This window comes from Pseudomonas sp. GW456-L12, from assembly GCF_059424045.1.
In genome coordinates, this window is the sequence record NZ_JBWKZA010000038.1 from 1 (window position 1) to 51222 (window position 51222).

Sequence of the window (51222 nt, forward strand, 5' to 3'; positions counted from 1 at the left end):
CCCCACGGAACCCCAGGCCCAGCCCCTGATGATGGGCACCACAGTCAACGTCAGCACCGTGCAGATCGAGGGCGGCACCCTCTATCCACTGAGCGAGCTGGCAGAGATCTACAAGCCGCTGATCGGCCATGCAAGCACCCTGGGGCAACTGATCGAAGCCACCCGGGAAATCACCCGCCGCTACCAGCAGGACGGCTACCTGTTGTCCTATGCGTTCCTGCCGCAACAGAGCTTCGACCAGGGCACCGTGCGCGTGGTCCTGGTGGAGGGCTACATCAAGGATTACCAGCTGCAGGGCGATATCGGCCCGGTCTCGGCCTATCTCGACAAACTGGTGGCAAAACTCAAGGCCGAACGGCCGCTGACCCGCAAGACCTTCGAGCACTACACCACCCTGATGAGCCGTATTCCCGGGGTCACCCTGCAAGCCCAGGTGCCGCCGCCGGGAACCACCGACGGCGCGGCCTACCTGATTGCCCAGGCCAGCCGCAAACCGTTCACCAGCAGCCTCAGCACCACCGACGACAACCGCAATGGCCTGCAAGCCTTGCTGGCGGTCAGCAGCAACTCGCAGACCTCCATGGGCGAGCAGGTAACCCTCAGCGGTCTGTTCCCGCCGGGGGACGATCACGAGCACTACTACCGCCTGGACTACAACCAATTTCTCAATGACGAAGGCACCCAACTGAGCCTGTACGGCACGCGCTACCGCGCCGACCCGGGGACCAATGTGCGGCTCGACAACGGCCTCGAACTCAAGCCCCACCGGGAGAACGACCGCTACTCCATAGGCTTGAGCCACCCAGTCATCGCCGCGCCCAACGAGCTGCTGATCCTGGGTTCGCGCCTGTATGCGGTCAACGACAAGACCCGCTATCAAGTGGTGGGTTATCCGCAGAGCGTCGAACTGAAAACCGACATTCGCGCCCTGGCCTTCGAGGGCGACTGGCGCAAGGCCAATGCACGCCAACTAAGGATTCTCAGTGCCGGGGTGTACCAGGGGCTGGACGCCCTGGGCGCGAAGACCAACGACAACCTGTACGACCTGGACTTCTTCCGCGTGCGCCTGTCCGGCGTGCAGAGCGACAAGTTCTTCGACAACTGGCAAGGAGTGCTGTCGGCGGCCCTGTACTGGAGCCGCGACAACCTGCCCGACAGCGAGCGCGCGGTGTTCGGCGGGCAGAACTTCGGCCGTGGCTACCCCGACGACCAGGCGTCTGGCGACAAGGGCTGGGGCGCGGCCTACGAGGTGAACTACAGCTTCAATCGCGAAGACCGCTGGCTGCGAATCCTCCAGCCGTACGTGGTGCTGGATCGCTCGCGGACCTGGTTCAACGAACTGCCGGTCCAGGGCAACGACCTGTCATCGGCCGCCGTCGGCCTGCGCTTTGGCGACGCCAAGTACTACAACATCTCCCTCGAAGCGGCCAAGCCGATGTCCGATGAAGCCCTGGACACCCACAACCGGCGCCCGCGCTACACCCTGAGTTTCAGCTACCAGCTGTAAAAAGCCCCTCAAGCCAAACGAAAACGACCCGCTCCAAGGCGGGTCGTTGTGTTCAGGCGAGCATCAGAAGTCGTAGCGCACCTTGGCGGTGAAGGTGTCAGCAGAGAAGTCGGTCTTGGTCAGGTAGTTGTACGAACCGCCCAGGCTCCAGGCACCGACGCGATAGGTCGCGCCCAGGATCGTTTCATAACTGTCGCGTACCGGCGATGCGCCGCTGGTGGTGAATGGCGCGCCCCCCAGGACAAAGGTCGAGGTGGTGTTGGCCTTGTCAGCGATACGAATCGATCATCACGCAGGTTCAGGGATTGACCAGATGGATACGTGGCAGCGGGAACAGCGTGTTCAGGGTTTCCAGCAGGCGCACGTGATAGATGGGTTTGCGGAACAGGTCCAGCACTTGCAGGCGCAGCAGGTCGCTGACGTCATCCATGTCGGCATGCCCCGAGGTGACGATCACCGGCAGGTGCTGGCGGGAGGTGTGATCGCGCAGGCGCCTGATCAGCGACAGGCCACTCTCCTCCGGCATGCGCAGGTCGGTGATGACCAGCGCGATGTCCGGGTGTTGAGTGAGATGGGCCAGGGCGAGCTTGACCGAGGTCGCGGTGAAGCAGCAAAAGCCTTCACCTTCGAGCAATTCGGCGAGCTCGAGCAGAGCGTCCTCTTCATCGTCCACGAGAAGAAGCTGCTGGCGTGGAAACGAAGAGGAGCTCATGGGCAATACCTGAAAGTGACTGAATACCGATGGGTATCGACGCCTCGATAAAGCCTTGAGGACCGGTGTTACGGGGTACTAGGAGCAGCAGCGGTAGTGTCGCCCTCCAACGCCCCTTGCAAAGTCGTGAAGGTGGTGGTGATAGCGCTTGAAATGTCAGGTACGAATGCCGCGATGGCCACGGCCACCATGCCGGCGATAAGTGCGTATTCGATCCCTGACGCCCCCTCGTTGTTCTTGAGGAAACGCAGGAGCCGGGAGGCCAGAAGGGTGATCCATTGGGTAGCGAGAATGAAGAACATCTAGTTTCTCCTCAATGCATCGGGTGTTGCAGCGTTGCAACATGATTCCCCTGTGCCACCACAGCATTGTCAACAAAATTCCAGCCAACAACTGTAAGAACGAATTAATCATTAAGTATTAGCTCGTCTCTTTGACGTCAAAAAAAACGCGACATCAGACAGGGCACGGATGAGCCAAGTTATTTTCTCGACAGTAATGGCGTTTTGTTGCAGCTGTTCTACCTTCAAATAGCGAAATAGTTGCTTGTTCATAGCTGCCTGATTGCGAAATTGACTCATTGGATGTGCGAGTCGGTAATGCAGCGGGAAAGGGAGAGCCGTCATGAACAGTCGTATCACTATGGGGTTGGCTGGGGTGTTTCTGGTGGGGGCTCTCATTGCCGGTTACTGGGGCCTGGCATTGAGTCGCCGGCCCGCAGCGCAACCTGTAGCGCAGCCTTCCCCCGACGCCGTGCAAACCGTCACTGCTTCCGCCGATGATGCGACTCGCCAGCCCGTCGCGGTGCTGGTACGCGACATACCTCCGTTCGTTCCCATCAAGGCTGGCGATGTCACGCTGGAGCGGCTGCGCACCGCGCCCGCCGGCAGCCTCAAAAGCCTCGATCAAGTCATCGGACGCACGCCATGGCGGGCGTTGCCGGCGGGGACCTGGCTGAGCGAGGAAAGCTTCGAAGCCGGGGGCAGCGTGGCCCGCATGATCCGTGCCGACGAGCGCGCCCTGGCCGTCGCGGTAGACGAAGTCATCGGCGCCAGCGGGCAACTGAGCCCTGGCGACTACGTCGATGTGCTGCTGTTCCTGCGCCAGGACAGCAACAACCTGCTGCCCTCGGCCCAGGTCGTGGTGCCGGCCCTGCGGGTGCTGGGCATTGGCGAGCAACTGGGCCTGACCAACGATGGCAAGCCGGGCTCGCCGCCCGCCAGTGCCGAGGAAAAACTCAAACAGGATCAGCGTCGCCTGAACGCGCGCAGCGTGTTGCTGGCTGTCCCGGAACCCTTGCTGAGCCGCTTGATGCTCGCGGCTCAAGCCGGCGTTCTGCGCCTGGCGGTACGCAGCGCCGACGAGAAACGCCTGGCGCATTACTGGGCCGGCGAAAAAAGCGCGTCGAAGCATCTGCAAAACGCCGACAGATCCTTGATCCAGTTCAACCAGTTGGCCCTGTCCACCCCCTCTCCCTCCACCACCAGAACGTTCGACGCCACATCGCGTCGCGCCCAGATAGAAGTCATACGCGGCATCGAAGCGAGTCAACAAACACCCTGATCATGCAAGGACACTTCTTCATGTCCAATGATTCCCAGCCCCTGTTCAAAGGCCTGATCCGGCCCCTGATGTCGAGCGGTGTACCTGCCGAGGGCGACGCCCCGCTGTGTAAGCACGACCCGAACGGGTACTCCCTGGAAAACCGCAACTTCAATCAACGCAGTGGGCTATCGCAATGAGTCAGAACCTGAGCCAGACCTTCCTCGCGATCACCCGCAACGGCACCGACCTGGAATGGCTGCAAGGCGCCCTGGCGCCACTCGGGCAGGTGGTCAGCGCTGGCAGCGGCAGCCTCGACGAATTGCTGGCGCTGGTGGATGTGACATTCGCCAGCCTGGTCTTCGTCGGTCTCGATCGCGAGCATGTAGTCACCCAGTCGGCGTTGATCGAGGGCGCGCTGGAGGCCAAGCCGATGCTGGCCATCGTCGCCCTGGGCGACGGCATGGACAACCAACTGGTACTCAACGCCATGCGCGCCGGAGCCCGCGACTTCGTGGCCTACGGCTCGCGCTCCAGCGAAGTGGCCGGCCTGGTACGGCGCCTGAGCAAACGCCTGCCCCAGGTCACGCCGAGCACCCAGCTTGGCGGCCTGACCGTGCTCTACGGCACCCAGAGCGATGCCGATGGCGCCCTGCTCGCCAGCCATCTGGCACTGGTGGTGCAGAAGAGCGGCCAGCAGACGCTGTTGCTAGACCTCGGCCTGCCGCGCGGCGACAGCCTGGCGCTGTTGGGGCTGGAAAGCTCGTTCCACTTCGGCGATGCCTTGCGTCATCTGCGGCGCCTGGATGCGACCCTGATCGACAGTGCCGTCACCAGCACCGAAGCCGGGCTGCGGATCCTGGCCTATGCCGGCCATGACGAGCCGCTGGAGCGCACCAGCGCCGCCGAGTTGTACATGCTGCTCAGCGCCCTGCGCCAGCACTTCCAGCACATCGTGGTGAACCTCACCGGACAACCGGACAGCGAGGCCCTGCGCACCTTCGTCGGTCATTGCGACAAGTTGCTCTGGTACACCGACCAGAGCGTACTCGACTGCCGCCGCAACCTGGCGGTGCTCAATCTCTGGCGCGAAAAAGGCATGAAGCTGGAACACGCCCGCCTATTGGTCGACCGCTACCTGCGCGGGGTCGCTCCGGATGCGCAAACCCTGGGCAAGACCTTTGCCCTGGAAGTGATCGCGGTCCTGGCCTATAGCCCCGAGGTACGCCTCAACGCGAAAAACCAGGGCGTCACACTGTTCGAACTGGCCCCCCGCGAAGGCCTGACCCAAGCCCTGAAGACCCTCGGCGAGCGCCTGGCCAGACGCTCCCAAGGGCTGCCCACGGCGAAGCCCGGCTGGTTCGAACGCCTCAGGGGAAGTCGATGAGCAGAGAAAAACTTTTCGGCGCCCAGTCCCACAGCCCGGTCGGCAACACCGATCACGAGGGCCTGAAACTGGTGCTGCATCGCTACGTCATCGACGCCATCGAAGAGTCGGGGAAAAACCTGCTGGAAGGTTCGCGCCAGGCACTGGCGCGATTCATTACCGACAAGGTGGCCGAGTACATCTCGCGCCTGCACCTGGCGATTTCCCGCTATGAAATGGAGCGCCTGGCCGAAGAACTGGTGGACGAACTCACCGGTTTCGGCCCGCTGGAAGTCTTGCTGCGCGATCCGGCGGTGACCGAGATCCTGGTCAACGGCCCGCACCGTGTATTCGTCGAGCGCGATGGCGTGCTGCACCAGAGCGACCTGCGCTTCATCGACGCGCACCATGTGGAGCGGGTCATGCAACGCATCCTCGCGCCCCTGGGTCGACGCCTCGACGAGTCCTCGCCCATGGTCGATGCACGGCTGCCCGACGGCAGCCGGGTCAACGCGATCATCCCGCCGATCGCCCTCGACGGCCCTTGCCTGTCGATCCGCAAATTCCGCAAGGACATGCTCAAGAGCAGCGACCTGATGGCCATGCAGACCATCGACCAGGCGATCTTCGAATTCGTCCAGGAGGCCGTGGGCAAGCGTTGCAACATCCTGATCAGCGGCGGCACCGGCACCGGCAAGACCACCCTGCTGAATATCCTCAGCCAGTTGATCAACCCTCACGAACGCCTGGTGACCATCGAGGACGTGGCCGAACTGCAACTGGGCCATCCCCATGTGGTGCGCCTGGAAACCCGCCCGCCGAACGCCGAAGGCCATGGCGAGGTCAAGGCCAGCGACCTGATTCGCAACGCCCTGCGCATGCGCCCGGACCGGATCATCCTCGGCGAGATCCGTGGCGTCGAAGTGCTCGATGTGCTGACGGCGATGAACACCGGCCACGACGGTTCCATGAGCACCGTGCACGCCAACAATGCCCAGGATGCCCTGCTGCGCCTGGAAACCCTGGTGGGCCTGACCGGGCGCCAGGTGGCCGAACGCACCCTGCGGCAGATGATCTGCGCGGCCCTGGACGTGGTGATTCAGCTGACGCGCCTGCCCGATGGCCGGCGCTGCGTCAGCGAGGTGGTGGAAGTGGTCGGCGTACGCGAAAACATCTACGTCACCAACACCCTGTTCCGTCTGAACCGACGTAGCGGTTTCGGCTTTCTGCGCGAAGCGGCCAACCCCGCTGGCGACAAGCTGCGACGCGACGCCGACCTGCCCGTCAACTGAGCCAAGGAGCGCCACCGCATGTTAGGTCCCGTGCTGCTTGCCCTCCTGTGCCTGACCCTGCTGGGGCTGTCGGGCTGGATGTTCTACAGCGGCCTGCGCCAGGCCCGCACCGCCCGGGTGCTCGACCGCCTGGCCCAGGGGCAACCGCAACCAAGCGAGGAAAAGACCTCGTGGAACCGGCTCGAAAGGGCCTTTCTGCGCGCGGGCCTCAGTCGTCCCACCGAACGCCTGGGGCTATGGCTGGTGGTCTGGGCCCTGGGCTGCATGCTCGGGTATGGGCTGGGCAAGTGGCCGGGGCTGCTCGCCCTGCTCGTCGCACCGCCTGTGCTGCTGCGCCTGTATATCAGCTGGCTGTACCGGCGGCGCCTCAAGCGCATGATCGAACAGCTGCCGCCATTGCTCGACCATGCCGTGCGCAGCCTCAAGTCGGGACGCACCCTGGCCGACGCGGTGCTGGGCGGCATCGAGGCCGCCGACAATCCCTTGAAGCACGCCATGGGCCGGGTCCAGCGCAACGTGCAGCTGGGGGTCAACCTGCCGGATGCGGTGGCGGACTTCGCCGAATTGTACGAGCGCGATGAACTGCGCCTGTTCGCCCTGGGGCTCAAGGTCAACCACCGCTATGGCGGCAATGCCAGCGAGCTGCTGGAAAACCTGATCAAGCTGATCCGCGAACGCGACCAGGCCGCCCGGCAACTGCGCGCGATGACCGGCGAAACCCGTATCACGGCGATGGTCCTCGCGGCCCTGCCGGTGTCATTGGCCGGCTATTTCCTGATAGCCAACCCGACCTACCTGATGAGCATGTGGAACCAGAGCGGCGGCCGGATGATGCTGCTGGCCGCCTTCGGTTTGCAGGTCATGGGCTGCGCGCTGCTGTGGCGCATGCTGCGGAGTGTTTGACATGACGGCCTTGCTGATCAGCGCACTGTTGTTTCTCGCGGCCATGCTGCTGGTGCTGAGCAGCTTGCTGGAACAACGCCGGCGAACGCGCCAGGTGACCGAGCGCCTGCAGGGGCACCTGGCGCGCGACAACACACTCGGCAACTGGCTGCACGTGCTGGGCGACAGCAAGGTCGGCCAGCACGCGGTCAGGCTCGACAACGAAACCCAGTTGCTGCTCAACCGCCTGGGCTGGCGCAGCGCGCGGCAACGCTCGCTGTTCGCCGCCTGCCAGATCGGCGCACCGATTCTCGCCCTCGGCCTGACCCTGGTGATCCAGGGGGTGTTTTTCCCGGCGGCGAAAAACCACTGGGTCGCCCCGGTGTTCGCCATGAGCCTCGGTTACCTGTTGCCCAAGCGCCTGTTGGCCATGGCCGCCGGCAGGCGGCAGAAACAACTGGCGGTCGATATCTCCACCTTCATTCCTCTGGTGCGCATCCTGTTCGAATCGGGCATGGCGGTGGAACAGGCCCTGCGGGTGTTGAGCAAGGACGCGCAGAAACTGCTGCCGGCCCTGACCCAGGAATTGCGCATGGTGCTGGCCCGGGTGGATTCCGGCCTGGAACTGGGGGACGAACTGAATAAGTCCGCGCGGCTGCTGGCCGTCGATGAGTTCACCGACACCTGCGTGATCCTGCAACAGCTGATTTACCAGGGCGGTGGGGCGATGAAGTCGTTGCAGTCGCTCAAGCTGCTGCTCGATGACCGGCGCCTGACGCGCCTGCAGGAATACATCTCGAAGATGTCCGCGAAAATGTCCGTCGTGATGATGCTGTTTCTCTTCCCGGCGTTACTGATCGTCCTGGCCGGCCCTGGCGTCAGCGCCATTGCCCGGGCTTTCGCCCACCAATAGAAGGATGCAGCGGCCTGCATGCGCAGCACACCCTCGCGACCGTCGGGGGGTGCTGCACATGGGGAATAATCAGTGGGCGGTCACGCGCTGGCGCAACCCCGAGTTGCTCGGTGCCAGCGCCAATGCCAGTTGGGTGCGGTTGTGCATATGGGTCAGGCGCAGCACCTGGGACACGTAGAGCTTCACGGTGTTTTCCGTGATCCCCAGTTCACAGGCGATCTGGTAGTTGGTCTGCCCCTTGCCTACCAGGCGGGCCACATCCAGTTGCCGGGGCGACAGCTGATTGAAGATCGCCGGGATTTCGATCTGCTCCGCCTCGCCGCCGCCCTGGTCCGACGCCGGCGTCGTCGGTGGCGCGAGTGGCGCGCGACGTACTTTGTCCAGATCCTGGTAAAGGTCGTCGATGGATTCGGAAAGGAACTGCAGCTTCTGGTTCAGGTGCCCCAGCTGCAGGTTTTTCTGCCGCTCCTGCAACGTTTCCTCCTGGCGTTGCAGACCGGCCAGCAGCTCATCGAGGTCGATCGGTTTCTGGTAGTAATCGGCGATGCCGGCGCGCAAGGCCTTGATCACATCCTGCTTGTCGGCCTGGCCGGTGAGCATGATGGCCTCGAAGACCCGATGCTTGCCGGCGATACGCTGCAGTTCCTGCACCAACTGGATGCCATCGAGATCGGGCATGTGCAGGTCGCACAGTACCAGGCCGATTTCGGCATCTTCATTGAACTGCTGGATCGCCTGGCGGCTGGACTCACAAGGGACGCAGCGATAGCCGCTGCTTTCAAGAAACTCGCAAAGCTCTTCGACTATCAACGGCTGGTCGTCGACCACGAGTACTTTGATGCGGGATATAAGCTTGTTCACGCGCAACTCCATGCCTGGCAAGCCCAAGACGAATGTTCCTGCCCTGCCGCGTCCACTTCGGGCAGGTACAGAATAAACGTAGACTACTTTCCGACTATGTACATAGAGATAGGCGGCACGACTAGCGGGCCCACAGCAGAGTCAGGGCCATGCCGACCAGGACGAAAGGGGCAAAGGCGTACTTTTGCCCCTGCCGCGGATCGAGGTATCGCAAGGACCTTGCCAGCGGTTGGTCGGCCGCGGGCAACAGCCTGGGCGCGAGCAACCACCACAGGCCGCTGGCCAACGCGGCACCGATGAAGGTACCCAGCAGGTGCAGGGGGTCGGACGCCAGCCCCAGGGCCGCCAGGAGCTTCACGTCGCCGCCGCCCATCCGGCCCAGCACATAGCCCGGCACGGTCAGCAGCAACGCCAGCAACAGCGCCCTGCCCCCCTGCACCGCGTCGGCGCCCAGCCAGGTGTTGCCGGCCCACAGCAAATACCCCAACGCCAGCAGCGCGACGCCCAGGGTCAAGCCGTTGGCGAGATGACGCTGGCGGATATCCTGCACCGCGCACAGCCCCAGCCAAGCCAATAGAATCCAATGCTGCATCGGTTAAAAAACATCCCTTCTGGCTGAATGATTCTATGCTGACTTGACCTACTAGCAGTCAGGGTAGACGCCGCCGTGAAAGTCGACCTGCCAGAAAAACAAAAAGGTGCCGTGGCCATCGAGTTCGCCATGGTCTTCATCATTTTTTTCGCCGTGTTTTATGCCCTGGTCAGCTACAGCGTGCCGCTTCTGATGGTGCAGTCCTTCAATAAGGCCACTGCCGAAGCGGTGCGGCGCAGCGTCGCCCTGGACCCCGCCACGCCCGGCTATGACGCCGCCCTGATAGCACGCGCGAAGAACACCTTGCGCGAGCAACTGACCTGGATTCCACAGGCCTTCAACTTCAATGCCAACAACGCCAGCGATGCCACCGTGACTTACGCGGGTGGCCTGCTCACGGTCCGTGTCCACTACTCCACCGACAAGCTCAGACAGGTCATCCCCTTCCTGGTGCTGCCGGGCCTGGGCAGCGTGCCCGCCCTGCCCGCGAACCTCAGCGCCCAGTCGAGTCTGCAATTTTGAGCTCGGGCGACAAACTCCTCGGGCGTTTTCTCGGCCGGACGACGCCCCAGGCGCTTCCTCCCGCGCCGCCCCTGGCCACGCCCGGGGTCGGCCTGCTGGTGCACCTGGACCACAACGCCCAGGTACTGCAAATGACCGGCCCGCTACGCCACGCCCTGGCCCAGCCGCCGGCCGCCGAAGGGCCGGCGCCGTTGCTGGACTACCTGCTGGCGCACAGCGCGCTGAGTGTCGAAGGCAGCCCTGGCGACTGGCAGGGGCACATGCTCGACCTGGACTTCCATGGTGCCGGCGGGCAAACCCTGCACCTGCGCGGCTGGGTGCAACCGTCTACCCAAGGCTGGCTCCTGCACCTGCTGGACATCGGCGACCTGTTGCTGGAACGCCAGCAGGCGCAGCAACGCCAGGACTGCCAGCAGTTCGCCGTGCAGATCAGCGAACAGCTGCGCCTGTGCAGCCTCTTTCGCCTGCCCGAGGTGCTGCATGAGCAACTCCATGCCCTGGCCCAGCACTGGCATATCCCCTGCCTCGCCCTGGCGCTGCTCGACGACCTGGAACAGGGCTGGTACATCCATGGCCTGTATCAGGCCGCCGATGCACCGCAGCTGTGGCACAAGGGCCAGGTCCTGGGCACCGGGCTGGACAGCCTGAACGGCAATGCCCCGCAGTCGCTGATCTTCACTCAAGGCCTTGGCGAGCATCCGCGCCTGCAACGTGCGTTCGGCAGCAGCGAGGGCTTTGTCGTGCCCTTTCGCGACGATCACGGTGTCGCGGCCTGGCTGCTCTGCGGCTTCTACCCGGTACGCCAGCAAGCACCGCAGTTGAGCGAACGGGACTGGCTGCAATTGAGTGCCGCCCTGGCCGGGCCCTTGCTCGGACGCTTGCGCGAACAGCAGCACCATCACCAGCTGGAGCGCCTGGAGGCCTTGCAAGGTTTGCTCGGCACCGGTTGGTGGGAGTTGTTCGCGCAGGACAACGAGATCCAGCTGGCGCCGCAGCTGGCCCTCAACCTGCTGCTGGAACCCCAGACCCGGCGCTTGTCGCTGCAGGCCTGGCTGGCCCTGATCCACCCCGCCGATCGCCAGGAACTGAGCAGCCGCCTGCAAGAGTTGCGACAGGGCAAACCGCTGCTGCTCTGCGTACGGTTGCAGCGGGCCGACCCGCAGTTGCCGGCCATCTGGTACCGCCTGCAGGGGCAAGCCCTGGGCATTGGCCAGAACCAGCGCTTCGTCGGTTTCATGCTGGACATCAGCGACATCAAGAACCAGGAGCAGCAGGCGGCCGCGGCCCACGCCCGGCTGGACAACCTGATCGCCCATTCGCCGGCGGTGATCTATGTCCAGCGCTATGTCGAGGGTGCGTTGCAGCCGACGTTTTTCAGCGACAGCCTGCAGCCGTTGCTCGGCTGGACCCTGAACGACTGCAACGACGACGCACTGGCGGAACGGGTGCATGCCGACGACCGCGACCGCTACTTCGAGCGCAACCGGCAACTGCTGCGCGAAGGCGCGGTGCGCAGCCGCTATCGCCTGCTCGACAGCCGTGGCGAATACCACTGGGTGCTCGACGAGGCCAGGCTGCTGCGCGACGACCTGGGCATGCCGGTCGAAGCCGTCGGCCTGTGGCTGGACGTCACCGACGCCACCCTGGCCGCCGAGCAGATACGACTCAGCGAGGAGCGTTACCGGATCCTGGTGGAAGACTCCCCGGCGATGATCTGCCGCTACCTGCCCGACCTGACCCTGACCTTCGGCAACCGGCCCCTGGCGACCTACCTGGAATGCCCGCCCGAACAACTGGCCGGAGCCAACCTCGGTGACTGGCTGTCCGCCGAACAACACGCCGCCTTCGTGCAACGCATCCGCCAGCTGACCCCGGAATTTCCGGTCAGCACCGCGGAAATCAACCTGCAACTGCCGGGGCGCGAACATGCCTGGTGGGTCTGGTCCGACCGCGGGGTGTTCGACGAGCAAGGACGCCTGCGGGAGATCCAGGCCGTCGGCCGCGACAACACCGAAGTCCGCCGCTCCCAGCTGCAACTCATGCAAAGCGCGAAGATGGCCACCCTGGGCGAAATGGCCACCGGGCTGGCCCATGAAATCAACCAGCCGCTGAATGTGATGCGCATGGCCATCGTCAACGTGCTCAAGCGCCTGAACAACGGCGACGTGCAACTCGACTACCTGCAGGACAAGCTCAAGCGCATCGATGCCCAGGTCCAGCGGGCCGGCCGGGTGGTGGACCATATGCGGGTGTTTGGCCGCAGCTCGGAGATCGAGCAACAACCTTTCGATCCGGCCCAGGCGGTGGAAGGCTGCCTGTCGCTGCTGGCCGACGGCATGCGCGGCAAAGGCGTTGAATTGCGTGTCGCGCCAATCGACTTCAAGGTGCAGGTGCGGGGCCATGTCGATCAGCTTGAGCAAGTCTTGATCAACCTGCTGGTCAATGCCCGGGATGCGCTGCTCGGCCGGCGCGAACAGGATCCGGACTTGCGGCCCTGGATCGCCATACGCGCCGAGCATGACGCGCAGCGGGTGCGGCTGCTGGTCGAAGACAATGCCGGCGGCATCGACCCGCGCCTGCTGGGGCGCATCTTCGAACCGTTCTTTACCACCAAGCCGGTCGGTGTGGGCACCGGCCTGGGGCTCTCGGTGAGCTACGGCATAGTCGAGAACATGGGCGGGCGGCTGAGCGTAAGCAACACCGGCGAAGGCGCCTGTTTCTGCATCGAGCTGCCGTTGGTACAGACCGATCAGATCACCAGATAGGCCCGGCCGGTCTGGCCGCAGGTGAGGTTGGCGCCCACCTCGACCTTGCCCAGATCGATGCCCAACACCGCCAGGACATTGTTCAGCAATGGGTCCAGCAACGGGCCGAGCAAGGCGCCGATAGCCGTGGCCAGCAGGCCGACCACGCTGTTCAATGCCGACAGCAAGGTATTGAGTACCACACCGAGCAGGTTGCCGATGCTGGGCGGATGCTCAATCAGAGTGATGCCAGTCAACGACGCGCGCAGGCTGCTGACCACATTGGACGCGGTCACGCTGTGCCAATCGTCGTCCGCCAGTTCCTGCTTCATTTTCGGCGGATTGACGAAGGTGAAATTCGGCTCGTGGGTACCGGCGACCGACGTGTCGATCATCAACTCGCTGCCACCACCGGCAAACGAGACGCGCGCCCCACAAGGGCCAAGCAGCCCCTGGCAGGTCCTCGCGCCGATATCCACCAGAGGCAACGGGCTCACGCTGACTTGAGCGGTCGAAGACGCCCAGTTGCTGGCGTCCACTCGACCGACCTTGAGCTTGACCGCGGAGGTGGTGGTGTCGACGGAAAGGCTGTTGTCGCTGTCGCTGACGCAGGTATAGCCGGTGACATGACTGTCGCCGGCCGCCACTTCAAGGCTGACATCCAGGTTCGCGCCGTTCGGCAGGATCAGCAGGTCAGTCTTTACACAGGGGCCACCGAGCACACAGCTGAGATTGGCACTGAGCACCGTATTGAGCGTGACCACCACCGGCGACAGCAGGGTATTCACCGCCTGCAGCACGCTGTTGATCAGCGAGAGATCCACCGTCAGCAACGCCCGTACCTGAGCGGTACGTACATAGATGCGATTGGGTCCCAGCGGGTCGACGGCGGCCAGTTCCGGGTTGCCGATGGCGAACTCGGGAGGTGAAACGATCTTGACCCGGGTGGTGACGCCCGCCAGCCCCAACACACTCACCGGCAGCTCGACCGCCGCGGCGCTCTGGCTGCTGGCCAGTTGCAGGAACGCCTCGACCAGGCTCAGCAATTGGACGTTGGCATCCAGCCCGGAGTCCGCAGTGCCGGTCTGCAACTTCAACAGGTCACCCAGTTTCACCGGAGCCGTATTGATCGCAGCGGCCTTAATGCTGCCTAGGGCCGTCAGGACCTCGGCGGTGGCGCCGTTCTTCTGGGCCACGCTGATGCTGGTCTGGAGCAGTTGGGTGACATCGGTATCGACGTCGAGCAGTTCGCTGTAGTTTCCGGCGCTCACATTCAGGTCGACGGCCAGCTGCTTCAGGTAACCGAGCAGGCTGATGTCGGTATCGACCAGACCCTGCCAACCGAGCAGGCTGACATTGATCGCGCTACCTGCGAGACCGCTGAGGGCGCCGTTTAACAGATTGAGGTCGACCAGCGTGCTGCGAATCGTCAATTGCGCCAGCGGTGGCTTGGGTTGAGCTGCTACCGCCGTGGCACTCAACGAGGTCGTGGTGCTGACGGGATTGTCGGAAAACAGATTGGTTACGCCGAGGGCGATGCTGGTGGGCACCGCTTCACTGACCACCACTCGGATGGCGCTGGCCTGGCTGGCGTTGGGGCTGAAAGTGCGCAGGTTGTCGGCACCGGTCTGCAGCGAGCCACAGGTGGCTGTCAGCGGTCTGTCGTCTCCCACCACAAAGCCGTTGCGCGCCGCGCTTTCTCTGGCGAATGCCGCCGCGCTGCCCCCTGCCAGGCAATTGCCGCCCCGCGCCACCGCCTCCAATGCAGCGTTATCGGCCACCCGCTGCAACTCACGCTGATCCAGGTACAGGCGCCCGCTGTCGACCACCACCAGGGTGCACAACACCGCCGTGCTCAGCGCCAGCGCCCCTATCAGACCAATAGCGCCACGCTGCCGAGCCGGTCCGGAAAACTGCGTGCGGGAAAACATGGAGCACTCCTTTGCCGGCGCACCGCCGGGCGCAACCTCCGCTGGGTGAAAGGAGTGTAGTCAAGGCTGGAATACAACGCCGGCGACTTGCCAGCGCTGTGTTTGGGCATGGGGCACGGGCCCGTGCAGCCCTCGCCCCGTGGTGGAATGCAGCAACTTACCTGGGCGGATAGTTCGCCAGGATCCGGCCGACGGTCTCCCTGATCGCCGTGCTGCGATCGGCGGGGTTCGGCGTGCTGCTGAGTATCTGCTCGTCGCTGCCGCGCCACACCAGCTTGCCGTCCTTGCCATCGAGCAGATCGATCTGGATGGTGGCGACCTTGTAGGTGATGTTGCGGGTTTCGTTGTACATCGGCGCGCCCCAGTAGCCGTTCCACGGGCCACCCCAGCCGCCGCCGTAATTGGTGGTGACCTGTTGCTGGCGGTTCTCGACGATCAGGTAGGTCTGGACGTTGAGATCGGCCTTTTTGCCCGCCGCGGCTGGACGCAGGCCGCGCTGGTCGAGCTGATCGCTGACGGCCTGGCGGATGCGCTGCTCGGTGAGGTCGCTCTTGATCCGCGGATCGTCGGGGCGGTATTGCAGGGCGGGTTCCTTGAAGCTCCAGCTGCGATAGGCCGCGAAGTCGCGGCTGGCGTCGAAGTCATGGTTGACCTGGTTGGCGGCGCAGGCGCTGAGCAGCGCGGCCAGGGCCAGTAAAGCAAGAGGGCGGAACATGATGTTTCTCCAGAAGAGCAAATGCACCTGAAGGGATGTCGCTAGGGTCTGTACGAAAGTCGGCGAGCGAAGGTCAGGCAAGCCTGCTTTAACCCAGCCCAGCGTGCAGCTTCGTACGGAGCCTAACTAGGAGGATACGCCGCCATGGCCTTTTCCACAGCCTCGCGCAGCGCATCGGCGCGCTCGCTCAGGCTGCCCTGGCTCGAAGTTTCCGCGCTGGCGCTCCACACCGGCTGGCCACTGCTAGCGTCGAACAGGTTGACCCGTACCACCACGACTTCCACCTCGTAGGTACGCACCACCGGCACTGTGTTGTACATGCCATAACCAGGGCCGTAGCGGTTGTAGCCATATCCTCCGTAACCGTAACCGTAGTCGTCCTGGACCTGGCGCAGGCGTTTTTCCAGGTGCAGGTCGGCGCTGACCCACAGGTCCGCCGGACGGTTGTCATGCAGCGGGCGCAGGCCGCGCTGGTCGAGAGCATTGCTGACCGCCTCGGCGACCTGCGCCGAATCGGCCCAGGCCGAGCCATTGGGCAGGCGCCCGTTGCGCCAGGCCCAGCTGCGATAGCGCCCATAGTCGCGCTGGGGCGCGGGGTAGGCGCTGCGGTCGAAGGTCCCGGCCGCCTGTGGCGGCGCCGGCGGCAGTGGATTGGAACTGGCGACATAGGGGTTGGGGCTCTGGCAGGCCGCCAGCCCCAGGCACAGCACAAGCAAACCAGCGTGGCGTTTCATTTCGAGCTCCGCTCAGACCGGACGACAAATCCAGTGCAGGTAACGCCCAAGCCCGGCAAAGCTTGGGTGACGACGATGGGCCAATTCCATTTCCAACAGGTCCAGCAACTCGGCGCGGGCCTGGAATTCCACCGGCATGTAGTCATGGAAAACCCGTACCCCGCTCTGGGTTTCGACCCGCCACAAGCCGTCGAGTTGCGCCGCCAGTTCCCGCGGATCGAGGGGCTGTTGCGGGGTCAGGCTCTGCTTCTCGCCGGCCATGTCGTTCTTGCGCATCTTGCGAAAGTGGCCCTTGAGCAGGTTGCGATAGATCAGCGCATCGCGGTTGTAGAAGGCCAGCGACAGCCAGCCGTCCTGGGTGGTCAGTTGATGCAGCACTGGCAGGATCGCGTGGGGCTCGGCCAGCCATTCCAGCACCGCATGGCACAGCACCAGATCATAGGGTTCGGTGAGCTGGCCCAGCAGGTCCTGCCAGGGCGCCTGGATAAAGGTCGCCTGTTGGCCGGCCTCGGCGAAGCGCTGGCGGGCGCCTTCGAGCATCGGTTCGGCCGGCTCGGCCAGGGTCACCTGATGGCCACGCTGGGCCAGCCACAGCGACATATGCCCCAGCCCGGCGCCGATATCCAGCACCCGCAGCGGGCGGTCCGGCAAGGCTTCGGCCAGGTCGGCCTGGAGCACCGCCAGGCGGATCGCGCCCTTGGCGCCGCCGTAGATCTTTTCGGCGAAACGGGTCGCCAGCTGGTCGAAATGACGGTCGCTCATCAGCCGAACCGCCGTTCGCTGTCGGCCAGCTTGCTGCGCACCACCTGCTCCAGGTCCAGGCCCAGTTCGCTGCACAGCAGCAACAGGTAGAGCACGATGTCGCCGACTTCCTGGCCGGCATGGGCCAGCTTGTCGGCCGGCAATTGCCGCGACTGGTCTTCGCTCAACCACTGGAAGATCTCCACCAGCTCGGCCATCTCCACGCTGGCGGCCATGGCGAGGTTCTTCGGGCTGTGAAATTGCCGCCAGTCATTGCGGTCGCGAATGGCGTGCAGGCGTTGGGTCAGTTCGTCTAGGTTCATCGGGGTCTCCTGAAGGCGTATAGCTTCGGGGGGATGGCGGATGAAGGCAAGGCCCGCACCGCCCCCTCAATCGATAACGCTGAACTCGACCCGCGCCGTCTGCCCGCCTTCGTCCAGCACGCTGAGTTGATATGGCCCCAACCGTTCGAAGCTGGCGTTGATGCTGTCCTGGTTGGCACTCTCGCCCAGCGGCTCGCCGTTGACGAACCACCAGCGCCGGCCACTGCCGCCCAGGGCCGACAGCTTGAGCCGCAGCAGTTCCTGGCTGGCCGCAGGGCGGCGCAAGCGATCGCCCTCGCGCACGCCGACGATGGACAACGGCGCCGCTGCCGCCAGGACCGGCCCCGGGCACTCCGGGTCGTTGGCCGGCAGGCGCGCTTCACGCCGTTCGATGCGCGGCAGCCAGGGCTCCAGCGGCGCCGGCCACAGCGCGATATCCCGCGCCTGCGCCCCCGGGCACTTGGCGTCGACCCGCAGGCCCTTGGCATTGACCCAGACTTTTTCCAGCAGGCCGACGCCCAAGGGTTGATCCGCCGCCTGCAAGGTCGGCGGCGTGGTGCCGTCCAGGGTCCAGGCGAAACGCTGGCGGCGGCAGTTCGGATCGCTGCGGCTCATGGGCTGGCCCAGCGGCCAACAGATCGCCGCCACCCCGACATTCATCGGTACCGGCTGCACCGGCGCGCTGATACCGCGCTGGCTGTCGCGGTTGATCAGCACATCGTGCACTTGCAGCATCAACGGCGCTGCCGAAGCCAGGCCGAACTGGCCCGGCACCGGGGTGCCGTCCGGGCGGCCGATCCAGATGCCGATCAGGTAGCGCGGCCCGACGCCAATCGCCCAGGCGTCGCGAAAGCCATAACTGGTACCGGTCTTCCAGGCCAGCACCGGGCGCTGTACCAGCTCGGCTCGCGGGTCGCGGTCCGGGCGCGCCTGGCCGCTGAGAATGCGCCGCACGATCCACGCCGAACCGGGGGACAGCAAGGGCCGCTCGCGCAACTCATCGTCCGGTTGCAGGCGGAGGCTGGCGCTCTTGCCGCCACGAGCGAAGGCGCTGTAGCCGCTGACCAGATCCTCCAGGCGGCTGCCGGCGCCGCCGAGAATCAGCGCCAGGTTCGGTTCCGCCAGCGCCGGCAGGGTCAGCGGCATGCCGCCGATGCGCATCTCGGCGGCAAAGCGTTTCGGCCCGTAGGCTTCCAGCAGTTGCACCGCCGGCAGGTTCAGCGAGGTGGCCAGGGCGGTGCTGGCCGACACCGCGCCGCTGAAGCCCATGGAGAAGTTGCCCGGCCGGTAGTCGCCATACCGCCGTGGCACGTCCTGCAGCAGCGATTCGGAATGGATCAGCCCGGCATCCAGCGCCATGCCATAAAGGAAGGGCTTGAGGGTCGAACCCGGCGAACGCATGGCGCTGATCATGTCCACATGGCCGAAGCGCCGCGCATCGTTGATATCCACCGAGCCCAGGTAGGCGCGCACCGCCATGGTCTGCTCCTCGACCACCAGGATCGCCGCCGAGGTGTGTTCCGGCAGGCGCGCGCGCCAGCCCAAAAGCAGGTCTTCCAGGCGCCGTTGCAGGTTGGCGTCCAGGGTGGTGCGGATCAGCGGCGGGCTGTCCGGGCGATTCAGCCGGCGCGCCAGCAGGGGCGCCAGGCTCGGCTCCAGCCGCGGCGCCAGCAACAGGGGTTCCTGCAAGGCTTCGGCCACCGCCGATTGCGGCCAGACCTGGAACTGCGCCAGGCGCTGCAACACCTTGTCCCGGGCCGCCTGAGCCCGTGCGGCATGCCGGTCCGGGCGCAGTCGGCTCGGCGCCTGGGGCAGTACCGCCAGCAGCGCGGCTTCGGCGTGGGTCAGGTGCTGCGGCGACTTGCCCAGGTAAGCCCAGCTGGCCGCGGCCACCCCTTGCAAGGTGCCGCCGAACGGCGCGCGGTTGAGGTAAAGGGTGAGAATCTGCTGCTTGCTCAGATGCCATTCCAGCTGTGCGGTACGCCACAGCTGGCGCAGCTTGCCGTGCCAGGTTCGCGAGTGGGGATCGAGCAGGCGCGCCACCTGCATCGACAGGGTGCTGCCGCCGGACAACACCCGCCCGCCCGTGAGGTTCTGCCAGGCGGCACGCGCCAGCGCCATCGGGTTGACCCCGGGATGGCTGTAGAACCAGCGGTCTTCGTAGGTCAGCAGCGCGTCCAGGTAATAGGGCGAGACTTCGTCGGTGCGCACCGGATAGCGCCAGACGCCATTGGCATCGGCAAAGCGCCACAGCGGCGTGCCATCCTCGGCCAGCACCACCCGCGCCAGGTCATCCTTGGGCAGCGGCAGCGGCCAGATGCGGTCGGCCAGCCAAAGCCCGGCCCACAGCAGCAACAGGCCACCCAGCACGGTCCGCAGGATGCGCCAGCCTCGGCGACCGCTTGGTTGCGGCGATGGCAAGCCGGGCGACTGTGCCTGGCCAAATATTCGCCACCAAAAACTGCGCAGGCGCGATGCAACTAATCGAAAAATCAAACCCGCGAACCTCTATGCTTGGAACGGAACTCGCCAGCGCGATTGATGGCCAAAGGCTCAGGTCTGGCAAGCACGCCAACTTTTTCATCAGGATGCACGCATGCAGGTAGAAAGCTTTTTTGAATGGCTCGGCCAGGCGCTGGGCTCGGTCATACGGTTTATCGTCGATGGCCTCAGCGGTCTGTTCAACGCCCTGACCAACGCCGGCGGCAACTTTATCGACGGCTTGTCGCGGGCGCTGGGCATGGACACCTCGATCATCAGCATCATCACCCTGATCGTCGGGCTGATGCTGCTGTACTCGGCGGTCCGCGCCTTCATGCGCGCCTCGATCGTCATGGGCATCATCTGGCTGCTGCTGGGGTTGTGGCTGCTGAGCTGGGTGGTGCACTGACCGATAGACGACCGCGGCGCGGTCGTATCGCGAGCAAGCTCGCTCCTACATGAGGAGCGCGCTTGCCGCGATCACCCTTCTCAACGCCCCTTGATCACCATCTCCGGCAGGGTTTCACCCACGGCCTGCCAGTTCGGCCGGTACATCGACTCCACTTGCGGCGGCGGCACACGGTAAGTGCCGGGCGTGACTGCGCGTGCCAGGTACAGCAGGTGCGTGACGCTGTCGTAGCCGTCCAGGTTCAGCGCCGCCACGTAGCGGTCATCGCGGAACTCCTGGTGCTTGAGGCTGGCGTTCTGCATCGACTCGCGCCATTCCTTGACCTGGCTGCTGGCGTTTTCCAGGCTGGCGGCGCTCTGCGCCAGGTTCTGGTTTTCCAGTTCCAGGCCGGCCGGCAGCAGGTCCACCACCAGCGCATCCGGCACCCGTTGCTTGGCGCTGACCGCCAGGTGCACCAGCACCAGGTCGCCGCTGCCCAGGGCCCGCAGGTTCAGTGGCTGGCCGTTCATCCCCAGGTATTCGCGCCGAATGCTCAGGTTCTCGCCACCGGCCAGCGGCGCCTGCTGTGGATAACCGGAAATGGTCAGTTGCTGGTACACCGGCTCGCTGCCCTGATTGCTGATCGACAACGGCGACGCCAGCAACGCGCCTTCCAGCTTCAGGCCGGGCTGGCTGTTGTTCAGCTCGCGGCTTTCGGCGCCACTGCTCAGTTGCGCGGTCCAGTTGGCTTCCGGCTTGCCCAGCAGGCCGCGACCGGCGAGGAACAGCGAGTTGCGCTCCTGGGTCGACAGGTACGGGCTGGCCGCCAGTTGGTCGGACAGCTCGAACAGCCGCTCCTCGCGTTTGCCCTTGGCCAGGTCGTGCTCTTCCAGCAGCGCCAGGATCAGCGCCTGATCCCGTAGCGGGCTGCCGTAGTCGGCCAGCCAGTCCTTGCTGTTGCGCGAAGCCGCAAGACCCGCGGTCAAGGCCTGCTCGGCCCGTGGCTGGTCGCCCATTTTCTGCAAGGCGATGGCCAGCTGCACCAATGGCAGGCCGGAGCGCGCATCGGTACGCCGTTCGAACAGGCCGCGCAGCGCGCCCAGCGGCGCCTGTTGGCTGCGTGCCAATACCAGCCCGGCGTAGGCCTGTACGGCAAAGCGCGTGTGCTCGGCGTTTTCGCTGTAGTTGACCTCGATCAGGTTGCGCTCCTGCAGGTAACGCAGCAGGCGTTCGTTGGCCTTCTTCAGCGCCTCGGCCGGCACCGCGAAGCCCTGGTCGCGGGCCCGCAGCAGGAAGTCGGTGACGTAGGCGGTCAGCCAGTATTCCTCCTCGCCGTCCGCGCCCCACAGGCCGAAGCTGCCGTTGTAGCGCTGCATGCCCAGCAGGCGTTCGATGCCCAGCTCGATCTTGCGCTTGCGCTCGGCATCCGGTTCGCCTTCCAGGCCCAGGCGTTTCAGGCTGACGGCATCGGCGTACAGCGCCGGGTACAGGCCGCTGGTGGTCTGTTCCAGGCAGCCGTAGGGGTAGGCCTTGAGTGCGCGGATCTGCTCGCCGAGGTTCAGCGGCGGCCGGCTCGACAGGCTCAACAGTGCCTCACGCCCGGCCGGCTCGAATGCCGCCAGCTCGCCTTCCGGCAGGCTCCACGGCTGATCCTTGAGTACCGCGCGGTAATGCCTGAGCAACGCCGGGTAAGCCGGTCGCACCCCCAGGGTCCATTCGCGGCTGAACGGTGGCAGGCTCTCGCCCGGAAGGTCCAGGCCATTGACCAGCACCTTGACCTTGCCCTGGCCGAAGCCGCCCAGCGCCCGCACCGGAATCCGCAACGTGGTGCGCTGGCCCTGGGTCAGTTGCACGCTCTGACGGGTTTCGTTGACCAGCGCCAGCTGGCCTTCGGCGCTCAGTTGCACATCGAGTTTCTGCGCCTTGCCCGACAGGTTGGACAGGTCCAGCGCCAGGGTGGTCTGGTCGCCGCCGGCGAGGAAACGCGGCGCCGACAGCTCGGCGATCAGCGGCGCGGCGATCACCGTCTTGCCTTCGGCCATGCCGTAGCGTTCGTCGGTCCAGGCCTGGGCCATCAGGCGCAGTTCACCGTTGAAGTCGGGGATGTCGACGCTGACTTCGCCTTCACCCTGCTCGTTCAGTGTCACCGGCGCGCTTTGCAGGGCGACTATGGTGACGCTGGTGTCCGGACGCTTGCCGCCCTTGGCCAGCGCCGCGTCGCCACCGAAGGCCAGGCTGGCCAGGCGGCCCTGGCCGGCTTCGATCAACTGGCCGTAGATATCCAGCTGGTCGGCGCCATAGGCCTTGCGCCCGAACAGGCTGGAGTACGGGTCCGGGGTCGGGTACTCGGTGATGTTGAGGATGCCCACGTCCACCGCCGCCAGCAGCACATGGGCCTGTTTCGGCACGCTGCCATCGGCGTTCCTGGCCTGGATCTTCACCTTGAGCGGCTGTTTGGGGCGCATTTTTTCCGGCGCGCTCAGGGTCAGGCCGAGCTTGCGCTGAGTGCGATCCAGGGGCAGGTGCAACACGCCCACCGCGCGTTTCGGGGTGATGTTGGCCTTGCGCTCGCCGGGACGGATCACCAGCGCACTGACGTACAGGTCGTGGCGCGCCCATTTCGGATCGAGCTTGATCGCATAGCTCTTGCCTTCGGCCGGTACGTCGATTTCCTGCCACCACAACGGACCGTCGCTGGACTCCACCAGCAGGTAGCCCTTGCCGGCGGCCGGCGGGGTCACCGTGACATTGGCGGTGTCGTCGTCGCCATACAGCGGTTTGTCCAGCACCAACTTGACCTGGTCGGGCCGCACCGCGCCGCCTTCGGCGTTGTCCTGGGAACGGTAGCCGGCCCAGAAACGCAGGCTGCTGACCAGCCCGGTCTGCGGGTCTTCGACCTCGACGCGATAAGGGCCCCACTCCACCGGGAAGCTGACCTTCGCGGTATCGCCGGCCTTGATACTCAGGACCTGTTCGTCCTGGGTGAGGAATTTCTCGTTGAAGTGATAACTCCAGCCGTCGCTTTCCGAGTAGTTCCAGTAGTAGTCGCGGCGCTCGCGCACCAGGCGCACCTTGAGGTTGTCCGCCGCCAGCTTCTGGCCTTCATTGTTGGCCACCAGCAGTTCGAACTCGGCTGGGCCATCGCCGTCGGTTTCCGCGCCGTCGAACAGCGCGCGCAGCCCCGGCAACCTGTCCGCCGGCCACACCGGCAGCACCACCCGACGGGTGATCGGGCGACCGCCCGACTCCTGCAGGCTGCCCTGGACGATCAGTTGCAGCGGCGAACGGGCCTCGGCCCATTTGCTTTCCAGGGCGATCAGTTCTTCGCCGTTTTCATCCAGCGTCGACTCTTCTATCTCCAGGTCCTGGCTCAGCTCTTCTTCGGTGACCGAGCCGAACTGGTAGCCCGGCAAGGCCTTGACCGCCTCGCGCAGCGGCCGCACGTAGATCTGGCCGCTCAGGCGATTACCGGCGGCCGGGGCGCCATACAGGTAACGGCCGTTGACGCTGATCTCGACGGTCTCGTCCGGTTTGAGCGGTGTGTCGCTGCCCTTGAGTTCCAGCGCCAGGCGCTCGGGCAGGAAATCTTCCACGAGGAATTCGTACAGTTGCGGCTTGCCGTCGCCGAGGTCGAACACCAGTTGCCAGCGCCCGGTCGGCGCTTCGCCGGCCAGTTGCAACTGGTACTGATAGAGCCCCGAGGCATCGGCGTCCCAGACGAACTTGCGGCTGACCTGCTCATCCGGCCGGCGCACTTCGACGCTCACCGGCTGCGGCTTGACCGCATTGCCGTCCTTGTCCCGCAGCAGCGCGTTGAGCAGCACGGTTTCGCCTGGGCGATACAGGTCGCGGGGGCCGAACACGAAGAACTGCAACGGATGAGGCTGGGGGCCGCCGATATTGAATTCGGCCAGGTCCAGGGCGGCGCCGTTCAAGCGCAGCAGGCTGGTCTGCTCGCCCTGGTGGGCCAGCAGCACTTCGGCTTTCTTCGGCAGCGGCAACTCGGCATGGCCGCCCTTCTCGGTCTTGCCCTGGCCGAGCACGCGGCCTTCGCCGTCCAGCAGCTCCAGGCTGACGCCGTCCAGCGCCTTGCCGCCTTCCAGGGCCTGGGTGAAGACATCCAGGCGGTTCTGGTAACGGTGCATCGACAGGCCGATGTCGCTGAGGGTGAACAGGGTTGCCGGTTGCGAATAGTTGTAGGTGCCCGAGGCACGCATCACCGCCAGGTACACGCCCGGCTGTTGCAGCGGCTTGAGCCCGGCGATCGGCAGCAGCAGGGTTTCCCGGGTATTACGCGCCGGATTGAGGTCAAAGCGGCCGCCATACACCAGGTCGGCCATCGGCAGCAGTTCACGGGACTCGTAACTGTGCAGGCTGTTATTGCGCCCCCATTGGGCGAGGAACATCGGCAGCGATTCGGGCTTGATGCGGAAGAACTCGACATCGACCTTGTCGACGTTCAGCGCAATCACCGGCAGGCCTTCGGCGAGGCGGGTCGGCAACAGGGTGCCGCGGCTGGCGAACCCGACCGTGGCCTGCAAGTCACGGGTTTCCAGGCGACTGACGTATTCGGCGGCCAGGGTCGCGTCGTTCACTGCGCGCAGCCCGGCGTCGACGGTCAGCACCAGTTTGCGCTGCGGCTCGAGATGACGCAGGCGCAGTTCCATGAAGTTGTCCGACAGCTCCCAGGCACCGTCGACCTTGCCGCTCTTGCTGTCCACCAGGTGCAGCTTGTCGGCGAACTTCTGCTGCGGGTCCAGGGGCACCGAGAAACTCACCGACAGGGTGCTGGCCCCGTCGAGTTGCACCTCGGACACGTCCACCACGTTCAACTCGCGACCGGCGTAGCGTTGCTTGAGCACTGCGACATCCTGCACGGGCCGGGCCTTGGCCGCGGGCACTGCCGCTGTCGGAGCCGAAGGGCTCGCCGCCTTGTCGGAGGTCGAGGAATCGCAAGCGCTCAGCAAGGCCAGCGCACAGGCCAGGAACAATCCTTTGTTAAACATGGGGCACTCATTGGCAGGAGTATCGAAGGGTTGAACTATATCTCACCGCCGTCCGGCTGGCTGTGGCGCAGCGCACATTGATCGACAGAGGGCCTGTCACCCGCGGCGTCTTTGTAGGATTCGGGCCGTGATCGGGATGGCATGGCCGGGCGGGCAAGCGGCTACAATGCCCGCTCTCAAGGAGCCTGCATGTCCAGCCTGATTTCTGCCTGGCGCCACCGTCCGACCCATGCTCGGGTGTGGGCGCTGGCCGCGCCGATGATTCTTTCCAATATTTCCGTGCCGCTGGTGGCGCTGGTCGACAGCACCGTCATCGGCCATTTGCCCCATGCCCACCAGCTCGGCGCGGTGGCGGTCGGCGCCAGCCTCTATACCTTCCTGGCCTGGGCCATGGGCTTTCTGCGCATGGGCGCCACCGGCTTTGCCGCCCAGGCCGCCGGGCGCGCCGACGGTGCGGCGCTGCGGCAGATCCTGGTGCAAGGCCTGCTGCTGGCCATGGGTCTGGCCCTGCTGCTGGGCGCCATAGGCGTGCCGCTGAGCAGCGCGGCCTTGCAGCTGATGCAGCCTTCGGCCGAGCTGGACGAAATGACCCGCACCTTCTTCCATACCCGCTTGCTCGGGCTGCCGGCGGCGCTGGCCAGCATGGCCCTGGTCGGCTGGTTCCTCGGCACCCAGAACGCCCGGGCGCCGCTGGCGATCCTGCTGAGCACCAACCTGATCAACATCGCCCTCAACCTGTGGTTCGTGCTAGGCCTGGACTGGGGCGTGGCCGGCTCGGCCAGGGCCTCGGTGATCGCCGAATGGACCGGCGCGCTGATCGGCCTGGCCATGACCCGCCCGGCCCTGCGCGCCTACCCGGGGCGGATTGCCTGGGCGGCGTTGCAGCGCTGGGCCAGTTGGCGGCCGTTGCTGGCGGTCAACCGCGACATCTTCATCCGCAGCCTGGCCCTGCAATCGGTGTTCTTTCTGATCACCGTGCAAGGCGCGCGGCTGGGGGACGCGACCGTGGCCGCCAACGCGCTGCTGCTCAACGGCCTGCTGCTGACCGCCCACGCCCTGGACGGCCTGGCCCACGCGGTGGAAGCCCTGTGCGGCCACGCCATCGGCGCCCGCGATCGCCTGGCCCTGCGCCGTTCGCTGGTGGTGGCCGGCGGCTGGTCGCTGCTGGCCAGCATCGGTTTTGCCGTGCTGTTCCTGTGCGCCGGGCACCTGTTCATCGAGATGCAGACCGATATCGCCGAAGTGCGGCAGACCGCCTTCACCTACCTGCCCTACCTCGCCGCCCTGCCGCTGATCGCAGTCTGGAGCTACCTGCTGGACGGCCTGTTCATCGGCGCCACCCGAGCCCGGGAAATGCGCAACGGCATGCTGCTCAGCGTGCTCATCACCCTGCCCTGCGCCTGGGCCTTGCAGGGCCTGGGCAACCACGGCCTGTGGCTGACCTTCCTGCTGTTCATGCTGGTGCGCAGCCTGACCCTGCTGGCCTTCGCCCTCGGGCTGCGCCGGCACGACGGCTGGTTCAGCCCGGCCCGCTGAGCTTTGCGGCGTGCATAAAAAAACCACCGCAAGCGGTGGTTTTTCTTGAGCCGTCGAAACCTCAGGAAGACAGGTACGACGAGCGGGTCAGGCCCAGACGCAGGGCGTCGAGGAACTGGGTACGCTCGCTGGCGCTGATCTTCGCGCTGGCCACCTTGTCGCGGTAATGAGTCATCAACTCCTCCGGCGACAAGTGCACGTAACGCAGCATGTCTTCGATGGTGTCGTGGGTCTCGATCCCGGCGTGGTACACGGTGCCGTTCGGGTTCTGGTAGATGTTCACCGAGTCGGTATCGCCGAACAGGTTGTGCATGTCGCCGAGGATCTCCTGGTAGGCACCGACCAGGAACACGCCCAGCAGATAGTCCTCACCCTCGTTCAGGCCATGCACCGGCAGGCTGGTCTCGATGCTCTGCTCGTCGACGTACTGGTTGATCTTGCCGTCGGAGTCGCAGGTCAGGTCTTGCAGCACGGCGCGGCGCAGCGGCTCTTCGTCCAGGCGATGCAACGGGATGATCGGCAGGACCTGGTCGATGGCCCAGGTGTCCGGCAGGCTCTGGAACACCGAGAAGTTGCAGATGTACTTGTCGGCCAGCTTGTCGTTGAGTTCGTCCAGTACCTGGCGGTGCGAGCGCTGGCGCGCCTTCAGCGAGTTGTGCAGGCGCCGGCACACGGCGAAATAGCACTGCTCGGCCAGGGCTTTCTCGGCCAGGGTCAGCTTGCCGTCGGCGTACTGGGCGGCCACGTCGCTCATGTAGTGGGTGGCGCGCCAGTAGGTTTCGGTGACCATCTCGATATCGGTCGGGCCCAGCAGGTCCACCAGCCATTGCACGGTTTCCGGCAGGCTTTCCTTATTCTCGATCAGCGGCACGTCGTCGTTGTGTTTCTCGACGTCGGTCACCTGCACCACCAGCATGGCGTGGTGCGCGGTCAGCGAACGGCCGCTTTCGGAGAAGATGTGTGGATGCGGCAGGCTCTGCGCGTCGCAGAACTCCTTGAGCATGCCGACCACGACACCGGCGTAGTCGTCCATGTCGTAGTTGATCGAACTGGCGTTGCGCGAGTGGGTACCGTCGTAGTCCACGCCCAGGCCACCGCCGACGTCGATGTGATCCACCGGCAGGCCGAGGTTGCGCAGCTCGCCGTAGTAACGGATGGCTTCCTTGAAGCCATGCTGGTAGTCCGCCAGGTTGGCGATCTGCGAGCCCATGTGGAAGTGCAGCAGGCGGATGCCCTGGTCCAGGCCGGCGCCACGGAAACGCTCGACCACCGACAGCAACTGCGCCGCCGACAGGCCGAACTTGGATTTCTCGCCACCGGTGTCGGCCCACTTGCTCGACGCCAGGGACGACAGGCGCACGCGCAGGCCAACCTGCGGCTTGACCTTGAGCGAGGCGGCTTCTTCGATCACCAGGGCGACTTCGGATTCCTTCTCGATCACGATGAATACGTTGTGACCCAGCTTCTGGCCCATCAGCGCCAGGCGGATGAACTCACGGTCCTTGTAACCGTTGCAGACGATGGTGCCGCCTTTCGGCGCCAGCGCCAGCACTGCCAGCAGCTCGGGCTTGGAGCCGGCTTCCAGGCCGATGGAGACGTTCTGGGTGGCGATGATGTTTTCGATCACCGCTTCCTGCTGGTTGACCTTGATCGGGTACAGCGCGGTGTACTGGCTCTGGTATTCCAGGCGCTCGATGTTGGCGTCGAAGGCACCGGTCAGCTGGCGCACCCGGTCCTGCAGGATATCCGGGAAGCGCACCAGCAGCGGCAGGGACAAGCCGCTCTTGCGCAGCTCCTCGACTTGTTCGAACAGGTCGATGGGCGAGCTGTTCGGGCCGTTCGGACGAACTTCGACGCGACCGGCGTCATTGATCGCGAAATACCCGGCCCCCCAATGGCGAATCCCATAAACACTGCGGCTGTCCGCAACTGTCCATTGGCTGCCATCGTCTTTGCGTGTGCGTCGTACGGACATCGAAGTCCCCTATAAAGAAGTCATAGAGCGCCACCCCGGTCCGGGGCTGGCGCAGTCTAAAGAATGAAAATGACGATTAGCCTGCAACGAGGACATAGACCTCGGTTACAGCGCTGAGTTTAGAAACCGGTCATGAACAGGCTCTGTGAAAACCATGAAGACGACGGCAAGCCTGAATCGGATCTGGGCTGCATCAAGTCGGGGGTGGTTTTCACAGAGGCTGCTAGCCGCCGGACTTCTTCGCCTTGAAACCGTGCTTGATCAGCTCTGCCAAGAGTAGCTCGACATGATCGCCCTGGATCTCGATGACGCCGTCTTTCAGCGCGCCACCGGTGCCACAACGTTTCTTCAACGTGGTCGCCAGTTCCTTGAGCGCGTCTTCGGCCAACGGCACGCCGGTGATGGTGGTCACCGTCTTGCCGCCACGGCCCTTGCTTTCGCGACGCACGCGAGCGATGCCGTCGCCGGCAGGGATAACGGTTTGTTTGCAGATGCAGGCTGCCACCGGCTGGCTACAGTCCGGGCAATGTCGACCTGCGTCGGTGGAAAATACCAGGCCACCAAGGGCGGCGAAGGATGCGGCTTTTTTGGCCACCGGCAATCCTCTTGGGAGGACAAAGACTGGTCGAAGCACATGGCCTGTGCCATCGACCGCGAAGCCCCACTCAGGCAGGGGCAGCGCTACTGGGCCGGTACACCTTGTAGGAGCGAGCTTGCTCGCGATGGACGTCAGCGATAACGCGTGCTTTCAGATAGCACCCATCATCCTTGCGTTCTTCGCGAGCAAGCTCGCTCCTACAAAAGCAAGCCGGCTCAGCTTGAAAAAGGTCGCGCAGTGTAACGGCAAAAAGCCGACTTGCTAAGAGCCTAACCGCGCCAATTTATACAACTTTAACGACGCCGCGCCAGATAGCGCTGCAAGGCCGCCAGGGAGTCCGGGCAATAGGGCTTTTCGGTGATTTCCCGCATCACTTCGTCGATCGCAATGAAGCGCGCTTCCAGCACCTCTTCCGGCTGCAGGCGCAGAGGCCCGTCCCAGACCGCCGAAAAGGCCGAACACCAGAGGCGATTGTCGGTGTCTTCGAAAAAGAAATGGTCATGGGCGGTCAATTCCACCCCGCTCACGCCCAACTCTTCCTCCAGCTCCCGGGCCGCCGACTCGGCGTAGCTTTCGACGGCCAGCACCATGCCGCCCGCGGCCACGTCCCAATAACCGGGATAAATGGCCTTGCTCAGGGTGCGCCGATGCACGCACAGCTCACCGGCGGAATTGAACAGCAGGATATAGGTGCCGCGCCCGATCAGGCCGCGCTCGCGCAACTCCGAGCGGGCCAGCGTGCCCAGCAACTGGTCTTCGCCATCGACCCAGGCGACTTGTTCGGCATCGGAGGCCGCGCGATGCGCGGCCTCATTGGAGGTAACCACCATGAATCAACCCTGATTGAGCAATTGACGCAAGTCGATGACAGCCGCGTTGGCGCGGGAAATATAGTTGGCCATGACCAGCGAGTGGTTGGCCAGCACGCCGAAGCCGCTGCCGTTGAGAATCATCGGGCTCCAGACCGGCTCCTGGGACGCTTCCAGTTCACGGATGATCTGGCGCACGCTGACGGTGGCGTTCTTCTTGGCCAGCACGTCGGCGAAGTCGACCTCGATGGCACGCAGCAGGTGCGACAGGGCCCAGGCCTGGCCGCGCGCTTCATAGAACACGTTGTCGATCTGCATCCAAGGGGTTTCCACCACCTCTTCGTCGACCTGCGGCGACTGGCCCGGCGCCGGGGTTTCGGTTTTCAGCGCGGTGTTGAGCTTGACCCGGCCGACGCTGGCCGACAGGCGCTGGGACAACGAACCCAGGCGGGTCCCGACATCACCCAGCCAGTTGTTCAGGTTGTCGGCACGGGCGTAGAACAGCGCGCTCTTCTGGTTCGGATCGGACAGGCGTGCCTGGTAGCGGCTCAGGGAGTTGATGCCTTCCTGGTACTCGGACTCGCTGGACGGCAGCACCCAGCTCTTGTTGTCGAAGTTGAAGCGCGGCTCGGCCTTGGCCAGGTCGGCATCCTCGGCGGACTGCGACTGGGAACGGGCGAAGTCCTTGCGCAGGGCGCGGGTCAGGTCGCGGACCTGCACCAGCACGCCATATTCCCAGCTCGGCATGTTGTCCATCCACAGGCCCGGCGGGAAACGGTCGTTGGAGATATAGCCACCCGGCTTGTTCAGCAGGGTGCCGGCCACGGTCTTGAGGGTTTCCACCGTGGTGTAGCCCACGACCATCTGCTTGCCTTCCTTCTCGGCGGCAATTTGCGCGCCTTGCTGGACGGGGAACAGCGACGGTTCCTGGCTCCAGTACCAGCCCAGGGCACCGGCCACCAGCAGGTACAAGGCCACCAGGGTGCCCAGGGCGCGGCTGAACAGCAGGCCACCAAAGTAGCTGCGTGTCGCCGACTTGGGTTCAGCAGCACGATCCGGCGCGCTGCCCGCGCGGTTCTTCCAGTCCAGCATGGCTATATCCTTTCAATCACTTGGGTTCATCGGTTCGACCACAACCCTACTCCATCGTGCCTCGAACCGAACGGATTAAAAATCATCCGCTGCGCAAGGCGCCACATGCCGGGTGTACATCGAGCGGCCACTATAAATGAAGCACAGTTCAGAACCTATGCGACCAGTCGGTCGGGAACTGAATAAGGTCGCTTTGCAGATTGTTGACGTACGACACTCGTACAATCCATAAGAGGTGCTAGCATAGAGCCACCAGTCGATCTCAGCATGCACCCTAACTAGTAGTCAGGATATGACCGAGCCAGAAGACCCCAGCCGTGAGCGCCTCAAGCACCACTTTGCCCAGCGGGTAATTCACCAGGCTCGTCAGATCCTCGAGATATGGCAGCGCCTGCAGCGCAGCGAATGGTCGACCGCCGACATGTCCGAACTCAGCGAGGCCAACCTGCGCCTGCTGCGTTTCGCCGAACGTTTCGAACAACCCGAACATACCCAGCTGGCGCGCAGCATCAGCGACTCTCTGGAAGCGGTGGACGCCAACCGTGGGCGCCTGAGCAGTGGCCTGATCACCGACCTCAACCGCCTGATGCAACGCCTGTCGCGCACCGGCCTGCGCCATGGCGACCAGTTGGAGCAGACCTTCCTGCCGCCCCTGCGCAAGCCGATCTACGTGATGCTGCAAGACCACGATCGCGGCGAGCGCCTGGCCAAGCAGCTGGAGTTCTTCGGTCTCAGCGCCCAGTCTCTGGACAGCATCGCCGCGTTCCGCTCCTCGATGGTCGAGCGCTTGCCGGCGGCGATCGTCATCGACGTCGACTTCTGCGGCAACGGCATGGGCCTGCAACTGGCCGCCGAAGCCCAGGAAGGCCTGGAGCAGAAGCTGCCCCTGCTGTTCTTCAGCCTCCACGAAACCGACACCCCGACCCGCCTGGCCGCCGTGCGCGCCGGCGGCCAGGAGTTCCTCACCGGCACCCTGGAAGCCTCGAGCCTGCTGGAGAAGATCGAGATCCTCACCTGCGTCGCCCAGTACGAACCTTATAAAGTGCTGATCATCGACGACTCCCGCGCCCAGGCCCTGCACACCGAACGTCTGCTCAACAGTGCCGGGATCATCACCCGGACCCTGATCGAACCGATCCAGGCCATGGCCGAACTGGCCGACTTCCAGCCGGACCTGATCATCCTCGACATGTACATGCCGGCCTGTACCGGCACCGAGCTGGCCAAGGTGATCCGCCATAACGACCGTTATGTCAGCGTGCCGATCATCTACCTGTCGGCCGAAGACGACCTGGACAAGCAGCTGGACGCCATGAGCGAAGGCGGCGACGACTTCCTGACCAAGCCGATCAAGCCGCGCCACCTGATCACCACCGTGCGCAACCGCGCCGCCCGCGCGCGCAACCTCAAGGCGCGCATGGTCCGCGACAGCCTGACCGGGCTGTACAACCACACCCATATCCTGCAACTGCTCGAAGACTGCAGCTTCCGCGCGCGCCGCGAAAACAAGCCGCTGAGCTTCGCCATGCTCGACATCGACCACTTCAAGCGGGTCAACGACAGCCACGGTCACCCCATGGGCGACCGGGTGATCAAGAGCCTGGCGCTGTTTCTCAAGCAACGCCTGCGCAAGACCGACTTCATCGGCCGCTACGGTGGCGAAGAATTCGCCATCGTCATGCCCGACACCGACCTGGAAGCGGCCTGCAAGGTGCTGGATGAAATCCGCCAGCGCTTTGCCGAAATCCATTACCCGGCCCAGCCCCAGGACCTGTGGTGCACCTTCAGCGCCGGAGTGGTCGAACTGCGGGAAGACTCCGACAGCCTGATGATGGCCAGCCAGGCCGACGAAGCGCTCTACCGCGCCAAGGACAGCGGGCGCAACCGGGTCCAGGCAGCGCGCCATCAAAGCGCCACTTTTTCACCAGAATCCACCGATTCGGTCATAACCTTGTAATACAAACGCAATAAGTTCAGGCGCTTACCATTCAAGTCGTTGGTAGGACGCGATGCGCCTGAAGCTGCTGACCAATCTCAATACCCTGCTATTAGTTGCCGTTTGCCTGGCCCTGGGCGCAACGCTCTGGTGGTCGCAACGCGCCCTCGAGCGCCCCTACCTATTGATGGAGCGCTACCTGGGGCTGTCCCAGCAGTTCCAGAACCAGGTGGCACGCAACATCGAGGACTACCTGGCCAGCGGCGACGCCCTGCGCCTGAGCAGCGCCAGCCAGGCCATCGAAACCCAGCAGGCCCAGCTCGACGAACTGCCCGCAGAACTGGCGCAGAGCCTGCGCCCGAGCCTGTCGGGCCTGGCCGAGTTCAGCAAGACCGACCTGCTGGCCGCCGGCAAACTGGCCGGCGATCCGCAAGCGCTGCTGCTGCAGGCCGAGCGCGAGCTGGGGGCCAGCCTCGAACAACTGAGCCAGTACGCGACCGGGGCGGCCAGCAATCCCAGCGCCGCGACCTACCTGCCGTTGCTGCTGACCGCCTCCCAGCACCTGGGCAAGCTGTCCCTGGCCCGCGACAAACTGGTGAGCAGCGGCCGCAGCGAACTGGCCGCCGATGTCGAGCGCGAAGTGAGCAACATGCGCGCCCAGGCCGAGCAGCTGGAAACCCTGCCGTTGCTGGGTGTCGCGGCCAGCAATGCGTCGAACACCGATGACTTCGCGGCCATGATGGGCCTGGAGAACACCGAGAAGGCCGCCGTCGAAGACGCCGGCATCGGCCTCAAGCGCGAACTCAACAGCCTGCTCGGCCGCTACCCCGCCGAGCTGAACCGCACCCGCGAGCAGATCCAGAAACGCGCCGACCTCAGCGCCGCCACGCACCTGAAAATCACCGCCGTGCAGCAGGCCATCGCCGAACTGGAACCGGTCGTGCGCGCCCAGCACGGGCAGATCCAGGGCGAAGTGCGGCTGATGCAGGGCCTGATGATCGGCTTGATCCTGCTGATCGCCCTGCTGATCGACACCTTGCAGCGTCGGCTGGCACGGGTCCTGACCAACCTGGCACCGGCCCTGTCGACCTGGGCCGAAGGCGACTTCAGCCGCGACATCCAGCTGGGCCGGACCAACCGCGAACTGCACGACATCGAAGAATCCCTGAACCGCCTGCGCGCCTACCTGGTGGACCTGGTGGGCACCATCCGGCAGAACGCCGAACAGGTCGCCGGCAGCAGCCGCGCCCTGGCGGAACTGAGCAGTGGCCTGCACGGCGGGGCCGAGCGCCAGGCCGGCGACACCGCGCAGATCCGCGACGCCCTCGGCGAGCTGGAAGCGACCATCCAGCAAGTCGCCGGCGATGCCAGCCAGGCCGCCGATGCCAGCCGCAGTGCCGGAATGGCGGTGGAACAGGGGCAGAAAGTGATCGGCCTGAGCCTGACCGGGTTACATGCCCTGGTCGGCGAAGTGCAAGGCAACGCGCAGATGATCGAACAGCTGGCCGAGGAGTCGGCAACCATCGGCGGCGTGCTCACGGTGATCCGTTCCATTGCCGACCAGACCAACCTGTTGGCCCTGAATGCCGCCATCGAAGCCGCGCGAGCCGGGGAAATGGGCCGCGGTTTTGCCGTGGTCGCCGAAGAGGTGCGCTCCCTGGCCCAACGCACGGCGGGTGCCACCGCCGAGATCCAGACCCTGATCGCCGGCCTGCAGGCCGCCGCCCGGCAATCGGTGGAAGGCATGCGCGCCCAGGTCGAACATGCCGAAGCCACGGCCAGCCAGGCCCAGGCCGCGGACGGCGCGCTGGATGAAATCGTCGGGGCGATCCAGACCATTTCCGACACCGCCATCCGCATCGCCGATGTCACGGCCCAGCAAAGCGGCGCCGTCAGCGAAATCCGCGACCACAGCGAGCGCATCCATCAATTGGGCGGGGATAACCTGCAACGCATCGGCGAAGGCCGCGAACAAGGCGAGAACCTGCTGGCCCTCGGCGGCCAGTTGCACACGGCGGTGCAGGCGTTCCGCGTCTGACTTGAGCCCTATCGCGGGCAAGCCTCGCTCCTACAGACGAAGCGAACCTGTAGGAGCGAGGCTTGCCCGCGATCAAAAGCAACCCAGCCCACCCGCCAGCCTGCGAACCCCACCGCTCTCCGCTATCATGCGCACACCTTCGATTCGCGAGATTGCCATGCGTCGCCTGCTTTGCCTGATGCTGTTTGTGCTTGCCCTGCCGGCGACCGCCGCCGGGTTGCTGGACAGCCGCCCCAGTTCAACCCTGGGCTCGATCAATAACAGCGCCGACTTCCTGCCGGTGCGCGAAGCGTTCCAACTGAGCCTGCTGCAAAGCACGCCGCAGTCGATCAAGCTGCGTTTCGTCGCCACCGAGGGTTACTACCTCTATCGCCACCGCTTCCAGTTCCGCGCCGAGCCCGCCGATATCACCCTGGGTGCCGCCCAACTGCCCAAGGGCGAACAGAAACACGATGAGTTTTTCGGTGACGTCGAGGTCTACCACGGCATTGTCGATGTCGAACTGCCGCGCAGCGCCACGGACCAACGAGGCTTCACCCTGGCCGTGACCTACCAGGGCTGCGCCGACAAGGGCCTGTGTTATCCACCGGAAACCGAGCGTTTGCAGATCGATGGCGCGGCCTCTTCGGCCAATGCCTCAAGTGCCGGCGGCCCCGCTACCGATAATGGGAAAACCGCCTGGAGCTGGCGCGAACTGGCGCTGTTCTTCCTGGCCGGCATCGGCCTGACCTTCACCCCCTGCGTCCTGCCGATGCTGCCGATCCTGTCCGGCGTGGTCCTCAAGGGCCAGGTCGGCGGCTGGCGCGGCTTCAATCTGTCGCTCGCCTATGTGTTGCCGATGGCCGCCTGTTTCGCCCTGCTCGGCGCCTTGATGGGGCTGTTCGGCGCCCAGCTCAATTTGCAGGCACGCCTGCAATCGGCCTGGGTGCTGGTGCCCTTTGCGTTGTTCTTCGTCGTGTTCGCCCTGGCGATGTTCGATGTCTTCGAACTCAAGCTTCCGCGTTTTGTCAGCCAGCGCCTGGAACGCATTGCCGGGCGTACCGAAGGTGGCTCGCTATGGGGCGCGGCGATTCTCGGGGTGGTGTCCAGCCTGCTGGTATCGCCCTGCGTTTCGGCGCCGCTGGCGGGCGCCCTGCTGTATATCAGCGCCAGCGGCGACGCCCTGGGCGGCGCCCTGAAACTGTTCGCCCTGGGCCTGGGCATGGGCGCGCCGCTGTTGCTGGTGGCCACCGGCGGCGCGGCCTGGCTGCCGAAAAGCGGGCCATGGCTGGTCTACGTGAAAAACGCCATTGGCGTGCTGTTGCTCGGCCTGGCGATCGGCCTGCTGAGCCGGGTCTTGCCGGGCCAGGTCAGCCTGTTGCTGATTGGCGCGCTGGCGGCCGGTGTCGGCCTGTTTCTCGGAGCCCTGGAGTTTGTCTACAAGGCGCCGCGCGCGCGCCTGGCGCAGCTGTGCGGGCTGTTCCTGCTGTTTTATGCCCTGGCCTGCTGGTACGGCGCATTCAGCGGCCAGACCGATCCGTTCAGCCCGCTCGCCCGCCCACCGGTCGCGGCCACCAGCAACAGCGCCGGGCAAACCAGCGCCGGCCAGTGGCAGACCGTCACCACCCCCGGTGAGCTGGAGCAGGCCCTGGCCGATGCCCGGAATGCCGGTACCCCGCTGCTCCTCGACTGGTACGCCGACTGGTGCATCAGTTGCAAAGTCATCGAACGCGAAGTGCTCAACGACCGCCAGGTCGTCGAACGCCTGCGGGGCTACCGCCTGGTGCGCTTCGATATCACCGCCAGCAACCGCGAACAGCGCGCCCTGCTGGACCGCTACCAACTGTTCGGCCCGCCGGCGCTGATGTTCTTCGGCAAAGATGGCGTCGAACGTGCCGATGTGCGTGTGGTCGGCGAAATCAGCGCCGCGGACTTCGCTGAACGCATTGCTGCAGCAAATGACCGGATTTAGCCAGTTGGTCACATATTTTAGGTAAACATCGGTCATCGTGCTGCCTATTGCAGAGAACTGGACAGTCACAAAGGCTTTGCGGCATAGTCGCCGGGTTCTGATAACCGCACATTCCAATCACTGCGCAATAACAAGGAACGGCAGATGGCGACCCTACTGGTTCTTCACGGACCCAACTTGAACCTGCTCGGCACCCGTGAACCGGGGGTCTACGGTGCAGTCACCCTGGCTGAGATCAACCAGGACCTGGAACGCCGGGCCCGCGAGGCCGGCCATCATTTGCTCTACCTGCAAAGCAACGCCGAGTACGAATTGATCGACCGTATCCACGCCGCCCGCGATGAAGGCGTGGACTTCATTCTGATCAATCCAGCAGCTTTTACGCATACAAGCGTCGCATTACGTGACGCGCTGCTGGCGGTGAGCATCCCATTCATCGAAGTGCATTTGTCTAACGTGCACAAACGCGAACCTTTCCGCCATCACTCCTACTTCTCCGACGTTGCGGTGGGAGTGATCTGCGGCCTTGGCGCCAGCGGTTACCGACTGGCCCTGGAGGCCGCACTAGAGCAGCTTGAACAACAAGCTAAACGCCCCTGACCGACCCTTGGGAGTTGATGATTCATGGATATCCGTAAAGTTAAGAAACTGATCGAACTGCTGGAAGAGTCCGGCATCGACGAGCTCGAGATCAAGGAAGGCGAAGAGTCCGTACGCATCAGCCGTCACAGCAAGACTCCAGCCCAGCAGTACTACGCACCGGCACCGATGGCTGCTCCAGTTGCCGCGCCTGCCGCTGCCGCTCCGGCCGCCGCTGCCGCACCAGCAGCTCCAGCTGCCCCAGCGCTGAACGGCACCGTTGCCCGTTCGCCGATGGTCGGCACCTTCTACCGCAAATCCTCGCCAACCTCGCCAGCCTTCGTTGAAGTCGGCCAGAGCGTGAAGAAAGGCGACACCCTGTGCATCGTCGAAGCCATGAAGATGATGAACCACATCGAAGCTGAAACCAGCGGTGTGATCGAATCCATCCTCGTCGAAGACGGCCAGCCGGTTGAGTACGACCAACCGCTGTTCACCATCGTTTGAACCGCGGAGAGCCAACGATGTCTGCGAAGTTGGAAAAAGTTCTGATCGCCAACCGCGGTGAAATCGCCCTGCGGATTCTGCGTGCCTGCAAAGAGATGGGTATCAAGACCGTCGCCGTTTACTCCAAGGCCGACAAGGAACTGATGCACCTGGGTCTGGCGGACGAATCCGTCTGCATCGGCCCGGCCTCCGCCGCGCACTCCTACCTGCACATTCCGGCGATCATCGCGGCCGCCGAAGTGACCGGCGCCACCGCCATTCACCCAGGCTACGGCTTCCTCGCGGAAAACGCCGACTTCGCCGAGCAGGTCGAGAACTCCGGCTTCGCCTTCATCGGCCCGAAAGCCGAGACCATTCGCCTGATGGGCGACAAGGTATCGGCCAAGCACGCGATGATCGCTGCCGGCGTACCTACGGTTCCCGGTTCCGACGGCCCGCTGCCGGAAGACGAAGAAACCGCGTTGCGCATCGGCCGTGAAGTCGGCTACCCGGTGATCATCAAGGCCGCTGGCGGCGGCGGTGGTCGCGGCATGCGCGTGGTGCATAAAGAAGAAGACCTGATCTCCTCGGCCAAGCTGACCCGCTCCGAAGCGGGCGCGGCGTTCGGCAACCCGATGGTCTACCTGGAGAAGTTCCTGACCAACCCACGCCACGTGGAAGTCCAGGTGCTGTCCGACGGCCAGGGCAACGCGATCCACCTGGGCGACCGCGACTGCTCCCTGCAGCGTCGTCACCAGAAGGTGCTTGAAGAAGCACCGGCTCCGGGCATCGACGAAACCGCGCGCCAGGAAGTCTTCGCCCGCTGCGTCAAGGCGTGCATCGACATCGGCTACCGCGGCGCCGGCACCTTCGAGTTCCTGTACGAGAACGGCCGTTTCTACTTCATCGAGATGAACACTCGCGTGCAGGTAGAGCACCCGGTATCGGAAATGGTCACTGGCGTCGACATCGTCAAGGAGATGCTGAGCATCGCCGCTGGCAACAAGCTGTCGATCTCCCAGAAGGACGTGGTCATTCGTGGCCATGCACTGGAATGCCGGATCAACGCCGAAGACCCGAAAACCTTCATGCCAAGCCCAGGCACGGTCAAGCATTTCCATGCTCCGGGCGGCAATGGCGTGCGCGTCGACTCGCACCTGTACAGCGGTTACGCGGTTCCACCGAACTACGACTCGTTGATCGGCAAGCTGATCACTTACGGGGCAACCCGTGAAGAAGCCATGGCGCGCATGCGCAATGCGCTGGACGAAATCGTGGTCGACGGGATCAAGACCAACATCCCGCTGCACCGCGACCTGACCCGTGACGAAGGCTTCTGCAAAGGTGGCGTGAACATTCACTACCTGGAGCACAAGCTGGCCGGCCAACACTGATCGACACCGCACCAGAACGACAAGGCCGCTTTCGAGCGGCCTTGTCGTTTCTGCCCCTCTTGTAGGAGCAAGCCAGCTCGCGATAGGGCCATCAGCGACAGCGCGCATTTTCCTGGTGTTATGCGGCGCCCTTGCAGGCATCGCGAGCAAGCTCGCTTCTACAGAGAGGCGGTGCGGGCAAGTGGAAATGGCGCCTGGCGTGTCGTTTTCTGCGCCTCGCTCGCGTAAACTTGCGCGCTTCTCGCAGCCCGCTAGGCTGCACATTACATATTTCAAAGGTGCCCGCCATGCCTTGGCTGCAAGTCCGTCTCGCCATCAGCCCAGAACAAGCCGAAACCTACGAAGACGCTTTTCTCGAAGTCGGCGCCGTTTCGGTGACCTTCATGGACGCCGAGGATCAACCGATCTTCGAACCGGAACTCAACACCACCCCGCTGTGGAATCACACTCACCTGCTGGCCCTGTTCGAAGACGGCACCGAGGCCGCCAGCGTGCTGGCCCACCTTGAGCTGCTGACCGGCAGCCCGCTGCCCGAACATCACAGCGAAGTGATCGAAGACCAGGACTGGGAACGCAGCTGGATGGACAACTTCCAGCCGATGCGTTTCGGCCAGCGCCTGTGGATCGTCCCGAGCTGGCACGCCGCTCCCGAGCCGGACGCGGTCAACCTGTTGCTCGATCCGGGCCTGGCCTTCGGCACCGGCACGCACCCGACCACCGCCCTGTGCCTGGAATGGCTCGACGGTCAGGACCTGGAAGGCTGCAACGTGCTGGACTTCGGTTGCGGCTCCGGGATCCTGGCGATCGCCGCCCTGCTGCTGGGCGCCAAACAGGCGGTGGGCACCGACATCGACGTGCAGGCCCTGGAAGCCTCCCGCGACAACGCCGGGCGCAACAACATCGCCGAAGCGCTGTTCCCGCTCTATCTGCCGCAAGACCTGCCGCAGGTCCAGGCGGACGTACTGGTCGCCAACATTCTTGCCGGCCCGCTGGTCGCCCTGGCGCCACAACTGTCCAGCCTGGTCAAGAGCGGCGGACGCCTGGCGTTGTCGGGCATCCTCGCCGAACAGGGTGAGGAAGTCGCTGCCGCCTACGCCCGGGACTTCGACCTGGACCCGATCGCCAACCTCGATGGCTGGGTACGCATCACCGGCCGTCGGCGCTAGAATGGCCGCCTGTATAAACCGGATCGCCGCATGACCGACAGTTTCGTCACCCAGTGTCCGCATTGCCAAACCAGCTTCCGCGTCAGCCACGCCCAGTTGAGCGTGGCCCGGGGCGTGGTGCGCTGCGGCTCGTGCCTGCAGGTGTTCAACGCCGCACGGCAGTTGCTTGAGCAACGCGCTGGCAAGGACGCTGTCGTCACACCTCCCGCACCGGCTGCCCCTGCTGAACCGCTGACCCCGCCGCCACCGCGCGCCATCAGCCAGAAGCAGTGGAGCGCCACCGAGCTCGACCTGGACAGCCTCGACCTGGACGAGGAACTGGCCAAGCTCGAACAGCGGGAAATCCAGCCGACCAAGGCCTTCGGCCAGGAACGCGCCTCCAGGGAAGACGCCCTCAGCGCCCGCCGCGACCAGCCGGATGCCGAAGAGGAACACTGGCCCGACAGCCTGTTCAGCCAGCCACCAGCCACCAGCGGCGACCTGGACGAAAAACCTGAGCAGCCGCCCGTCGACGCCGGCCGCTCCGGGCGTACCGAACCGTCGCTGTCCTTCAACCTGGACGATCTGGAAGACGAACCCAAGGCGCCCTCCCTGCTCCTGGACGACGACCTGGAGCCCACGCCAGCGCACGGCTCCCTGAAGGCCGACGAGCCCGATGAGATCGAGCCGCCAGCCAGCCCGGCGCCACGCAACAAGCGTGGGCGCGCCGAGCCCGAGGCGCCGGACGCCGTGCTGCTGGACCTGGAAGACGACCCGATCCAGCTGGACTGGCAAAAACGCCGCTCGCCCTGGGGCCGCCGCCTGCTCTGGAGCCTGTTGATCCTGCTGGCCGCCGCCGGCCTGGCGGGCCAGTACATCGCCTATCACTTCGACGAACTGGCGCGCCAGGACCAGTACCGCCCCTGGTTCCAGCAGTTTTGCCCGGAACTGGGCTGTACGGTGCCCTCGAAGGTCGATATCGGCCGCATCAAAAGCAGCAACCTGGTGGTGCGCAGCCACCCGGACTTCAGCGGCGCCCTGGTGGTGGATGCGATCATCTACAACCGCGCGCCGTTCTCCCAGCCCTTCCCGCTGCTGGAACTGCGTTTCGCCGACCTCAACGGCCATCTGATCGCCAGTCGTCGCTTCAAACCCGGCGAATACGTCAAGGGTGAGCTCGAAGGGGTGTCGGAGATGCCGCCGCAGACACCGATCCATATCGCGCTGGACATCCTCGATCCGGGCCCCAAGGCCGTCAACTACAGCCTAAGCTTTCACTCGCCCGAGTAAGGCGCGCCATCCGAGCAAAGGCCGCCCGGGATTGACGGCGGTTTTCTGACTGCTGCCCAGCGGACCAAACCGTTGGCAATAACAGAATAACTGTTCAGATTTTATCCAATTCAGCCTTTATCCAGTCATCGAGAGCGGGTATCATGCCAACCCTTTTTCGAACTCTCATGATCCGGCCCCACAACAGGGAAGTCCTATGTCGGCGGTACGCATCGGCCCATATACATTGCACAACGGCTTGATTCTCGCCCCCATGGCGGGCGTCACCGACCAGCCCTTTCGTCAGCTTTGCAAGCGGCTGGGTGCAGGCCTTGTAGTCTCGGAAATGGTCACCAGCGACATGAGTTTGTGGAACAGTCGCAAATCGCGCCTGCGCATGATCCACGAGGGCGATCCCGAGCCGCGCTCGGTACAGATCGCCGGTGGCGATGCACAGATGCTGGCGGATGCCGCCCGCGCCAACGTCGAGTTGGGCGCACAGATTATTGATATCAACATGGGTTGCCCGGCGAAGAAGGTCTGCAACAAGGCCGCCGGCTCCGCGTTACTGAAAGATGAAGATCTGGTGAACGAGATCCTGCAGGCCGTGGTGGCCGCAGTCGATGTGCCGGTCACCCTGAAGATCCGTACCGGCTGGGACCGGGCGAACAAGAACGGCCTGACGGTGGCGAAGATCGCCGAACAGGCAGGCATCACGGCATTGGCGGTCCATGGCCGGACCCGGGCCGACCTGTACACGGGCGTTGCCGAGTACGACACCATCGCTGCGATCAAGCAGGCGGTGTCGATCCCGGTCTTCGCCAACGGCGATATCGACTCGCCCGAGAAGGCCCGCTACGTCCTCGACGCTACCGGTGCCGACGGGCTGTTGATTGGCCGGGCCGCTCAGGGGCGGCCATGGATTTTTCGTGAAATCGAACATTTTCTGCGTACCGGTCAAACCCTGCCGGCACCTGAACTGTTCGAAGTGGAACGTATTCTGCTTGAGCATCTGGCCGCGCTGCATGCCTTCTATGGCGATGTCATGGGCGTACGCATTGCTCGCAAGCATGTGGGCTGGTATCTCGCAACTCTGCCGGGCGCCAGGGAGTTTCGCGCCCACTTCAATCGTTTGGAAGATACGGAAGCACAGTGCGCCAACGTTCGTGAGTTCTTTGCCGAGCGTTACAAGAGCCTGGTGACAGGGGACGGAGAAGGGGTGGCCGCATGACGATGATGACCGAGACTTTAGTGAGTGGAACAGCACCCGTGAGCGACAACGTGAATTTGAAACAGCACCTCAATACGCCGAGCGAAGAAGGCCAGACCCTTCGCGGGAGTGTCGAGAAGGCGCTGCACAATTATTTCGCCCACCTTGAGGGCGCGGCCGTCACGGACGTGTACAACCTGGTGCTCTCCGAAGTCGAGGCTCCTTTGCTCGAAAGCGTGATGAACTACGTCAAGGGCAACCAGACCAAGGCCAGCGAGCTGCTCGGTCTGAACCGCGGCACCCTGCGCAAGAAACTCAAGCAGTACGATTTGCTGTAAGCATTCAATCAAACCAGAAAGGCGCCCGCGTAAAACCGGTCGCCTTTTTTGCTGACTCCTTTGCTTTTGATGGAAATTGAGATGACCGACCAGACTACCCGCCTGCCGATCCGCCGCGCCTTGATCAGTGTTTCCGACAAGACCGGGATCCTCGAATTCGCCAAGGAGCTGGAAGCCCTGGGCGTGGAGATCCTCTCCACCGGCGGGACCTTCAAACTGCTGCAGGACAACGGCGTGGCCGCAGTGGAAGTCGCGGATTACACCGGTTTCGCGGAAATGATGGACGGCCGGGTGAAGACCCTGCACCCGAAAATCCACGGCGGTATCCTCGGTCGTCGCGGTATCGACGACGCCATCATGAATGAGCACGGCATCAAGCCGATCGATCTGGTAGCGGTCAACCTCTACCCGTTCGAAGCCACCATCTCCAAGCCGGGCTGCGACCTGCCGACCGCCATCGAGAACATCGACATCGGTGGCCCGACCATGGTCCGCTCGGCGGCCAAGAACCACAAAGACGTGGCCATCGTGGTCAACGCCAGCGACTACGGCCAGGTGCTGGAAAGCCTCAAGGCCGGCGGCCTGACCTACGCCCAGCGTTTCGACCTGATGCTCAAGGCCTTCGAACACACCGCGGCCTATGACGGCATGATCGCCAACTACATGGGCACCGTGAACCAGGCGGCCGAAACCCTCTCGACCTCCGGCCGCAGCGAATTCCCGCGCACCTTCAACAGCCAGTTCATCAAGGCCCAGGAAATGCGCTACGGCGAGAACCCGCACCAGAGCGCGGCGTTCTACGTGGAAGCCAAGCCTGCCGAAGTCGGCATCGCCACCGCCACCCAGCTGCAAGGCAAGGAACTGTCGTACAACAACGTGGCCGACACCGACGCCGCGCTGGAATGCGTGAAGAGCTTCGTCAAGCCGGCCTGTGTGATCGTCAAGCACGCCAACCCGTGCGGCGTGGCCGTGAGCCCGGACGCCGAAGGCGGTATCCGCCAGGCCTACGAACTGGCCTACGCCACCGACACCGAATCGGCCTTCGGCGGCATCATCGCCTTCAACCGCGAACTGGACGCCGAGACCGCCAAGGCCATCGTCGAGCGTCAGTTCGTTGAAGTGATCATTGCCCCTTCGGTCAGCGACGAAGCCCGTGCCATTGTTGCCGCGAAAGCCAACGTGCGCCTGCTGGCCTGCGGCGAGTGGTCGGCAGACCGCGTTCCGGCCTGGGACTACAAGCGCGTCAATGGTGGCCTGCTGGTGCAGAGCCGCGACATCGGCATGATCGGCGCCGACGACCTGAAAGTGGTGACCAAGCGCGCCCCGACCGAACAGGAAATCCACGACCTGATCTTCGCCTGGAAAGTGGCCAAGTTCGTCAAGTCCAACGCTATTGTCTACGCCAAGAACCGTCAGACCATCGGCGTCGGCGCCGGCCAGATGAGCCGCGTGAACTCCGCCCGTATCGCCGCGATCAAGGCTGAACACGCCGGCCTGCAAGTGCAGGGCGCGGTCATGGCGTCCGATGCGTTCTTCCCGTTCCGCGACGGCATCGACAACGCGGCCAAGGTCGGCATCACCGCGGTGATCCAGCCAGGCGGCTCGATGCGCGACAACGAAGTGATCGCCGCCGCCGACGAAGCCGGAATCGCGATGGTATTCACCGGAATGCGCCACTTCCGCCACTAAGTATCAATGGGGCGCCACCCTCCCCTGTAGCCGCTGCCGAAGGCTGCGATAAGACCCGAAGGGTCTTCAGCGATCTGAAATCCTGCAACCGCTTCGCGGTTGATCGCAGCCTGGCGGCAGCGGCTACAACGTCAGGCTTGCGCGCTTCCCCAAATTAGCGTCATCCGAGGTTTTTGAAATGAATGTACTGATCATTGGTAGCGGCGGTCGTGAACACGCCCTGGCCTGGAAAGTCGCTCAAGACCCACGGGTCGAGAAAGTCTTCGTTGCCCCAGGCAACGCCGGCACCGCCATCGAAGCCAAGTGCGAGAACGTGGCCATCGACGTATTGGCCCTCGAGCAGCTGGCCGACTTTGCCGAGAAGAACGTGTCCCTGACCATCGTCGGTCCGGAAGTACCGCTGGTGGCTGGTGTGGTCGACCTGTTCCGCTCCCGTGGCCTGGATTGCTTCGGTCCGACCGCTGGCGCGGCCCAGCTGGAAGGCTCGAAAGCCTTCACCAAGGATTTCCTGGCGCGCCACAAGATCCCGACCGCCGACTACCAGAACTTCACCGAGATCGAGCCGGCCCTGGCCTATCTGCGGGAAAAAGGCGCGCCGATCGTGATCAAGGCCGACGGCCTGGCCGCCGGTAAAGGCGTGATCGTCGCCATGACCCTGAGCGAGGCCGAAGACGCCGTGCGCGACATGCTGGCCGGCAATGCCTTCGGCGACGCCGGTTCGCGCGTGGTGATCGAAGAGTTCCTCGACGGCGAGGAAGCCAGCTTCATCGTCATGGTCGACGGCAAGAACGTGCTGCCCATGGCCACCAGCCAGGACCACAAACGCGTCGGCGACGGCGACAGCGGCCCGAACACCGGCGGCATGGGGGCCTACTCCCCTGCCCCGGTGGTCACCGCCGACGTGCACCAGCGCGTGATGGACCAGGTGATCTGGCCGACCGTGCGCGGCATGGCCGACGAAGGCAACGTCTACACCGGTTTCCTGTACGCCGGCCTGATGATCGACAAGGCCGGCAACCCGAAAGTCATCGAGTTCAACTGCCGCTTCGGCGATCCGGAAACCCAACCGGTGATGCTGCGCCTGCAATCGAGCCTGGTGCTGCTGGTCGAGGCCGCCCTGGCCCAGGCGCTGGACAAGGTCGAAGCGCAATGGGATCCACGTCCGAGCCTGGGCATCGTCCTGGCCGCTGGCGGCTATCCTGGTGACTACGCCAAAGGCGCGGTGATCGAAGGCCTGGACGCGGCCGCCAAACTGGAAGGCAAAGTCTTCCACGCCGGCACCGCGCTCAAGGACGGTCAGGTGGTAACCTCCGGCGGCCGCGTGCTCTGCGCCACCGCCCTGGGCGAAAGCGTGGGTGCCGCGCAGCAGCAGGCCTACCAACTGGCAGCTAAGATCGATTGGCAAGGCTGCTTCTACCGCAAAGACATCGGTTACCGGGCCATTGCCCGCGAGCGTGGCGAAAGTCAGGAGTAATCCTGTCTTCCTGTCCGGCAAGGGCCCCCAGGCCCTTGCCGGACGGCTCCAGCGCCGCGCATAGTTATAATCTGGCATCAACCTACGAAGGGATTTCGCCGTGCGCTGGCTCAGGACTGCCATAGGTTTCACCGTCACTCTGCTGACCCTGCTCTGCTTGATCCCGGCCCAGGCCGCACAAGGCAGTAACTGGGCCGTTTTGCTCGATGAACAGGCCGACCTGCAACTGAGCGATATCCGCTCCCCGCGCTACACCAATCAATTCAGCCCGATCGAACTGGAACGCATCACCGCCGCCGAACCCGGAGGCGCGTTATGGCTGCGTTTCAAACTGCAACCGGGCAAGCACGAACAACTGCTGCGGATCTTCGCGCCCGACCTGTCACGCCTGGACATGTATGTGCTGGACGGCGACAACCTGGTTGAGCAACTGACCTCCGGCACCCAGCAGCCCCAGGCCGAACGGCCTTTGCCCAGCAGCGACTTCATGCTGCCGCTGCCGCAGAACCAGAAGACCCTCGATGTCTACCTGCGCCTGGTCTCCGACCATCAGTTGCGCCCTTACATCACCCTGCAACCGGCGGTCATGACCGCGGCCAATCAAGGCCAGAGCGTGCTGTACGGCCTGCTGTTCGGCTGCATGGGCATGCTGATGCTGCACAACCTGGTGCGCTACGCCTACACCCGTTCGCGCAGCAGCCTGTGGCTGGCGTCCTGCGAAGCCCTGGTGATGCTCAGCCTGGCACTGATGCTCAACCTGTTCGGCCCCTGGCTGCCGGACTGGCACGCGATACAGACCCCAGGCGCCTACCTGGCGCTGTTGCTGACCACCCCTTGCGGGCTGATGTTCGTCTATCGCTTTTTTGCCCCGCTGGGCCCGCACCCGCTGAACAAGCTGCTGCTGGTCGACATCCTGATGGTCGGCCTGTGCAGCCTGTTGCTGCTGTTCGTCGATTCACTCCCGCTGAACCTCATCACCTACGGCCTGGTGGCCCTGGTCGGCCTGAGCATGCTGTTCATCGCCGGTTATCACTGGCACAAAGGCTACCGCCCGGCGCGCTACTTCGTGGCCGGCATGGGCATCTTCAACATCGGCGCGCTGATCGTGCTGCCGGCGCTGCTGGGGCTGACCATGGTCGCGCCCCAGGGCCTGATCGTCACCTTGCTGGTGACCATGTGCCTGAGCGGGTGGGCGATGAGCATCGCCCTGGGTGAGCGCCAGCGCAGCATCACCGAGAACGAGTTCAGCGTCAGCCGCGACCTCGCCGCCAGCAACGCCGAGGTCAATGCCAAGGCCGAGTTCCTGGCCAAGATCAGCCACGAGATCCGCACACCGATGAACGGCGTGCTGGGCATGACCGAGCTGCTGCTGGGCACACCACTGTCGGTCAAGCAACGCGACTACGTGCAGACCATCCACAGCGCCGGCAACGAGCTGCTGACCCTGATCAACGAGATCCTCGACATCTCCAAGCTCGAGTCCGGGCAGATCGAGCTGGACGACGTGCAGTTCGACCTCAATGCACTGATCGAGGACTGCCTGAGTATTTTCCGCGCCAAGGCCGAGCAGCAGAACGTCGAGCTGATCAGCTTCATCCAGCCGCAGGTGCCACGCGTGATCAGCGGTGATCCGACGCGCTTGCGCCAGGCCATGCTCAGCCTGTTGGAAAACGCCCTGAAGAAGACCGACGAAGGCGAGGTCCTGGTGGTGGTCGCGCTGGACGAGCGCACCAGCAAACCGCGCCTGCGCATCGCCGTGCAGGACAGCGGCCAGCCGATGGAAGCCGAAGAGCGCGATGCCCTGCTGCATTCGGAACTGCACAGCAAGAACTTCCTCGCCAGCACCCGCCTGGGCGGCAATCTCGGCCTGGTCATCGCCCGCCAGCTGATCCTGCTGATGCATGGCGAGTTCGGGGTCAAGACCAGCGCCAACCAGGGCAGCACCCTGTGGCTGACCCTGCCGCTGGACCCTGAGCGCCTGGAACATCCGACGTCCGACCTGGATGGCCCGCTGCAAGGCGCGCGGGTGCTGGTGGTGGACGACAACGACACCTGCCGCAAGGTCCTGGTGCAGCAATGCAGCGCCTGGGGCCTGAACGTCAGCGCCGTGCCTTCGGGCAAGGAAGCCCTGGCCCTGCTGCGCACCAAGGCGCACCTGCGCGACTACTTCGATGTGGTGCTGCTCGACCAGAACATGCCCGGCATGACCGGCATGCAACTGGCGGCCAAGATCAAGGAAGACCCGAGCCTGAACCACGACATCCTGCTGATCATGCTCACCGGCATCAGCAACGCGCCGAGCAAGGTCATCGCGCGCAACGCCGGGGTCAAGCGCATCCTCGCCAAACCGGTGGCCGGCTACACCCTCAAGACCACCCTGGCCGACGAGCTGACCCAGCGCAACAAGGGCCAACTGGTCCCCCATCAGCCTCATTCGCTGAGCGGGGTTCCAGTGCCGGTCAAGGTGCCGAGCGACTTCCGCATCCTGGTCGCCGAGGACAACAGCATCTCCACCAAGGTGATTCGCGGCATGCTCGGCAAGCTCAACCTGCAGCCCGATACCGCGAGCAACGGCGAAGAAGCCCTGCAAGCGATGAAGGCCCAGCGCTACGACCTGGTGCTGATGGACTGCGAAATGCCGATCCTCGACGGTTTCTCCGCCACCCAGCAGCTGCGGGCCTGGGAAGTCGGCAACCAGCGCGTGCGCACGCCAGTGGTGGCACTGACCGCGCACATCCTTACCGAGCACAAGGAACGCGCGCGGCAGGCCGGCATGGACGGGCACATGGCCAAGCCGGTGGAACTGTCGCAACTGCGCGAACTGATCGAACACTGGGTGGCGCAGCGCGATCAGCAGAACCGCACCACGGCGCAACCGTCCTGAGCCGACAGTCCGGCAAACGCCTGTTAAACTCCGCTCGCCCTCCCTCGCTGTGAGTTTGCGCCATGCTCCATGTGCTGTTCAGCGTGTACCTGAAGATGCTGGTGCTCTACAGCCCCTTCTTCGTCCTGTCCTGCTTCATCAGCCTGACTCGCGGCTACTCCAGCAAGGAGCGTCGGCGCCTGGCGTGGAACGTCGCCCTGGCGACCCTGGCCTCCAGCGTGCTGCTGTATCTGTTCGGACGGGTGATCTTCAATGTGTTCGGCATCACCGTGGACGCCTTCCGCATCAGCGCCGGTAGCGTGCTTTTCATCTCGGCGCTGGGCATGGCCCAGGGCAAGTCAGCGATCCAGACCGACAACGTGCAGCAGGACGTGACCATAGTGCCCTTGACCATCCCCCTGACCGTCGGCCCTGGCACCATCGGCGCCCTGCTGGTGATGGGCGTCAGCCAGCCGCACTGGGACGACAAACTCACCGCGATCCTCAGCATCGCCCTGGCCAGCTTCACGGTCGGCGTGGTGCTCTACCTGTCCAACCGCATCGAACGCATCCTCGGCGAGCAAGGCTTGCAGATCGTCAGCCGACTGATGGGCCTGTTCGTCTGCGCCCTGGCGGCGCAGATCATCTTTACCGGGGTCAAGGGGTATCTGGGGTAGAGGCAGCGGCAAGCTACAAGCGGCAAGAACAAGCAGGCTCACTGGGGACAGTGAGCCTGGGCTTTTTCCGGGGTGGGATTTTTTACGCCTGCAGTTGCCACTGCAAGGCATCCAGCGCGTCGCAGCCGTCTTGCAGCAACAGGTGGGCGGCGTTGACGAAGTGAATCAGATCCTGATCGCCCACGCCTTTGACACTCAGGCAATTGAGGCTATGCATCAAATCCCGCGAAGCCTTGATGCGCTGTACCGCGCCGCCATGCAGATCGGCTGCGGGCGCGTTGCGGTCGAGGTGGAAAATTGGGGTGGGGGTGAGATTGCTTTGTAGGGGGATGAAGTCCGTCATGGTCATAGCTCCTTAGTTGCATAAAGAGCTGCCACTCTTTGCGGCTAAACAAATGGGAGGCAGCTGTGCGAGGGTTAGCCGACCAGGGATGGAGCTATGAACATTCCCCGGCACACCCAAAGGTGTCCCGCGCACAGCCACCATAAAGGATGCCGCGCAACCAAAAGCGCCAGCATGGTAATGGATGGCGCTTAAGCGTTCATAGCCCCACATTTCGACCGGCTAAGATCGGCCGCCGATGCGTCGGCGACCGGGCAACTATGGCTTCGCAAAAAACCAGCGACAACCCTCAATGTGTTGCCATTCTTTCCCTCTGACGGCCCCCACACTTCCTGTAGCCGCTGCCGAGCCCGCGAGGCTGCGATAGGACCGAAGGTCCTCCAGCGGTTTCAAAATCCCTGCGCCCCCTGCGGGGTCGATCGCAGCCTCGCAGGCTCGGCAGCGGCTACAAAATTTAGCGCCGACCGGTAAGTCGCGCCCGGCTTTTGATCTTGATCTACCCGCCCCATCGGGAGGCCGAGTGGAGGTGTTCATCAGGGGGATGGCGCGCAGCGCCCCTCGACGCAGT

At 64.4% G+C, this 51222-nt stretch carries 40 protein-coding genes and 2 pseudogenes; 25 read left to right on the forward strand and 17 right to left on the reverse strand.

Going from position 1 to position 51222, the window contains the following annotated elements; all coding sequences use genetic code 11:
* The coding region (locus AC07Y9_RS28680) for a ShlB/FhaC/HecB family hemolysin secretion/activation protein (protein ID WP_102690490.1) at positions 1-1507 on the forward strand (1507 nt) is incomplete at its 5' end.
* Positions 1508-1570: 63 nt separating this feature from the next.
* Here the strand turns inward: AC07Y9_RS28680 and AC07Y9_RS28685 are convergent.
* The 3 genes and pseudogenes from AC07Y9_RS28685 to AC07Y9_RS28695 all read right to left on the reverse strand — a co-directional run.
* Positions 1571-1783 (reverse strand): annotated as a pseudogene (locus AC07Y9_RS28685) (hypothetical protein); the annotation flags it as partial.
* A gap of 22 nt (positions 1784-1805) precedes the next feature.
* Positions 1806-2219 (reverse strand): response regulator, encoded by a 414-nt coding sequence (locus AC07Y9_RS28690; protein WP_007928714.1) that lies wholly within the window; start codon positions 2217-2219, stop codon positions 1806-1808.
* Between the two features lie 68 nt (positions 2220-2287).
* Positions 2288-2521, reverse strand: coding sequence for a Flp family type IVb pilin (locus AC07Y9_RS28695; RefSeq protein WP_087092535.1), 234 nt, complete (start codon positions 2519-2521; stop codon positions 2288-2290).
* 322 nt (positions 2522-2843) lie between these two features.
* Between AC07Y9_RS28695 and cpaB the strand changes: the two genes are divergently transcribed.
* From cpaB to AC07Y9_RS28725, 6 genes are read left to right on the forward strand one after another with little or no spacing between them, the layout of a single operon-like run.
* Positions 2844-3782, forward strand: a complete 939-nt coding sequence (gene cpaB, locus AC07Y9_RS28700) for a Flp pilus assembly protein CpaB (protein ID WP_087092536.1) — start codon at positions 2844-2846, stop codon at positions 3780-3782.
* 20 nt (positions 3783-3802) lie between these two features.
* Positions 3803-3961: a hypothetical protein gene (locus AC07Y9_RS28705; RefSeq protein WP_172963078.1), complete on the forward strand. Its 159-nt coding sequence runs from the start codon at positions 3803-3805 to the stop codon at positions 3959-3961.
* Positions 3958-5148, forward strand: a complete 1191-nt coding sequence (locus tag AC07Y9_RS28710) for a CpaE/TadZ family protein (RefSeq protein ID WP_102680525.1) — start codon at positions 3958-3960, stop codon at positions 5146-5148. Before AC07Y9_RS28705 ends, AC07Y9_RS28710 begins: the two co-directional genes overlap by 4 nt.
* Positions 5145-6419, forward strand: a complete 1275-nt coding sequence (locus AC07Y9_RS28715; protein WP_009041999.1) for a TadA family conjugal transfer-associated ATPase — start codon at positions 5145-5147, stop codon at positions 6417-6419. The genes AC07Y9_RS28710 and AC07Y9_RS28715 overlap by 4 nt, the downstream gene beginning before the upstream one ends.
* 18 nt (positions 6420-6437) lie before the next feature.
* A complete protein-coding gene (locus AC07Y9_RS28720; protein ID WP_102680526.1) occupies positions 6438-7322 on the forward strand; it encodes a type II secretion system F family protein in 885 nt (294 codons plus the stop codon).
* A gap of 1 nt (position 7323) precedes the next feature.
* A complete protein-coding gene (locus AC07Y9_RS28725) occupies positions 7324-8214 on the forward strand; it encodes a type II secretion system F family protein (protein WP_102680527.1) in 891 nt (296 codons plus the stop codon).
* 69 nt (positions 8215-8283) lie between these two features.
* Here the strand turns inward: AC07Y9_RS28725 and AC07Y9_RS28730 are convergent, their stop codons facing one another.
* Complete coding sequence (locus tag AC07Y9_RS28730; RefSeq protein WP_102680539.1) at positions 8284-9075, reverse strand: response regulator transcription factor; 792 nt, start codon at positions 9073-9075, stop codon at positions 8284-8286.
* A gap of 121 nt (positions 9076-9196) precedes the next feature.
* Complete coding sequence (locus AC07Y9_RS28735) at positions 9197-9667, reverse strand: prepilin peptidase (RefSeq protein WP_102680528.1); 471 nt, start codon at positions 9665-9667, stop codon at positions 9197-9199.
* Positions 9668-9742: 75 nt separating this feature from the next.
* On the opposite strand from AC07Y9_RS28735, the gene AC07Y9_RS28740 reads away from it, so the two are divergent.
* A complete protein-coding gene (locus AC07Y9_RS28740; RefSeq protein WP_007928690.1) occupies positions 9743-10189 on the forward strand; it encodes a TadE/TadG family type IV pilus assembly protein in 447 nt (148 codons plus the stop codon).
* Complete coding sequence (locus AC07Y9_RS28745; protein ID WP_102680529.1) at positions 10186-12954, forward strand: PAS domain-containing sensor histidine kinase; 2769 nt, start codon at positions 10186-10188, stop codon at positions 12952-12954. The genes AC07Y9_RS28740 and AC07Y9_RS28745 overlap by 4 nt, the downstream gene beginning before the upstream one ends.
* On the opposite strand, the gene AC07Y9_RS28750 is transcribed toward AC07Y9_RS28745, so the two are convergent.
* From AC07Y9_RS28750 to pbpC, 6 genes are all read right to left on the reverse strand, one after another.
* A complete protein-coding gene (locus AC07Y9_RS28750) occupies positions 12939-14864 on the reverse strand; it encodes a TadG family pilus assembly protein (RefSeq protein ID WP_102680530.1) in 1926 nt (641 codons plus the stop codon). The two genes, AC07Y9_RS28745 and AC07Y9_RS28750, sit on opposite strands and share 16 nt — an antisense overlap.
* Positions 14865-15021: 157 nt before the next feature.
* Positions 15022-15579 carry a DUF4136 domain-containing protein gene (locus AC07Y9_RS28755; RefSeq protein ID WP_007928685.1) on the reverse strand — a complete coding sequence of 186 codons (558 nt, stop codon included), beginning with the start codon at positions 15577-15579 and terminating at the stop codon, positions 15022-15024.
* Positions 15580-15701: 122 nt separating this feature from the next.
* Entirely contained in the window at positions 15702-16313 is a 612-nt protein-coding gene (locus AC07Y9_RS28760) for a DUF4136 domain-containing protein (RefSeq protein WP_087092542.1), read from the reverse strand.
* A 12-nt stretch (positions 16314-16325) separates the two neighbouring features.
* Positions 16326-17075, reverse strand: a complete 750-nt coding sequence (locus AC07Y9_RS28765) for a methyltransferase (protein WP_007928683.1) — start codon at positions 17073-17075, stop codon at positions 16326-16328.
* The gene (locus AC07Y9_RS28770; protein WP_053259493.1) at positions 17075-17377 is read right to left on the reverse strand and encodes a MazG-like family protein; all 303 of its coding nucleotides are present in this window, start codon (positions 17375-17377) and stop codon (positions 17075-17077) included. The genes AC07Y9_RS28765 and AC07Y9_RS28770 overlap by 1 nt, the downstream gene beginning before the upstream one ends.
* Before the next feature lie 66 nt (positions 17378-17443).
* The gene (pbpC, locus tag AC07Y9_RS28775; RefSeq protein WP_256580976.1) at positions 17444-19756 is read right to left on the reverse strand and encodes a peptidoglycan glycosyltransferase PbpC; all 2313 of its coding nucleotides are present in this window, start codon (positions 19754-19756) and stop codon (positions 17444-17446) included.
* A 217-nt stretch (positions 19757-19973) separates the two neighbouring features.
* Here pbpC and AC07Y9_RS28780 point away from each other — a divergent pair, with 217 nt between their 5' ends.
* Positions 19974-20267: a hypothetical protein gene (locus AC07Y9_RS28780; RefSeq protein ID WP_007921634.1), complete on the forward strand. Its 294-nt coding sequence runs from the start codon at positions 19974-19976 to the stop codon at positions 20265-20267.
* Positions 20268-20347: 80 nt separating this feature from the next.
* On the opposite strand, the gene AC07Y9_RS28785 is transcribed toward AC07Y9_RS28780, so the two are convergent.
* The gene (locus AC07Y9_RS28785) at positions 20348-25252 is read right to left on the reverse strand and encodes an alpha-2-macroglobulin family protein (protein WP_102680532.1); all 4905 of its coding nucleotides are present in this window, start codon (positions 25250-25252) and stop codon (positions 20348-20350) included.
* Between the two features lie 189 nt (positions 25253-25441).
* On the opposite strand from AC07Y9_RS28785, the gene AC07Y9_RS28790 reads away from it, so the two are divergent.
* Complete coding sequence (locus AC07Y9_RS28790; protein WP_102680533.1) at positions 25442-26788, forward strand: MATE family efflux transporter; 1347 nt, start codon at positions 25442-25444, stop codon at positions 26786-26788.
* A 61-nt stretch (positions 26789-26849) separates the two neighbouring features.
* On the opposite strand, the gene speA is transcribed toward AC07Y9_RS28790, so the two are convergent.
* The 4 genes from speA to AC07Y9_RS28810 all read right to left on the reverse strand — a co-directional run bounded on the left by speA (position 26850) and on the right by AC07Y9_RS28810 (position 31262).
* Positions 26850-28763 carry an arginine decarboxylase gene (gene speA, locus AC07Y9_RS28795; RefSeq protein ID WP_087092546.1) on the reverse strand — a complete coding sequence of 638 codons (1914 nt, stop codon included), beginning with the start codon at positions 28761-28763 and terminating at the stop codon, positions 26850-26852.
* 223 nt (positions 28764-28986) lie between these two features.
* On the reverse strand, positions 28987-29358 hold the full coding sequence (locus tag AC07Y9_RS28800; RefSeq protein WP_007921638.1) for a translation initiation factor Sui1: 372 nt from the start codon (positions 29356-29358) through the stop codon (positions 28987-28989).
* 296 nt (positions 29359-29654) lie between these two features.
* The gene (locus AC07Y9_RS28805) at positions 29655-30191 is read right to left on the reverse strand and encodes an NUDIX hydrolase (protein WP_007921639.1); all 537 of its coding nucleotides are present in this window, start codon (positions 30189-30191) and stop codon (positions 29655-29657) included.
* Between the two features lie 3 nt (positions 30192-30194).
* Entirely contained in the window at positions 30195-31262 is a 1068-nt protein-coding gene (locus AC07Y9_RS28810) for a DUF2333 family protein (RefSeq protein WP_102680534.1), read from the reverse strand.
* Between the two features lie 292 nt (positions 31263-31554).
* Between AC07Y9_RS28810 and AC07Y9_RS28815 the strand changes: the two genes are divergently transcribed.
* The 14 genes and pseudogenes from AC07Y9_RS28815 to AC07Y9_RS28880 all read left to right on the forward strand — a co-directional run bounded on the left by AC07Y9_RS28815 (position 31555) and on the right by AC07Y9_RS28880 (position 50311).
* Positions 31555-33219: a response regulator gene (locus tag AC07Y9_RS28815; RefSeq protein WP_007921641.1), complete on the forward strand. Its 1665-nt coding sequence runs from the start codon at positions 31555-31557 to the stop codon at positions 33217-33219.
* Positions 33220-34729: 1510 nt separating this feature from the next.
* Positions 34730-35236, forward strand: a pseudogene (locus AC07Y9_RS28820) (methyl-accepting chemotaxis protein); the annotation flags it as partial.
* A gap of 157 nt (positions 35237-35393) precedes the next feature.
* Positions 35394-37187: a protein-disulfide reductase DsbD gene (locus AC07Y9_RS28825; RefSeq protein ID WP_102680535.1), complete on the forward strand. Its 1794-nt coding sequence runs from the start codon at positions 35394-35396 to the stop codon at positions 37185-37187.
* A gap of 144 nt (positions 37188-37331) precedes the next feature.
* Entirely contained in the window at positions 37332-37787 is a 456-nt protein-coding gene (aroQ, locus tag AC07Y9_RS28830) for a type II 3-dehydroquinate dehydratase (RefSeq protein ID WP_007921644.1), read from the forward strand.
* Between the two features lie 24 nt (positions 37788-37811).
* A complete protein-coding gene (gene accB / locus AC07Y9_RS28835; protein ID WP_007921645.1) occupies positions 37812-38273 on the forward strand; it encodes an acetyl-CoA carboxylase biotin carboxyl carrier protein in 462 nt (153 codons plus the stop codon).
* A gap of 17 nt (positions 38274-38290) precedes the next feature.
* Positions 38291-39646, forward strand: coding sequence for an acetyl-CoA carboxylase biotin carboxylase subunit (gene accC / locus AC07Y9_RS28840; RefSeq protein ID WP_007921646.1), 1356 nt, complete (start codon positions 38291-38293; stop codon positions 39644-39646).
* A 287-nt stretch (positions 39647-39933) separates the two neighbouring features.
* Complete coding sequence (gene prmA, locus AC07Y9_RS28845; protein ID WP_102680536.1) at positions 39934-40812, forward strand: 50S ribosomal protein L11 methyltransferase; 879 nt, start codon at positions 39934-39936, stop codon at positions 40810-40812.
* Positions 40813-40842: 30 nt separating this feature from the next.
* A complete protein-coding gene (locus AC07Y9_RS28850; RefSeq protein WP_102680537.1) occupies positions 40843-42081 on the forward strand; it encodes a DUF3426 domain-containing protein in 1239 nt (412 codons plus the stop codon).
* A gap of 196 nt (positions 42082-42277) precedes the next feature.
* A complete protein-coding gene (dusB, locus tag AC07Y9_RS28855) occupies positions 42278-43291 on the forward strand; it encodes a tRNA dihydrouridine synthase DusB (protein ID WP_007921649.1) in 1014 nt (337 codons plus the stop codon).
* Positions 43288-43608: a DNA-binding transcriptional regulator Fis gene (gene fis, locus AC07Y9_RS28860; RefSeq protein ID WP_007921650.1), complete on the forward strand. Its 321-nt coding sequence runs from the start codon at positions 43288-43290 to the stop codon at positions 43606-43608. The genes dusB and fis overlap by 4 nt, the downstream gene beginning before the upstream one ends.
* A gap of 81 nt (positions 43609-43689) precedes the next feature.
* Positions 43690-45297 (forward strand): bifunctional phosphoribosylaminoimidazolecarboxamide formyltransferase/IMP cyclohydrolase, encoded by a 1608-nt coding sequence (gene purH / locus AC07Y9_RS28865; RefSeq protein WP_102680538.1) that lies wholly within the window; start codon positions 43690-43692, stop codon positions 45295-45297.
* Positions 45298-45475: 178 nt separating this feature from the next.
* Positions 45476-46771, forward strand: a complete 1296-nt coding sequence (gene purD, locus AC07Y9_RS28870) for a phosphoribosylamine--glycine ligase (protein WP_007921652.1) — start codon at positions 45476-45478, stop codon at positions 46769-46771.
* Between the two features lie 100 nt (positions 46772-46871).
* The gene (locus tag AC07Y9_RS28875) at positions 46872-49655 is read left to right on the forward strand and encodes a hybrid sensor histidine kinase/response regulator (protein ID WP_102678274.1); all 2784 of its coding nucleotides are present in this window, start codon (positions 46872-46874) and stop codon (positions 49653-49655) included.
* Positions 49656-49717: 62 nt separating this feature from the next.
* Positions 49718-50311, forward strand: a complete 594-nt coding sequence (locus tag AC07Y9_RS28880; protein WP_102678275.1) for a MarC family protein — start codon at positions 49718-49720, stop codon at positions 50309-50311.
* Positions 50312-50393: 82 nt separating this feature from the next.
* On the opposite strand, the gene AC07Y9_RS28885 is transcribed toward AC07Y9_RS28880, so the two are convergent.
* On the reverse strand, positions 50394-50654 hold the full coding sequence (locus tag AC07Y9_RS28885) for a hypothetical protein (protein ID WP_009041974.1): 261 nt from the start codon (positions 50652-50654) through the stop codon (positions 50394-50396).
* Positions 50655-51222: the final 568 nt, after the last annotated feature.

Coding starts and splice junctions, on each gene's coding strand:
- AC07Y9_RS28725 (WP_102680527.1), top strand. CDS start 7,324: ATGACGGCCTTGCTGATCAGCGCACTGTTGTTTCTCGCGGCCATGCTG.
- AC07Y9_RS28780 (WP_007921634.1), top strand. CDS start 19,974: ATGCAGGTAGAAAGCTTTTTTGAATGGCTCGGCCAGGCGCTGGGCTCG.
- AC07Y9_RS28750 (WP_102680530.1), bottom strand. CDS start 14,864: ATGTTTTCCCGCACGCAGTTTTCCGGACCGGCTCGGCAGCGTGGCGCT.
- AC07Y9_RS28825 (WP_102680535.1), top strand. CDS start 35,394: ATGCGTCGCCTGCTTTGCCTGATGCTGTTTGTGCTTGCCCTGCCGGCG.
- AC07Y9_RS28735 (WP_102680528.1), bottom strand. CDS start 9,667: ATGCAGCATTGGATTCTATTGGCTTGGCTGGGGCTGTGCGCGGTGCAG.
- accB (WP_007921645.1), top strand. CDS start 37,812: ATGGATATCCGTAAAGTTAAGAAACTGATCGAACTGCTGGAAGAGTCC.
- AC07Y9_RS28720 (WP_102680526.1), top strand. CDS start 6,438: ATGTTAGGTCCCGTGCTGCTTGCCCTCCTGTGCCTGACCCTGCTGGGG.
- AC07Y9_RS28710 (WP_102680525.1), top strand. CDS start 3,958: ATGAGTCAGAACCTGAGCCAGACCTTCCTCGCGATCACCCGCAACGGC.
- dusB (WP_007921649.1), top strand. CDS start 42,278: ATGTCGGCGGTACGCATCGGCCCATATACATTGCACAACGGCTTGATT.
- purD (WP_007921652.1), top strand. CDS start 45,476: ATGAATGTACTGATCATTGGTAGCGGCGGTCGTGAACACGCCCTGGCC.
- cpaB (WP_087092536.1), top strand. CDS start 2,844: ATGAACAGTCGTATCACTATGGGGTTGGCTGGGGTGTTTCTGGTGGGG.
- AC07Y9_RS28760 (WP_087092542.1), bottom strand. CDS start 16,313: ATGAAACGCCACGCTGGTTTGCTTGTGCTGTGCCTGGGGCTGGCGGCC.
- AC07Y9_RS28880 (WP_102678275.1), top strand. CDS start 49,718: ATGCTCCATGTGCTGTTCAGCGTGTACCTGAAGATGCTGGTGCTCTAC.
- AC07Y9_RS28690 (WP_007928714.1), bottom strand. CDS start 2,219: ATGAGCTCCTCTTCGTTTCCACGCCAGCAGCTTCTTCTCGTGGACGAT.
- aroQ (WP_007921644.1), top strand. CDS start 37,332: ATGGCGACCCTACTGGTTCTTCACGGACCCAACTTGAACCTGCTCGGC.
- fis (WP_007921650.1), top strand. CDS start 43,288: ATGACGATGATGACCGAGACTTTAGTGAGTGGAACAGCACCCGTGAGC.
- AC07Y9_RS28790 (WP_102680533.1), top strand. CDS start 25,442: ATGTCCAGCCTGATTTCTGCCTGGCGCCACCGTCCGACCCATGCTCGG.
- AC07Y9_RS28805 (WP_007921639.1), bottom strand. CDS start 30,191: ATGGTGGTTACCTCCAATGAGGCCGCGCATCGCGCGGCCTCCGATGCC.
- AC07Y9_RS28885 (WP_009041974.1), bottom strand. CDS start 50,654: ATGACGGACTTCATCCCCCTACAAAGCAATCTCACCCCCACCCCAATT.
- AC07Y9_RS28715 (WP_009041999.1), top strand. CDS start 5,145: ATGAGCAGAGAAAAACTTTTCGGCGCCCAGTCCCACAGCCCGGTCGGC.
- AC07Y9_RS28810 (WP_102680534.1), bottom strand. CDS start 31,262: ATGCTGGACTGGAAGAACCGCGCGGGCAGCGCGCCGGATCGTGCTGCT.
- AC07Y9_RS28785 (WP_102680532.1), bottom strand. CDS start 25,252: ATGTTTAACAAAGGATTGTTCCTGGCCTGTGCGCTGGCCTTGCTGAGC.
- AC07Y9_RS28705 (WP_172963078.1), top strand. CDS start 3,803: ATGTCCAATGATTCCCAGCCCCTGTTCAAAGGCCTGATCCGGCCCCTG.
- AC07Y9_RS28755 (WP_007928685.1), bottom strand. CDS start 15,579: ATGTTCCGCCCTCTTGCTTTACTGGCCCTGGCCGCGCTGCTCAGCGCC.
- AC07Y9_RS28695 (WP_087092535.1), bottom strand. CDS start 2,521: ATGTTCTTCATTCTCGCTACCCAATGGATCACCCTTCTGGCCTCCCGG.
- AC07Y9_RS28850 (WP_102680537.1), top strand. CDS start 40,843: ATGACCGACAGTTTCGTCACCCAGTGTCCGCATTGCCAAACCAGCTTC.
- prmA (WP_102680536.1), top strand. CDS start 39,934: ATGCCTTGGCTGCAAGTCCGTCTCGCCATCAGCCCAGAACAAGCCGAA.
- AC07Y9_RS28765 (WP_007928683.1), bottom strand. CDS start 17,075: ATGAGCGACCGTCATTTCGACCAGCTGGCGACCCGTTTCGCCGAAAAG.
- speA (WP_087092546.1), bottom strand. CDS start 28,763: ATGTCCGTACGACGCACACGCAAAGACGATGGCAGCCAATGGACAGTT.
- AC07Y9_RS28815 (WP_007921641.1), top strand. CDS start 31,555: ATGACCGAGCCAGAAGACCCCAGCCGTGAGCGCCTCAAGCACCACTTT.
- purH (WP_102680538.1), top strand. CDS start 43,690: ATGACCGACCAGACTACCCGCCTGCCGATCCGCCGCGCCTTGATCAGT.
- AC07Y9_RS28770 (WP_053259493.1), bottom strand. CDS start 17,377: ATGAACCTAGACGAACTGACCCAACGCCTGCACGCCATTCGCGACCGC.
- accC (WP_007921646.1), top strand. CDS start 38,291: ATGTCTGCGAAGTTGGAAAAAGTTCTGATCGCCAACCGCGGTGAAATC.